Origin of the sequence: Bowmanella yangjiangensis, from assembly GCF_017255015.1 — a bacterium.
Taxonomy (GTDB): Bacteria; Pseudomonadota; Gammaproteobacteria; order Enterobacterales; family Alteromonadaceae; genus Bowmanella; species Bowmanella yangjiangensis.
In genome coordinates this window covers 1-57,671 of the sequence record NZ_JAFKCS010000002.1, presented here as the reverse complement: position 1 = coordinate 57,671, position 57,671 = coordinate 1, and the positions used below count along the sequence as shown (strand labels likewise).

Below are 57,671 nucleotides of genomic sequence, written 5' to 3'. Positions count from 1 at the left end.
CGCGTCGGACACCGGCGCTTCCAATACGGACAACATTACCAGCGACAACACGCCAACCTTTACCGGTACAGCCGAAGCCAATGCAACTGTGGCGGTTATTTCATCCATCAGCGGCACCCTTGGCACCACTGCGGCCGATGGCTCAGGTAATTGGAGCTATACCACAGGGGCCATGGCCAATGGCATCCACAATATCACCGCGACGGCGACCGATGCGGCAGGTAATGTCAGCAGCGCGTCGGCGGCACTGGCTGTCTCCATTGATGGGCCGGTGACGGTAACTACCAATGCTGATTCAGGCGCCGATGCCACTATTGATGGCAGTCTGGCTACAGATTTAGCCGATGGTGCAGGCTTATCACTGCGCGAAGCGCTTGCCTATGTTACCGCCAATGGCACAGTGGATTTTGCCGTGGGACTCAGTGGCACCACTATCACTTTAGGGACACCGTTAACTGTTCCGGCAAACATTACTCTGAATGCTGACGCGCTGGGTACTGCCACTATCACCGGCAGTTCATTCACTCTGGCTGGCAGCCTCAACATAAGCAATGGCAGCGGTGATCAATTAACCCTTGCAGCGGAGCTGACTGGAGCCAACGACCTGACTAAAACCGGTACAGGTCGTTTAACCCTGACCAATACCAACAATTCAACCACTTACTCCGGCGATGTCATCGTATCGGCTGGTGAGTTATGGATTGGCAGCGATAGTACTTTCTCTTCGGGAACCCTCACGCTGAATGGCGGCACTCTCAGCAATAACATGGCCAGCTTTAATTTAGATAACGCCATAGTGCTGGGAGCCAGTGGCGGAACGGTTCAGGTATTGAACGCGGCACAAACCCTGACGCTATCGGGCACTATCAGTGGCAGCGGTGCCCTGAACAAAACCAGTGGCGGCAATTTAACCCTGAGTGGCACGAACAGTTTCTCCGGTGGCCTAACTATTTCTGGTACTAACGGGGTGACGGTATCGGATTCATCCAACCTGGGTTCAGGTGGAGTTACCATCAATGCTTCCAGCCTGTTAACCCTTACCGGTACTGCCCAAACAGTAACCAATGCGATTGCCTTGGCGGGCGATGCCATTATCAGCAACGCCAATGCGATGACCATCAGCGGTGTCGTCAGCGGGGCGAACGCCTTGACCAAGGCAGGGACAGGGACTTTGACGCTCAGCGCAACCAATACCGCAACGGGTGCAGTGACTGTCTCTGCAGGTGGTTTGGCACTGGCAAATGGTAATGCGCTGACAGATAGCACTGCGGTATCAATTAGCGCCGGAGCCAGTTTGATACTGCCAAGTGGCAGCGAAACTATAGGCTCAGTAGCCGGTGCGGGGAACCTGGTATTAACCGGCGGCACGCTAACCACCGGCGCTAACAACACCAGCACCACACTTTCAGGTGTGATCAGCGGTGCCGGCTCTTTGGCCAAAGCGGGTAGTGGGACCTTTACCCTGAGTGGCTCCAGTAGCTTTAGCGGAGCAACTCAGGTCGCTGCAGGCACCTTGCTGATCACCGGCGACCTTTCCAGCAGCTCAGGTGTAAACGTATCATCAGGTGCAACCCTGGCTGGTACAGGTACTGTCCCGGCAGTTAACGTTGCCAATGGCGGTAATCTTTCTCCTGGCAATGCGGGACCGGGTCTGTTAACTGTTGCCGGAAACCTGCTACTTAACAGCGGTGCGAATCTGTTACTAGATATCACTGGCACTACCGCTGTAACCCAGTACGACCAACTGGATATTGCTGGAGTTGTGTCGCTAAGCGGCGCCAATATTTCAGCAGCGCATAGCTATGTTGCTGCGAATGGCGATCGCTATGACATCATCAGCAATGATGGCGCAGATGCCATCACCGGTACCTTTTCGGGTATTGCTGAGGGTGGCTCTTTTGTTGCCGGTGGCAACTCCAGTAATTTAATCGTGAGTTACGCCGGCGGCGATGGTAATGATCTTAGCCTGACCAACACACTGTTGCCCGGTGCTCCTACAGCAGTAAGTGCAGTGGCGGGCAATGGCTCCGCCCAGGTCAGCTTTACGGCGCCGGCCTCTAATGGCGGCTCCGCCATTACCGGCTACACGGTGACAGCCAACCCAGGTGCGGCTACTGCAACGGGTGCCAGCTCTCCCATCACGATTGCCGGCCTGACTAATGGTACGGCCTACACCTTTACCGTTACGGCAACCAATGCCACCGGCAAAGGTACGGCTTCTGCTGCGTCAAACAGCGTCACACCACAAGCGCCTAACTCAGCCCCTACCATCAGCGGCTCGCCAGCGACCAGCGTGGCACAAGGTATTGCCTATAGTTTTACCCCCACAGCCAGCGACGCCGATGGCAATACGCTGACATTCAGTATCAGTAATAAACCCGTCTGGGCCAGCTTTAACAGCACTACCGGCGCGTTAACCGGTACACCATCGGCTGAACACGTCGGTACAACCAATGGCATTGTTATTAGCGTGTCTGACGGCAATTTAACCGCAGCACTGCCGGCGTTTAGTATTACCGTAACAGCCACGAATACCGCACCAACTATCAGCGGTGCGCCGGCAACGTCGATTAAACAGGGTGAAGCCTACAACTTTACCCCAACGGCAAGCGACCCGGATGGCGACACGCTGACATTCAGTATCAGTAATAAACCTATCTGGGCCAGCTTTAACAGCACTACCGGCGCGTTAACCGGCACCCCACTAAAAGAGGACGTCGGCAGCAGTAATGGCATAGTGATTAGCGTGTCTGACGGGGAACTCTCTGCGGCACTGCCAGCGTTTAACCTGGAGGTAGTTGATGGCAATCATGCACCAACAGCCATTGATGACAACTTCAGCTTGCCGTTTAACCTGGATGGTTTTTATCCACTTGGCGTATTGGCTAATGATATCGACCCGGATGGCGATACGCTGACGATTACGTTCGCTACGACCAGCATTGGTACTGTCATGATCGTGGATAATCAACTGCGCTTTAGTGCGCCAGATAACTTTAATGGCTTAGTCAGCCTGCATTACAGCATTACCGATGGCGAGTTTGACGCCAGCGCCAATGTTACGCTGCAGATTGACGGCGTTAACCCGGATGCACCGGTGATTACCGTGCCAGATGATTTAACCGTTAACGCCACCGGCCTGTTCACTAAAGTGGATGTGGGTGTTGCCACAGCACGCGACCGCAACGGCAACCGAATAGCGGTGCACCTGGATAAAAACACCTTGCTATTTAGCCCGGGTGAGCACCTGCTTTACTGGTCAGCTACCGATGCTGATGGCCTAAGCAGCACCACAACCCAGTTGTTACGTGTGCTGCCACGGGTATCACTGAGTAAAGCGCAGACGGTAGCCAATCACAGTGCGGTAAGTGTCGATGTCATTCTTAATGGTGAGTCGCCCATTTATCCGGTTGACGTGGGTTACAGCGTCGGCGGCTCTGCCGGGGAAGGCGAACATGACTTAATCGCCGGTACAGTGCGTATAAGCTCCGGAACGCGTGCCAGTATTAGCTTTAACGTCTTTGCCGACCTGATAGGCGACGCGACAAAAGACTTGCTGATCACCCTGGTTAGTGGCCCTAACCTGGCTGCCGATGCCAGAACCAGCGTCACTATTACCGATACCAACCTGCCACCACAGGTTAATCTGGCAGTAATGCAGCAAGGGATTAGCACATCACTTGTCACACCAACAGCTGGTCCGGTCACTGTCATGGCAACCATCACCGATGCCAACATATCGGATACACATAGTCTTACCTGGCAGTTGCCTGACAACATAGCGTTTAGCGAAGACGCTGCCAGCATAAGCTTCGACCCAGCTGACCTGGTAGGGGCGCATCAGGTGCAGGTATCGGTAACCGATTCGGCCGGTGCGGCGGTACAGGCGTCAGCCTACTTCCGCGTTGTCACCGCCTTACCTGTACTGGATGCCAACAGTGATGCCGACCGCGACGGTATTAATGACGCGCTTGAAGGCAGTGACGATAGCGATGACAACGGTATTCCGAACTATCTGGATAATATGCCGTCGCCTAATATTCTGCCGCAGCAAATCAATTCCACCAGCAGTTTCCTGGTTGAATGCGACCCCGGCGTGCGTTGCAGCCTGGGCTTATTTGCCCGCAGCGGTAACTCGGGCGGCGTGCAAATTCTCGATGAAGAACTCGGCACGCTGGATAACTTAAATACCGACCCGGTCTTTGAGCCTGTCGGTGGTATTTTTGACTTCACTATCCGTAGCCTGCCTACAGCTGGGCAATCTGTTCGCATAGTGCTACCACAACGCGAAGCGATACCAACGAATGCGGTCTACCGTAAATTCCAGCAAGGCAGTTGGGTGAACTTCGTTACTGATGCAAATAACAGTATTCATTCTGCGGCAGGCAATCCAGGCTATTGCCCGCCACCGGGCGCGGCGGATTGGACTCCTGGCTTAGTCGAAGGTCATCTGTGCGTGCAGCTTACCATTGAAGATGGTGGACCAAATGATGATGATGGCCTGGTTAACGCAGCAGTTGTCGACCCGGGCGCCGTATCAATGCAGCGCAGCGACAATAGTAAACCCGTCGCCAATGCCGACAGCTATAACCAGAAATGGAACCAGACGCATCAGCTAATGGTGCTGGATAACGATACCGATGCAGATGGCGATAGCTTAACCATCAGCCAGGCGTCTGTCGCTTTTGGTGTGGTAACAATTAGCGAGGATGGCTTAAGCCTATGGTATACAGCGCCGCAGGATTTCATTGGTAATGACACGCTGAGTTACACTATCAATGATGGTAACAACGGCAGCGCCAGCGCCACAGTGACAATTGCGCTGTATTACAACATGGCACCGGTAATCACAGACAGCAGCGCCAGCACAGATGATCAAACTCCAATTGACATCAATGTGTTACAACATGCCAGCGATGCCGACGGCGATACGTTAAGCATCAGCAGCGCCACGGCACAAACCGGTAGCGTTAGCATTAGCGCCTCGCAGCAGTTACGTTATACGCCTAAAGCCGGTTTTAGCGGCATGGATACCATTCATGTGCAAATCAGTGATGGGCGTGGCGGTGTGGCTAGTGCAACGGTGTCGGTAACCGTACAGGCTGTGCCGGTAGTGGTCCCGCCATCGGAAGGAAGATCCTCCGGTGGCAGCGTCGGCCACTGGTTGCTGGCTATGCTGGCTTTGGTATATTTACGCCGCCGAAGCGCTCTTAACCAATAACAGTTGCCACTATAGTAAAGGCGCCATCGGGCGCCTTTACTTTATCTGTGCGGTTATATCGTTAATACTGACGTCAGCTTAACCCAGCATACTGTAGGTCGGAGGCATGTACTTTCTGAATAAACTCAACGCAGTACAACGGCTGTTTGCACTGCTACTTTGTGTATTAACACTGGCAGCCGCGATTTATTCTGGCCTGTTGCAACAACCTGTAGCGCCCCCCTTACTTGCACCTTTAGATGACACTGCCAATAGTGTGCTGAAACAGAGTTTGATGCTATGCAGCGCCTCTTTCTCTACCGCGCGCTTAATTGATCGCGGTATTGCTTTTGTGTCCGAAGCCGAATGGAACTAGTACTTATCGTTTTTCTGCTGCTTATGCTAAGCGGCGTCTTGTTCCTTGGCGTTAGGCTAATACTATGGATCCTAAAAAATAAAACGCGGGCCAGAGTGTTTTACGCCACGCTGCTACTGGGCCTGATTGGGTTAGGTATTCACCATGTTTTTTATAAAAATATGCGCTTTATCCAGTCCGAGGTTTATCCCAACCTATATCTGGTTAAGTATCCTGACGAGGATCAGAATGCCCTTCAGCAGGCCATCCACCAGCAAGTCGTCACGCATTTAAGCAGCGAGTTCCCTGCGGGTAAAACACTGGCCTACGAGAACGAAACCTCGGTATTCTTTTATCAGTACTATAAGGCGTTCCCTATTAGTGTTTTCCAGGATGAAGGCACGGCTTATTTTCTTGAAAACGAAGAGGACCTGGGCGGGTTGGTTACCGAGGAACTGGGCATGTATAGAAAGTACAAGTTAGCCGAGTTTAACTACAGTCCCTGCCAGGCCGATGCCCCTTTGCACTGCGGTGAGCTTCGCTATTTCGATGAGCATGGTATGGTTAAATCTGACCGCCTTTCCATCCTCGATACGCCCGCAAAGACCACAAAGGATGTCAGTGACGCTGCGGCTAGTTCTGGATTTTAAGCATTTTGTTACGGCAGTCCATACTGTTAACACTGGCTGTTTATCTGTCAAATGAGTACGTACATAAAGGCTCTGATTATATGACAACTATAAGAAAGTCATTGCTGGAATACCTGCTTTGGGCTGTGGCAGCCCTGCTACTCGGCGTTGGCTATATGCACCTGATTCTCGGTTCCGCACCAGAACAAACCAGCAGCCTGTCGTTTCTGATTGCAAAAATATATTTCCTTGCCCTGCTTTATGTGGGAGGCATTGTCGGCGCCATCTTAGCGGTGTTTTTTATACTTTTTGATGTCTTTTATCTGAAAAGAAAATGGCAGTCATCCACTCACTTTTTCACCATTCGTGCGGCTTCCATGTTGTTTATATTGATGGTTGTGGCGACCTTGCACTACCTGCTTGAAAAGACCTTTGATGTGATATGAGCTTAAAGCACAGTGCCGTTAAGCGAAGCACAAGACTCACCCATCGCATAAAAAAGCCCGCTTTGAACAATAGCGGGCTTTTTCTCAACATCAGGCGACGTCATCTTCGCCCCTGCAACTAGAATTCGTAGGTGTTAGCCTTGCCCAGCAACTTTTGTGGGTCGAGCTTACCGCTTACACAAGACTGCACGTCTTTGTAGTCAAATACGTAGATACGGTCCTGATTCTTGCTACGACCTTTACCACCTGCATAATTGTCCAGCACCAGGGTAATATGTTCACCGGCTGGCAAGCTCTTCAGACCGCTGCCGTATTTACACAGAATATCGGCACTGTTGTGTTCAAACTCGGCCAGGAATTTCTTGCTCTGCTCCTGCGCCGCCGCCACACGTTTACTGTTGGCTTCTCGCTGTTCTTCTTCTAACTGCTGGGCATATTTTTCCACTTCACGCTGACGCTCTTTAATCTTGGCCAGCTCTTTTTGCAGTTCCTGGGTTTCCTTTTCCAGCTCAGCACGGCGCTCACCTTCTGCGTGGCGCTTTTCAAACTCGTTGTCACGGTTACGGCGTTCAACTTCTCGGGCTTCCCAGTTTAATTCACGCTGCTGGTCTCGCAGCTCGCTCAGCTTGTCATTGGACCCAATAAAAAGTTCGCGTACCTGCTCCAGCTCATCGCCAATGGACTCATATTCAATTACATGTCCTTCATTTTCGATTACTACTGCATTACCACGCACTTCGATTTGCGGCTCAATCGGCGGTACGGGAATGACATGGTCCAATCCATTGAATGAAAAACGAAAGCGATTACTGCCGCCTGAGGTTTGGATCCTGAACACTACGCCCTGCCCGGCCAGATAGGTGCTTTGCAAAGAACGCACGCTAATGCCTTTTTCGTCGCGATTTTGCTTGTAACTGGTTTGCATGATGCTGCTCATGATCTCCAGTTCTTTACTTAGTTCATCAAGCTGGGAAGTGGCCTGCACACTGGCTGCAAACATACTGGCTAACAACAAACAAATAGATGACTTTTTCATGGCTGACCTCATAGTTACTGGTTACAGGTTTTCCTGGGCCACAGGCTCCGGGTTTTGAAAAACCTGCTGCTGAAGCTTGTTAAACTGACGGGCATAGAACTGTTGATCGTCTTCCCGTTGCTGATTGACGAACTTAATCAATTCGGCAAAATCTTCCCGCCGCTCGCTGCGGCTGGCGGTGAGCAAGTAGCTGGTCAACTGACTACTGACATCCTGCTGTTGCTGGCGCATTTCGCGGCTGTAATCAGCCAGCAGCACTTGCTGCTGCTCACGGAACTGGGCAATTTCGGCATCAACCTGTCGGCGAATCTCATCCTGTTGACCCTGTCCGGCAAAACTGACCGTCAGCGCGCCACTTTGTATCTGCACTTCAACCCGGAACAGCACCATCACCAGCGCTAACATGGACATACCGAAAGACAAAGACGGCATGGCTCGCAATCGCCACCAGGACAACGAAGCCCCTGGCTGCGGGCCTATGGCCGGTATTTGCCAGTTAGGTACAGGCTGTTCTTCATAGCGCTTAGCTGCATGGCTAACCTGTTTAGCCAATGCCACTTGCCGGGCGAATTCATCGTCCCGAGCGCAAAACTGTTCAAATGCCTGTTGCTGTGACGCCGAGAGTTGGCCATCTAACCACAATGCAAACAATTCATGCTTGTCAGACATATTGCACCTCCATCAATTCCTTCAATTTACCCAGCCCCGTGTATAAGCGGGACTTCACCGTATTGCTGGATACCCCAAGCTGTTCGGCAATTTCTTCAAAAGTAAACTGACTAAAAAACTTCAACTCCACCACCGCCTTTTGCTCCAGTGACAGCTTTTGCATGGCCCTGATCAGTTCCCGCGATTCGGCGTCGGCAATGGTCAGGCGACTAACACAAGACTGCTCATCCATCAGTGGGTTTTCTTCATCCAGCGGTTGGTAATCACGCTTACGCCGGTAAAACTCCACCATCCGATGATGGGCGATACGAAACAACCAGGCCTTAAAACTGCCTTCACCACGAAAGCTGGCCAGATTACGGAACACAGACAAAAACACTTCCTGCAACAAATCCATCGCATCATCGGCATTACCGGTCATACGCAGGCCATAGTTGTAGACAGCTTTGTCGTAGCGTTTAACCAGTTTCTGCCAGGCTGCATTGTTGCCGCTCATGGCCTTGCTGATCAGCTTCTCATCAGATTGTTCGAACAAGGCCTTCCCCAGTCATGCTCACTTTCCGTGCCGTGTTGTAATTCTCTGCTCTTAATGTCGAGGCCAGTCAGAAAATAGTTTGGTGAGATTTAAATTATTTTTTAAAAATTTACAGCACCGCTTTAGGCATGAGCGGCTGCAGCAGCTCGGCTATGCGGCGGAACAAACGTACCCTGGTAGTGCCGTTACGCCACACCAGACCAATCTCTCGGTACGCCTTATCTTCGGCGGGAAAGGACACCAGCGCACTGTGTTGCAGTATGTCACTTTTCAGCGCCAGCTCAGGCAGGAAGGTTAGGCCCAGACGGCTGTTGGCAAGCTGCACCAGGGTAAACAAACTGCTGGCTGCCAAAGCGCTAACCTGCTCTTTGTGTTTCAGCCCACAAGCACTCACTGCATGGCCGGTCATACAATGTTCCTGCTGCAATAAAAACACGCTGTCTTTAGGTAGGGCACTAAAATCCATAGGTGAGGGCAGCAGGCTCAGCATGTCAGGATGAGCAACCAAATGAAAAGGATCATGGCCAATCACCATCTGCTTGCAGCCAGGGGTTTCCATCGGCAAGGCCAGGATCAGCAAGTCCAGCTCACCACCGTGCAGTTCGCGTAATAAGTTTGCCGTGGTGTTTTCCTGCAACTGCAGGCTTAAGTCAGGGAGTGCTTCGCCAAGCGTGCCGATCAAGCCCTCCAGCAAAAACGGGGCAATGGTGGGAATAATGCCCAGTTTAAGCTTGCCGGCCTGCCAGTTACCCGCGCTGTGGGCGTAGTCAACCAGCTCGCTGGCACCGTTTAGCAGGGTTTTACAGCGCTCCACCATTTCCAGCCCCAACGCAGTAAAAATAAAGGTTTTATGATCCCGTTCCAGGAGCTGGCAGCCCAACTGCTCTTCGAGATTCTGAATAGCGGTGCTTAAGGTAGACTGGCTGACAAAACAGCGCTGGGCTGCACGATTGAAATGCTGTTCTTCATGCAAGACCACCAGATAGTGCAAATGTTTAAGATTGGGCCACTTCATTCCGAACTCCTTCGTGATTTAACCTATTAAAAGATATTAAGTTAATCTAATTAGCTAATCCTAACAGAAAGCACCACATTTGCCTGAGCGTATTTGTCCCCTTAGATTGAAGTTTTTTGTCCTTGTTGTTGCTCCCCCCTTACCGCAACAATCTCCTCACAAGTTAACAAAGCGTTTACACAAAATGATGTCACACAATAACAATTCATTCACATTATCGCTTAAACCCCGCAAGCAACTGCTTGCTGTGGCAGTAAGCCTGGCGTTAAGCCCTGCCGTTAGCGCACAAGAACCAGCCCAGCAGCGAGCCGAGCGCAGTATTGAAGTCATCGAGGTATCGGCCACCCGGCAAACCGAAAATCTGCAAGATGTGCCTATTGCGGTAACGGCGCTGTCGGCCAATGAACTGGAAAAGATGCAGATCCTGGATCTCGGCGACCTTGAGTCCCATGTGCCGAACCTCAATCTGCATGTGGGAGATGCGTCAAACGCGGTGATTTATATCCGTGGTGTAGGGCAAATAGACTCCATTTCGTTTAACGACCCTGGCGTAGGTGTGTATCTGGATGACGTTTATATGGGCCGGGTACAAGGCTCGTTTCTGGACGTGGTGGACCCTCAGCAAATTGAAGTGCTGCGTGGCCCTCAGGGCACCCTGTATGGTCGTAACACTATTGGTGGCGCGGTGAAATTTACCAGTGCCAAGCCTACCGATGTAACCGAAGGCTATGTGGATGTAGGCGTCGGCAATTATGGGCTACTGAACCTCAAAGGCAGCATAACGGGTGCCGTAGTGGATGATAAACTGCTTGGCCGTTTTGCCATGGCCAGCAGCAAACGTGACGGCTACGCCGAAAACACCCTGACAGGTGAGGACGATTACGATAAAGACACCCTGGCCTGGCGTGGCAGCCTGCTGTATCAGATCAGCGATAATTTATCGGCTTACCTGGTTGTGGACGGCTCTGACAGCTCACCCAATCACTCCCGTACACCGCACCGCGAAACTGCCATTTATTCGGTATCACAAGGCAAGATGCTGCCAGTGGGTGATGATCCTTTTAAGGTCAATGTGAATTACAACGATCTGGAAAGCCTGGAAACCAGCGGCGCGGCCCTGACCCTCGAATACCTGAACGGTAATAGTACCTTCAAGTCCATCAGCGCTTACCGGCAAATGGACTACCGTACCCACCTGGATCTTGATGGCAGCGCCGATAGCTCATTCGGGATTTACAACTTTGAGGATCAGGACCAACTCAGCCAGGAGTTTCAATGGCTGTACAACTTAGACGGCATGTCACTGGTTTCCGGAGTCTATTACTTTAAGGAAGACGATCTGACCTTCGGTGGTGCGGTTGCACCGGAGTTTTTCGTACCACTGGGCAATGATGTGTATTTCCCCTTCCCGGTTGTCAATGCCGGACTGCGCGACCAGACCAATACCAGCAGTGCGATTTATGCCAACCTGAGCTGGGATTTAACCCCTGAGCTCGGTTTGACCTTAGGCGCTCGTTATACCAAAGAGAAGAAGCAGGTATCCAGCCGCGGCGAAGAGTTTGCCGGTACAGGCGTCAATAGCGCCGAAGAAATGGAACGGCTATTCGGCACAGGGGTTGGCTACAGCCCCACTGGCTATGATGCCGAACAAAGCTGGAACAACTTTTCACCTAAACTGTCGCTGGACTACAAGCTCAGCGCCGATCACTTGCTGTATGCCAGCACCAGCCGAGGCTTTAAGAGCGGCGGTTTCAACGGCCGTTTGACCTCTTTTGCTCAGCCTTTCGACCCGGAAACCATGTGGAGCTATGAAGTTGGCTCTAAGTCCATGCTCAATAATGACAACGTGCGCCTGAACCTGGCCGCCTTCTATAACGACTATAAGAACTTCCAACTCAGTCGCTTCTCTATCGATCCAGATACCGGCGCCTTTTTATCGCTGTTCGAAAACGCCGGTAAAGCCACTATTTATGGGGCTGAAATGGAGCTAAGCGCCGTGCTCACCGATGCGCTGACACTGAATATGAACGCCGGTTACCTGGGTGGTGGCTACGATGAACTGATCGGCGATTTTGATGAGGAAATCAGCGACAAACGCGAACTGGTGAACGCGCCAAAATGGAATGGCCGACTTGGTTTGGAATACTGGATGGATTTGGATAGCGGCAGTCTGAGCTGGTCTGTGTCAGCCAGCTATCGCAGTAAGACTTATCTGACCGTCAGCAGCAGTGAAGTGCTGGCGCAATCAGCCTACACCCTGATGGATATGTCGGTGACGTATCTGTCTGACGACGAACAATGGCAGGTCAGCCTGTATGGCAACAACCTGACTGACAAAGAGTACCGTCAGCATGGCTTCGACTTGAGCGCATCGCCTGGTGTGCAACTAGGTTATTACGGCGCCCCCCGCACTTATGGTCTTAACCTCAAATACAGGTTCTAACAGATGATGGATAAGGAAACCCAAGCGCTGCTGGCGCAATTTAACCAGCATGTCCCCAGTACCGATGAAGCACAAACCGGTATTGAAGCGTCCAGAGCCGGCGCCAGAGCGATGTTTATCGGCCTTCAGGGGCCGGTGAATCCCGATTGCCGGGTAACAGACCTGACTATCCCAGGCAAAGACGGCAAAATTCCGGCGCGCCTTTACCGGCCATTAGGTGACAGCCAAAAACCGCTGCCACTGGTGTTGTTTATTCATGGTGGTGGCTGGGCACTGGGCGATCTGGACTGTTATGACGCGCTGGTCAGGGATCTTTGCCAGCAAAGTGGTTGTTTGTTTATCAGCCTGGACTATCGCCTGGCCCCCGACCATCCCTACCCGGCAGGACTGGATGACGTCAGTCAGGCACTGGAGTGGGTATTCAAACAGGCCGGGACCTTAGGTGCAGACCCAAAGCGTATTGCCATTATGGGCGATAGCGCCGGCGGCAACCTGGCACTAGTGGCCAGCCACCGTTTGCACAGCCAGAGTAGCCAACAACTGGCAGCCCAGTACCTGATTTACCCAGTCCTGGATGTGCACAGCAGTCACGACCAGTATCCGTCACGCTTGATGTTCGGCGGCGGTGACTATCTGCTGGCCAACGCGGCCATTGACGGCACCCGCGACTGGTACATTGGTGGACATGCCGGTAGCGACAATCCTGAAGTCTCTCCCATGCAGCTCACCGATCTCAGCCATCTGCCCCCCACAGCACTGATGGTGGCGGGTTTCGACCCGCTTAAAGACGAAGGAGAGCGCTTTGCCAGGCGCTTGCAGCAAGCCGACGTGTTGCTGCGCTTCCAAAGCTTTGAGAGCACCATTCATGCCTTTCTGTCCTTTGGCGACCTGCCGGTTGCCAAGGAAGCCAGGCAGGCACTGGCCAGTCAGCTTAAACAGGATCTGACCAACCCGTAAACAGCACCAAGGAGAATCTTATGTATAAGCCCGCCCCGTTGTTTCGACTTTCCTTTTGGCTGGGAGCTATCAGCCTGGCCCTTTGCAGCCTGAGTATGTCGGCGCTAGCCGGCCCTACCAGCCTGCAGGCAACCTTCACCAGCGGTATCAGTAACGGCTGGGTAAAAGTGGAACGCTGGCGGGATACCAGCGGTAATATTGGTCAGGAAGCCTTTCCCAGTGATGGCCGTGGCGATCAAAGTGGTCAGCGGGCCACCTTCTTTGCCGACTCCAGCCCATCATCAGACAACTTCCTGCTTTATTACGCGCCAAACTGGAATACCAACAGCAAAGCCGTGCCTGTGCTGCTGATCCATGGTGCCAATCAGGATGCCGATCTGGCCTGGGCAAACCCAAATGATGCCGGAGACTATGGCTGTGGCCAGCAAAGCTGCCCGAGCACGGGTCTGATGCAAGCTCTGGTGGCCGACAACTTCAAGGTATTTGCCTTATCCCTGGCGCATAAAAATGGTGATGGTTATATCTGGGCAGAGCAGATTGCCAATGCCATCAGTATCATCAAAAGCCAGACCGGCGCGAGTAAAGTCGACCTGGTTACCTGGTCGAAAAGCGCCTTTAACGCCCGCATGTATATTTCATCCGTTACCCAATCCTGGGGTACCAGCTACCAGGGCGATGTCAGGCGGTTAATTATGCTGGGCGGGCCAAACAACGGTATCGACTGGTCATTTCGTCATGGCTGGACCCATACCTTTGCGGTTTATCCAGGCTGTGGCGGGGTAATTAACGGCCCCACCGCTCACGATGCCATTTTATGCTACGGCATCTGGCAAAGCGGTAGCCAGTGGAGTTACGCCTCCAGCTACTTCCCTGGCTCGGTGCAAATGCTTAAACGTTGGGACAGCACTTATGCATTGCCCGTCAGCGAACAGGATTGGTACACCACCTACGAAGGCGGCTGGGGTTTCTACACCCATGGACAGGGCATTGATGCCTTCCTGCCCTACTCGCTGGTTGATGATGTGCGCGCAGCGGGCACCGATCCTGCCGTACGGGTACACAATTTATGTGGCAACAAGGCGGATATTGCCTTGATCCACAATGAGCATACCGGCCCATCTGACGGCGTAGTATTTGTATCCAGCTGTAACGATGCCAGTGGTCTGGGTAATCACGGTGGCTCCGCCACCATTAACGTCAATCATTTGAAGCTTGGCTGGTCAAGCAGCGGTATCAACCAAATCAAAACCTGGTTGAACGCGCTCTAGCCAGTTTACGGCACCTAACGTAAGCAGGATTGATATGGCGTGACCTTTATGCTCTATTTTGCTCAACCGTCTACCATGGGGTGCCGTTTTCCCGTGACAGAAAAACAACCATTCAGCCCGGATCTCCCCATGATCCGGGCCAATGCCGTCAGTACCCTGGCTCAGATTTTATCCAGTGCCGGGATGCGCCTGGACGAGCAACTGCAAAAATCCGGTCTGAGTGACGCCACCCAACTGAATATCGTGGACTTCCTGCGAATTCTTGAATCCTTCGCCGTTGAGGTACGGGACGAGTCTTTGCATATGTCCAAGCGTCCGCTGCTGCCCGGCACCAATGATCATGTGTTATCTAATTTGGGCAAATGTCGAAGCTTGCAGGATGCCTTGCAGGAGCTGGCCGCGTCCTACAATTTTATCCATGGTGGAGCCTACAACAGAGTCGAACGCCGTGACCGGGAATTGCTGTATATCATTGATGATCGGCAATTTCCCTATCTGGACGACAGTGACCCCATACATATCCGCTTTAATCTCGACTGCGTTTTACTCTACGTTCACGGGGTGGTCTGCTCACTAGGCGGACATGGGGCTGCCAACAGCCTGATTAAAGTGCAAAGCCGCGCAGACAATGGCGATAACTCGGTACTGCAGGCCGCATTTTCGCATTTACCGCTCAAATTCGGTGCCCCCTGTTATGTTTTGCATTACCAATTAGATATGGCTGACCAACCGCTACAATGGCAGGCGCCTTTGACCTTAAGCAGTGTCTACAACCAGTTGCAGTTTCATTTAGGTCAGGGCAATGGCGACAACAATCTGGTGACCAAAGTGCGCCATTTACTTGAACAGGGTATCCAGAGCCAGGATGCGGTAGCTGCCGAACTGGGTTACAGCGTAGCCACATTGCGGCGCAAACTGACTGAAAGCCACAGTAGCTTTCGCCAGTGCCGTGAACAGGTGTTGAATCAGGAAGCCAAGACCCTGCTGGCACAGCAACTGGCCCTGGAAGACGTTGCACAGCGACTGCATTTTTCTGACGCACGCAGCTTTAACCGGGCGTTTAAAACCTGGAATGGTGTGACCCCAAGGGATTACATAGAAAAGCTGCAAGAGGAACAATAGCCCCCAGGCATAAGGTTTTTCCTCAACATCGGCGCTCCTTGGCTTCCATGCCACCGCGCCATACCGTCCATCCATGGACATCGCCGTTCTCTCGCTTCCATGCGATCAAGGCATACCGTCCATCCATGGACATAAAAAACCCGGCGAGTGCCGGGTTTTTTAATAAGGTTCTTAGGCTTAGGCTTAGGCTGAGAAGATACCTTTCAGCATAAAGAAGAACATAATAGATAGGGCGGCACCAATCGGCAGAGTTACAACCCAGGACACCACAATATTGCGGATAACGCCCAGATTCAGGGCCGCGATACCACGAGCCATACCCACACCTAGCACAGCTCCCACCAGAGTTTGCGTGGTAGAGATAGGCAAGCCGGTACCAGAGGCAACCACAACAGTAGTCGCAGCGGCTAACTCAGCAGCAAAACCACGGCTTGGCGTCAGGTGAGTAATACCTTTACCTATGGTTTGAATAACGCGGTGACCAAAAATAGCCAGACCCATGACGATACCGACGGCACCTAAGGGTAATATCCACCAGGCCAGTTTAGCTTTGCTGGCAATCTCACCGTGGTTTTCCACCACACTGACAACCGCAGCCAGGGGGCCGATTGCGTTAGCCACATCGTTAGAACCATGGGCAAAGGCCATACAACAAGCGGTTACCACCATCAGAATGGCGAAGACCTTTTCAACGCTGGCAAACTGCATCTTACGGTTAGCTTCCTGGTCAATCTGGATACGATTGATATAAAGCTTACCAATCACACCAACCGCTATAGCAATAGCAATGGCAATCAAATAACCTTCCATATTACCGATGTGCAGGCCGATGTGCTTTAGGCCTTTCTTAATGGTTACCAAAGACATGACAAAACCGGCCAGCGCCATGTAGAAAGGTACATAACGTTTGGCATTGGCAAAAGGTGTATCCGTATCAAAGATAAGGCGCTGGGCACTCATAAATATCAGATAGGCGAGGAAACCGGATATGGCCGGGGTAATAATCCAACTGCCAACAATACCCACAACCTGACCCCATTCAACGGAGTCGGCACTGACGCCCACAGCCGCAAAGCCCACAATAGCACCCACGATAGAGTGCGTTGTAGATACTGGCCAGCCCAGATAAGAGGCGATAACCAACCAGATACCGGCAGCCAGCAAGGAGGCAATCATGCCGTAAACTAAGATTTCAGGTGTATCGACAAAGTAAGCACTGTCGACAATGCCCTTACGTATGGTAGAGGTCACTTCACCGCCCGCCAGATAAGCACCGGCGAACTCGAAGACCATGGCGATAAGAATGGCCTGTTTAATCGTCAGTGCCTTGGAGCCCACAGAGGTCCCCATGGCATTGGCTACGTCATTCGCACCAATACCCCAGGCCATTAGGAATCCCACGACCGCAGCCGTGACTATCAGCATAAAGCCGTACGTAGTTAAAATATCCATCAGAACTGCCCTTTAGCTGGCTAGCATCAATTCGAGTCGCGACCCAACGCGTTGTGAGATGTCGGCAAGATCGCCGATCCATTCAATGACCTTGTACAGGAACATCACGTCTACTGGGTTCAACTGGCTCTCCAGCTTCCACAGTTCACGACGCAAGACCACCTGCATTTTGTCCGTGTCATCCTCAATCTGATCAAGTTGGTCGATCATATCCTCAACCACCTTGACTTCACGCCCTTTGAAGCCAGTTTCCAGCAACTCGTCCAGTTCGTTTGTGACGTGCTGGGCTTGGCGGGTGGCGTCAATGGAGCGCATAACAAAATTGCGGAATAGGTCGTGCAGAGATTCGTGGATCCCCAGTTCCCGGCCTAACATCAAACCGGAAATATCCCGTGCGCGGTTGGCGATCTTGTCTTGCTGACTAAGCAGGTCCAACAGGTCCTGGCGCTGAATAGGCATAAATATGCCAGCAGGCAGGTTAGCCCTCAATTCACGTTTAAGGTCGTCAGCCTTACGCTCAAGGTGGGAAATGTCATGTTGCAGTTTTTCAGCGGTTTTCCAGTCTTTGTTGAAAACGGCTTCAAAAAACGGTAACAAACCCTGACTACACTCGTAAACGGTGTTGATGTGTTCTTCTAGTGGTTTGAGCGGTGATTTCGCAAAAACCTCCAGAAATGAATTAGTTGACATAAATGGCACTGTTTCTACCTTCAACGTGGTGGCGCATGATACACCACAGAATATGAACGAAATATTTCAGTTTTATGACAATGCTGTCGTATCTACCTTAGTTCCTGCAATTTCTCCTGCATTGCCTGACGGGAGATATGCCGGACATCCTTGCCCTTGACCAAATAGATTATATACTCACAAACGTGTTTACACCTGTCGCCAACGCGTTCTAAAGCCCGCATTGCCCACAGAATATCCAGCCACTGTGGCAGGGCTTCCGGCTCCTGCTGCATCTCGGCAACGGCCTGGGTTAACAGTTGCTTGTATTGTTCATCTATTTCCTGATCGCCAATGTGAATGGCCAGGGCTGCATCGGCATCCAGACGCGCAAAAGCGTTTAAAGTCTGACGCAACATTTCCATCACATGATTGCCGGTCGCGATCATACCGTTTTTGATGTCTTCGGACACGGGTAAATTGCCTTTCACGATCAGTTTGGCGATTCGTTCGACATCATCACCGATACGCTCAATATCCACAGTGGCTTTGTTAATCGCTAAAACCAGGCGTAAATCGCTGGCGGCGGGGTGACGCTTGGCAATAATCCGGGTGCATTCCTCATCAATCTGCACTTCCATATTGTTAACCATTAAATCATTGAGCATGACCTTTTCAGCCAGCGCGCGATTATTATCTCGCAGGGCACTGATGGCATCACATAGCTGCTGTTCGACCACTCCGCCCATGGTCAGCACCGAGTTACGCAGGTTTTCCAGCTCCTGGTTAAAACGCCCGGATATATGGGTATTGAGTTTTATCTGTTGCATCGTGACCTCTTCGAGTTTCGAGTTTCGAGTTTCGAGTTTCGAGTTTGCAAATTCTGTTATATGTCCCCGAACGCCACGTTCTGAGGAATATTGTCCATCACTCTGATATTCGTCATTTTAGCCATAACGGCCGGTAATATACTCTTCGGTTTGTTGCTGTTTGGGCCGGGTAAACAAGCGGTCAGTATCCGAGTACTCAATCAAATGGCCCTGATGCAGAAACGCGGTGAAGTCCGATACCCGAGCTGCTTGTTGCATATTGTGGGTCACAATCAATACGGTGTATTTCTCTTTAAGCTGGGTGATCAGCTCTTCAATGGTCAGGGTGGAAATCGGATCTAAAGCCGAGGTGGGCTCGTCGAGCAGCAAAATTTCTGGCTGCAGGGCAATGGCCCTGGCAATCACCAAGCGCTGCTGCTGGCCACCGGATAAGGTCAGCGCCGACTCGAATAAACGGTCTTTTACTTCCCGCCACAATGCCACATCTTTAAGGGCTTGCTCCACCGCATTATCTAGTGTACGCCTGTCCTTAACCCCTTGAATTTTAAGTCCATATACCAGATTTTCATAAATCGACATGGGAAACGGATTGGGCTTTTGAAACACCATGCCCACCTGCCGACGCAGCAGTGCCACATCCTCTTTGCGGTTGTAGATGTTCCTGCCGTTTATCAGCACTTCACCGTCCACCCGACACTCTGGCACTAAATCATTCAGCCGGTTAAAGCAGGTCAGCAAGGTGGATTTCCCGCAGCCACTGGGGCCAATCAGTGCGGTAACATGGCGCTTGGGAATTTTCAGACTGATATTGTGTAAGGCCCGTTTGGCACCAAAGGTCAGGGTCAAATCGCGCACGTCGATGGCCACCTGCTCATCCTGCAGGTTTTCTAATTCCAAGCCTTGCCGTGAAAGGTCAAAATACTCAAACATAATGCACTAACTCTGTCATTACCCCTGCCCTGCCATAGCCTGATACTGGCGGCGCAACTTGGCGCGCACCACTACGGCAACAATATTCAGGCTCAACACCACCAATAACAACAATAAGCACGAGGCAAACATCATGGACGAGCCATGGCCAATACTGTTGCTGTGAAATGCGCCGTCATAGATCAGCACACCTAAATGCATAAATTGTCGGTCCAGATGCAGATATGGAAACTCCATATCCACCGGCAAGGTAGGTGCAAACTTTACCGCACCGACCAATAACAAAGGCGCCACTTCCCCCGCGCCGCGTGCTATGGCCAGGATCACGCCGGTCATAATACCCGGGCTGGCCATAGGGATTACCGTACGCCATAAGGTCTCAAACTGGGTAGCGCCAAGGGCATAACTGCCCTGGCGTAAACTATCCGGCACCCGCCTCAAGCCTTCTTCTGTGGCCACAATCACCACAGGTAAAGTCAACATGGCCATGGTCAGGGCCGCCCAGAAAATGCCTGGCGCACCAAAGGTAGGCGCCGGTAAATGCTCGCTAAAAAACAATTTGTCGATGTTACCGCCCACCTGGTAAACAAAAAAACCTAAGCCAAATACCCCATACACTATGGAAGGCACACCAGCCAGGTTATTTACGCCGATGCGGATAAGGGAGGTAACAGAATTATTCGGGGCATACTCATTGAGGTAAATGGCCGCCATCACCCCTAGCGGAGTAACGATCACCGTCATCAGCAATACCATCACCACTGTACCAAATAAAGCGGGGAAGACCCCACCGGCGCTGTTAGCCCGCTTCGGCGTATCGCTGACAAACTCCCAGACGTTGCCCAAAAAGGTGGCAAACTTTTGTAGATTGCCCTGCTGATTGATCTGTAAGTATTTTTCCACATCGGCCAGGGGCAAATGGTAATGCTCACCCGTATCAAATACTAACAACAAACGTATTTGCGCCAGGGTTTTGCGACGCGCATCCAGACTCGCCATCAAGGTGGAAAATTCCTGCTCAAGTTTGACCCTGGCAGGGGCTTCGTCCTCAACGGCCCGACGGTTATATTGCGCAATCTGTTGGTGGATAGCCGCCAGTCTGCCTTGCTCGACTTCAGAAATCGCCGCCACTTCTGCGCTAACCTTATCCAAAAGCTCGGGCAACTGCGCAAGAGGCAGCGGCGATTCACCGTCATTAACCCCCAACAGTCTGGCAAAGAGTCGGTTGCCGCTACGCAGTTGAATATCGATCAACTCAGGCAAGGTTTGCATGCGCAGAATTTGCTGTTCTTCCAACAGATGCTGCTGATCACTGAACTGATACAAGCGAGCCTGATTGAACAGCCAACGTTTGTGTCCGCCGGTGGTGGTGAAATCTTTCGACAGCAAGGAGGCATACATACTTTTTGGCTCGCCCTTGGCGTCCTGATAAGTCACCTCGTACAAAGGCGCCGGCCAGAAATGCTGCATCCCTTTAACCAGCATAATGCCCACCATGCCGCACAGCAGTAGCAGGATGATGGCCACCAGTGCCGCACCGCCAACAATGGGCAGGCCCTCTTTTTGCCTGTTCAACAAGAAATGCTTAAACACTTTGATAATGCTTCCGCAGTCTGCCCCTGACCAGCTCCGCCAGGGTATTGATAACAAAGGTAAAACCGAACAATAGCAAGGCGGTAAAGAACAGCACACGATAGTGAATACTGTTAACCTCCGACTCGGGTAACTCAATGGCAATATTGGCCGTCAAGGATCGCATGCCAGCAAAAATGTCCCAGTCAGCCACTGGGGTATTACCCGTGACCATCAGCACTATCATAGTTTCGCCAAATGCCCGCGATAAGCCCAGAATAATGGAGGAAAAAATCCCTGGATAAGCAGCCACCAGTACTACTCTACGCAAGGTTTGCGCGCGGGTAGCACCCAGCGCAAAAGAGGCCTGGCGTAAATGCCCCGGCACCTCAAAAATAGCGTCTTCGGCCAAAGAATAGATGCTCGGCACTATGGCAATTCCCAGTGCTAGTGCAACAACCAGGGCATTTTTGCTGCTGTGATTGTCCTGTCCAGGAAACCAGCCCTCAGGCCACAGCCAGCTCTGCGCTTCACCGCCCAGCACAAAGGCTCCCCAGGCCAATAGCAAAACCACAGGCACCAGCAGCAGTAGTTCCCATCCTGACTGCCAGCGTATGGATAATCCGCGAGATAAGGGCTGCTGCAACATGGCCAGCGCAAACAACGACACCGGCAACAACAGCAAAAACATCAACATCCCCAACAGGTAGTCTTCCACTATGGGGATAAGCCAAATTGCGGCAATAAAACCAATTACCACAGAGGGCACAGCCTCGAGTAGTTCAATACCGGGTTTCAGCCAGTTGCGTAAGCGAGCCGGCACAAAGTAAGCCGTATAAATAGCGGCGCCGACGGCCAGCGGAATGGCAATAATCAAGGCCAGAATGGCAGCCTTCAGGCTACCTATTACCAAAGGCACCAAACTGTATTTGGCCTGACTGACATCTTCGGCTGCCGATGACTGCCACACATAAGCAGGCTCGGCATAGCCTTCGTACCACACCTTCTGCCATAGCCGTTCAAAACTAATGATGGAGCTGATATTGTCCACCTGCCACTGCTGCACACTCTGCGGCCCCCAAACATAAAGGCGCTCATTAACCAGCCACATGCCCTGCGCATCTGACGCCACCTTAGTGCGCAGAATGGTCTCTCCTGAACTACTCAGAAACAGCCAAAGTTGCCCCTGGGCACCAAGCAACATACCCAAATCCTTGCCTTGTGCCATCTGCAACTGGCTGATTGCCAAGTGTTCTTCCAGGGCATAGATAGGCCGAAAACGGAAATGACCGCCATCATTAAACGCCGACCACTTTTCGATACGGCCATCGGCGTAATTGAGCAAAAAGGCTTTGCTGCCAGGAAAGGCCAGAATGGTTGCGGCGGGTTGATTTAACTTGGCTGTGAAACTGCTGCTCATATCGGTAAACAGTAGTTGCTGGTGGTCGACCTGCACAGCTGTGCGGATGGAGGGTAGCAAGGTCGGCATACCCGATAGGGGCAACTCAAGTTGGCTAAGCTGCGTCGGCATTTGTCTGGATGCCCAATATACCCGCCATTTTCCGGCGCTTTGCACCGCCAGCCCCAGCCAATCGTCAGACAAGGCAACCTGCCACTGATGAGCATTAAGCGTGGTGGGCAAGTCAGGGATGAACAGCGACATCTGAGGCTCACGCAGTACCTGCCCCCCTACTCGGGTTAGTCGCTCAACCCGCAACATGCCATCAGCCCCAAGCATAAACAAATAACGCCCGCCAAGATGATGTTTGGCTTTAACCTGAGTCTGGCAACTGATTGGCACATGTTTAAGCGGCGTCAGCCCCTCACCGTGATTGGGCTGAACCTGAAAAAAACCGAGCTGACAATCAGCTGCCCGGGTAATAAGTGCGCGTTCCTGTTGCAAGTCTTCCAGCAACAACACCTGCTCTTGGGGTAACTGCCATACGGCTCCCGGCTGTAAAGAAGGTGACTGTAACAGTGGAATAGTGACATACAGCAAATGCCATATGAGCATCGCCAGGGTAGCCAGTACTGTCCAGCCACCTATGGTAATAATGCGTGCGGCCAGCCGATCCCGGGTGCGACGCCGTCGTAAGCTTGACGATGGGTTTGGGTAATCAATTTGCACGATACAACCATTGGAACGCTGAGCTGGCGACATTGTAAAGGCCGTTTGGGCCAATTACTAACGCTTTGACTACTCTGGTGATCTTTACTCGCCGCCAGAGCGCTTGTGGATTATAGTTGGGTCATTCGGCGGTGAAGCCATCTGCGATGCCAACCGCCCGCCCCTTCGTTGCACAGGAGAACAGCATGGATACCGTTATTTTCACACTGATAGGCAAAGATAAACCCGGCATCATGGAGGCAATATCTCGCACGGTCAGGCAATTAGAGGGCAACTGGTTATCCAGCAACTTTGCACACATGGCCGGACATTTTACCGGGTTTGTGCAAGTGCAGTTGCCAAAAGATAAGGTTCAGCCCCTGCTCACTCAGCTGGACGCCATGCCGGAATTGAATATCCGTCTGATGCAAGGGGTAGAGCCCCAATCCAGCACAACCCGCCAGGTGGCAGTGGAAATTATGGGTAATGACAAACCCGGCATAGTGCAGGAGCTGACCAAAGTGCTACATCAATTCAATCTGAACATTGTGCGCTTTACTTCACACTGCGAGCCTGCACCTAACTGGGGAGGCAACCTGTTTAAGGCTCAGGTCATCATCGACATTCCACAAGATTTCGACACTGATCCCTTAGGTGATGCCCTGGAGCAAATTGCCAACGATTTGATTGTGGATATCGACTGGCAATAGCCCGTCATAAAAGCTTCACATTAACCCGCTGGCAGTATTGCTAGAATTTTGCGAATTTTCGATAGCCGTAGCCTAGATGATGAGTATCAACACAATCTATTACCCCAAGGAATTAAGCTGGCTGGCCTTTAACCAGCGAGTGCTGCAGGAAGCCGCCGACAAACGCAATCCCATCGTTGAACGGATTCGTTTTCTGGGTATTTACTCTAACAACATGGATGAGTTTTATCGGGTACGGGTGGCTGATGTAAAACGCCAGATTTATATCCACCTGAACGATCAGAATCAGGAAGCCGCAGCGCAAACCAAACAGTTAATGGACAAAATCCAGGAACGAGTGCTGGTGATGACGGACGATTTTGAGCGCATCCATGCCGAGGTGGTGGCACGTTTGGCTAAATACCAGATCTATCTGATCGGCAAAGATGAACTGGACAACTACCAAACCCAGTGGCTCAGGAGTTATTTCCAGAACAAGATCTTGCGCTACATGGCACCAGTACTGCTGAGTAATAAGGTAAAGCTGGTAGACAGGTTAAACGACGCGGCCACATACCTGTTCGTGGCCATTCGCAAGGAAGAGCAGAAAACCCAGTACGCCCTGCTGGAAGTGCCGACTGAATATATGTCTCGCTTCGTGCTTATCCCACCGGAAAAAAGTCGTAAGAAGAAGCATATTGTGCTGCTGGATGACATTATCAATTTGTGTCTGGAACAGATTTTCCGCGGTTTTATCGAATTTGATATGCTCGAAGCTTATTCCTTCAAGATGACTCGGGATGCGGAATATCGCATTAACGACGAGATTGATGAAAGCTACGTAGAAAAAATGTCTGAAAGTATGAAGCAGCGCTTGATTGCAGAGCCGGTGCGCTTTGTATATGACGGTGATATGCCGCAAGACATGTTGGACTTCCTCAAAAAGCAACTGAAGATATCCAGCTACGACAGCCTGATTGCCAGTGGCGCTTACCGTAACTTTAAAGACTTTATCGGCTTCCCCAATGTGGGCAGGGAATATCTGGAAAACCCGCCGCTACCGGCTATCAACACCAGAGAATTTGCCGATCACCATACGGTGTTCGACGCTATCAGTAAGCGGGATATCCTGCTGTATTACCCCTATCATCGCTTCCTGCACCTGACCGAGTTTGTCCGTCAGGCCGCCTTCGACCCCAGTGTGAAGCATATTCGCCTGAATATTTATCGGGTCGCGAGTAAATCACGCATTGTTAACTCGCTGATTGACGCGATAAATAATGGCAAGCAGGTCACGGTCGTAGTGGAACTGCGCGCGCGTTTTGATGAAGAAAACAATATCGAATGGTCCAAAATGATGACCGATGCGGGTGTCAAGGTTATCTTGGGTATTCCCACCTTGAAAATCCACTCCAAGCTTTGCGTGATAAGCCGCGAAGAACATGGTCAACTAATACATTACGCCCACTTCGGCACCGGCAACTTCAACGAGAAAACCGCCAAAATTTACACCGACTTCAGCCTGTTTACCCGTGACCAAGAGCTGGCACAGGAAGCAGTGGATGTGTTTGATTTTATCCAATATCCCTATCGACGCTTTAAGTTCCAGCATTTACAGGTATCCCCGGTTAATGCCAGAACCAAGATTCAGTTGCTCATCCGTCAGGAAGTACAAAACGCCAAGGAAGGACTTAAAGCGCAAATACTGCTGAAGGTAAACAACCTGGTAGATATTCCACTGATTGACGACCTTTATCGGGCCAGTCAAGCAGGGGTGAAGATCCGCGCCATAGTGCGGGGGATGTGCTCTCTGGTGCCAGGGGTGAAAGGTTTGAGTGAAAACATATCCATCATTAGTGTGGTAGACAGATTCTTAGAACACCCACGGGTCATGGTATTTGAAAACGGTGGCGACCAGAAAGTATTTATTTCCTCGGCCGACTGGATGACCCGTAACATGGACAACCGTATTGAGGTGGGCTGCCCAATTCTGGACCCTGTGCTGAAAAAACGGGTTTTGGATATTTTGCTGATCCAGTTCAGGGATACCATCAAGGCCAGGGTGATAGACCAGGAACAAACCAATAAATATGTGCGTCGTGGAAACAGGAAAAAGTTGCGCTCACAGGTAGAAATCTACGATTATCTGAAAGCTCTGGAAATGAACAATCAGACTCAATGAATCAATTAGCCAACGCATTTTCCGATGTCGAAGCCAGAAATGTCACCCATGTGGCAGCACTGGATATTGGCTCCAATAGTTTTCACCTGGTGGTTGCCCGCATTAATGCGGGCAGTCTGCAAATTCTCTATAAAGTAAAACAACGGGTCAGGATGGCCGACGGTTTGGATAAAGATGGCTATCTGGACCAGCCGGCCATTGACCGAGGCATTGCTGCCCTGGAGCAGTTTGCCGACAGCCTGCGCGGCTTTAAACCTGACTCGGTACGTATTGTTGCTACCCACACACTGAGAAAAGCGCACAATGCCCGGGACTTTATCCGGGCCGCACGACGTGTATTGCCCTACCCGGTTGAAATTATCTCCGGGGTGGAAGAAGCGCGGATGATTTATCAGGGTGTCGCTCATACCACCGAGGATAATGGGCAACGCCTGGTGGTAGATATCGGTGGTGGTAGTACCGAATTTATTATTGGTAAAGGTTTTAAGCCGGTTCTAATGCGCAGCCTGCAAATGGGCTGCGTCAGCTTTACCCAGCGCTACTTTAAAAATGGCGAGCTTAAGAGCAAAGCCTTTAACCGCGCCATCATGGCCGCGAAGCAAGAGCTGGAAATGATTGACCGTCGCTATCGCCAGCTTGGCTGGGATGTGTGTATCGGCACCTCAGGCACCATCAAAACCATTATTAGCCTGGCGCAAGAAATTAATCCTGATCTGAAAAACGGTACCCTATCACGCAATGAACTGCGTAAATTAGTAGACGCATGCGTCAAAGCTGAGCAGCTCGATAAGCTCAATTTCAAAGAGCTGGGGGACGACCGCAAACCTATCTTTGCTGCCGGTCTGGCTATTCTGCTGGCCATTTTTGAAAGCCTGGATATTCAGTTGATGGAGTTTTCCATGGCGGCGCTGCGTGAAGGGGTCATCTATGAAATGGAAGACCGCCTGGAGCATCAGGATATTCGTGAACGCACCGCCGAGAGCCTGGCAGTTCGTTACGACGTGGATACCGAACAGGCCAAGCGCGTGCTGAATACCACTATGGTCTTATACCATCAGGTGGCTGAGGATTGGGATATTAAGCACGAGGAGTTACAAAGCCTGTTAGGCTGGTCCGCGTTGTTGCACGAAGTGGGGTTACAGATAAATTCCCGTGGCGTCCAGCGACATTCCGGTTATATACTCCAGAATGCTGATTTACCGGGCTTTAATCAGGAACAGCAAGACCTGCTGGCAACCTTGGTACGTTTTCATCGCAAAAAGATAAAGACGTCCGATTTCCCGGAGTTTTCTCAGTACCGCAACGAGCAGGTGCAACGACTTATTTGTATATTGCAACTTGGCGTGGTGCTAAATATCAAGCGATTGGACGATTTTTTGCCCCAAATCAAGGCAAAAGCCAAGCAAGATAAGTTATTACTGGAATTTGCCAACGACTGGTTGCAGAATGCGCCTCTAGTGGTGGCAGACTTGGAACTGCAAGCCGAATACTTGCAAGGTTGCGGGATCCGGCTGGTTGTGCGTTAATGGCAGCGGCTGTTAACCGTAGTGTCATACCTGTCCGGCAGAATCACCCTATCCGATAACGGATAGCGATGATGTTAACGAACAAGTAAAGAACTGTGCCGATGGCACGTTGAGGTATAGAAATGCTGACTCAGCGTCTCAGGAATATACCTCACAAACATCGCCAATGAATTGAGTCTGGGGTAGCGTATCTCCAGCTCATTATCAACATAAAACAAAAGGAAGCATTCAATGAACAAAACTGATCTGATCAATGCTATCGCTGAGCGCGCCGACATCTCCAAAGCCTCTGCTGGCCGTGTTATCGACGCCTTCACTGGTGCTGTGACTGAAGCGCTGTCCAGTGGTGACGAAGTTGCCATCCTGGGTTTCGGTACTTTCAAAGTATCTGAGCGTGCAGCTCGCACTGGTCGTAACCCTCAGACGGGCGCAACTATCCAGATCGCTGCCTCCAAGCTGCCTTCATTCAAAGCTGGTAAAGCTCTGAAAGACGCCTGCAACTAAGCGTTTTGCGGACACGGCCTCGCTGCCGTGTCCTCCTTTTCTTTCCCCATATAAATGCTTATACCCTAAACCTATTCACCGACGTTTTTAAGTTAGCCGCCTGTTCAGCAACCATTTCACTGGCTTGTTTGTTATGAATAGAGGCGACATTGACCTGTTCCGCCAGATCGCGAATCTGCACCACATTTTTACCCACCTCAGCGGCCGCGCTGGATTGTTCTTCAATGGCTGTTGCAACCTGGGTTGCCATTTCCATAATACTGTTCAGGTCACCGATAATACTACTTAGCAAGTCACCCACTGTACTGGCTCGCTCAGCCGCTTCCTGCCCTTTGCCATGGCTGCTATCTACCAAATGTACGATGGACTGCGTGCGACGCTGTAAATTGCCCACAATGGTGGTAATTTCTTCGGTACTTTGCTGAGTGCGAATCGCCAGGTTACGCACTTCATCAGCCACTACGGCAAAGCCACGGCCTTGTTCTCCAGCTCTGGCCGCCTCAATGGCAGCATTAAGTGCCAACAAATTGGTCTGCTCAGCAATGCCGCGGATCACATCCAGTACCGAGCCGATAACCTGACTTTCCTTCTCCAATTCGCCAACCGCACCCGCTGACTCAGTCAATTGGGTGGCCAACTCGCGGATCTGCCTAACACTCGCCTGCACCTCTCCGGCGCCGGTTGACGCATAGTGACTGCTGTCCCTGGCCTTACCGGCAGTGTTCTCGGTATTAAGTGCTATTTCATCAATGGTATGGCTCATCTGCGTCACGGCCGTTGCCACCATATCGGTTTCCTGCAATTGACTAGACATATCATTAGCGGTCTGCTCAGCACTTTGTGCCAGCTCAGTAGAGGCTTCATTGAGCATGTTGACCGAGCGGTTAATCTCTATCACCACATTACGAAACGACTCCACCAAACGATTAAGGTCTACCGCCATGTCGGCCAGTTCATTGCGTCCTTTTACCTCGAGTTTCAGGGTAAAGTCATTCTCATTGCGGATGCGGTGTACGGTACGACTCACATTCTGTATGGGGATAATGATGCTGCGGGCAATTAACCACGCCAGTGCAGCTACCAAAAAGGCAATAAACAAGGTTAAGGTAGTCACCATCAAATTGTTGAATTCGACAGCGGACTGGATCTCGTCCCTTGTATGCTCAACGACGGATTCCAATACCGCTTCGGTACTTTGGATGGTTTGTCTGAGTTTCCCACGAATGCCGGCCTGCTCATCCAAGCCGATGCTCTCCTCGGCGCTAACTAACTGCTCAAACTGCATAACGTAGGTTTTCAGAAGTGACAGTAACGCCTGCTGCTGCGCGGGACTCAACGCACTTTGAGAAATATGCAGGTTGAATACATCGGCATTGCTGTGAAAGTCTTGCAGATACTTTATGTCGCGGCGCAACATAAAGTCTTTTTCATTGCGGCGTAGTTGCAGCATATCCACTAGCAGAGCATCGGTATTGGCACTTTTAAGTTCCTGCTCAATACCATGCACCGCCTGCCGCAAACCACCGTACAAGCCATCCTTGTGATCCAGACCGATAAGTTGCTGCTGCTCGACTAACTTATGCATACCATCGCCGTAAGCCGAGAATGTCTGTTTTAGGTTCTGCAATTCCAGATCAGCCAGATCTAATTGCTGATAGGCTGCACGCAATTTATCGATTAACGCCACCGATCTGCCCATCTCGGTATCAAAGCGCTCGATATACTTCATATCTTTTCTGGCCAGAAAGTCTTTCTCATGACGCCGTAGCATTAACATACTGGCATTCAACTGCTCAGCTTGTGCCAGGGTGTTGGCAAGATGATTTAAGGTTGAGGAAGCGTAACGGGACAGTAAAAACATCAGAATGATGGCGACTAAAACGATAGCCGCATTACTGAAGAGACGATTCTTAATAGTCATGGCTACTTACTCCATCTGCTGGTCAGGCAGATTTTGGAAAACCGTTATAAACCGGCTTTCCGGCCGGTTTATCAATCCAGAGTCAGTGCAAATTGTCCATGCTGCACTTTACCTACCGTACAAAACGTGCGGAACGAAAAACGTGCTTAAAAACGAAATTCCAAGCCTAACCCCAGCCAATCTTTGTCGGGTAACTCCTGTTTGTCCTGACGGGTTAGAAAAGCATAAAGCTTCACTTGCTTGGCTAGCGGATAATCAACACCAGCTGACAAACTCCAGTCCTGCTCCAGTTCCTGATATTGCATTTTCAGAGTTAGTTGTTGAAGAGTATAGGCGCTGCTCAGCAACCAGCCATTTCTCGAGTCACCATCGGATTCTCTCTTCTGACGCTGCGCCATAGCACCGACAACCCAATCGTCCAGCTTATATTGACCACCTAAACGCTGAATATCATAACCAGCCACATTGCTGTCGTTAGCGACTACCAGATACCAAGGCAAGGATTTTAATCCGGCATCACCGTAGGCGATGGAAGCAGAATAGGTAGAGGGGCCATCTTTTTCGCCAGCAATAAAAGTACCGGTAAATTGCAGATCCTGCCACTTGGGGCTGCGGTAAGTCATAGTGTCGCCGGGACGATTCTCGCCCCGCCACAGGTTCTTAATATCGCCTTCCAGATCATTAAACTGATCCAGCTTCCCCTGCGCCATCTTAAGTGCGGTATCCTGACGTCCGAGGGAAATTTCCCCCCAATTACCAAGTAAACCAACATACTGGTTGCGGGAGGTGATATTATCGTCACCCGACAAATCCGCCAGATCCACCTGCCATTCCAGCAGATAGAAAGCGGTCAGATCATCTTGTAGTGCCAACTCACCCTTTACGCCCAACCTTGATGAATTACTCTTTAAATCACTGAAGTTTCCCTCACCTTCATCAGCATACTGGTAAGAGAGGTTCAACTTTCCATAAAAGGTAAATGGCTCGGCAAGAGCATTAGAAAAAGCCGGTAAACTCAACCCTGCGGCATAAGCTAACCTGCGAATGACGGAAAATGAATACTTTTTGTCCATACACGAACCTACAACTATTATTGTTGCAAGTATGCATCAAAATGACGTTTTCATGACAGTTTTGTGACATTTTTTAATACCAGCGCATTCCTAAGCAAAAAGCCTCTAACGCTCAACCACAAGTAATTGCCCTTGAGCGCTATCAGTGAGTAGATAGATCTGACCGTAATTACCGATATGAATGTCTCTGAGACGACTTTCCAGCTCATTGAACAAGCTATCCTGACGAACCACCTGTTGCCCGGATAAAATCACGCGGCGTACTTCCTTTGATTTAAGCGTGGTGGAAAGCAAGTCGCCCTCCAGCTCTTTGAACATGGCTCCCCGGTATACCACCAGCGCAGAAGGGGCAATGGAAGGTGTCCAATCCACCAAAGGGGGTTGCATGCCAGGATAGGTTTTATACGGGCTGATATTAGCCCCTGAATAATCTTTGCCGAGCGTGGTTACCGGCCAGCCGTAATTTTCTCCGGCTTGGATCAGATTGATCTCATCTCCACCAGCTGGGCCATGCTCGTTGGCAAATAGCTGCTCACGCACCGGATCCCAAGCCAATCCCTGGGGATTCCGATGCCCCAGTGTATAGAGTCCTGTGCTTCCCTGATGAAACGAGGGATTATCAGCAGGCAGGCTACCGTCATCCTTGAGGCGAACCAGCTTGCCGAGATGATTAGCGGGATTTTGCGCCTGTTCACGATAATCAAACCCATCACCACTGGCGATGACCAGTGATTGGTCGCCCAGGAAAGCCATTCGGGCTCCGTAGTGAACTGGTGTGGCCTTATCTGGGGTAGCAGTGAATACAGGCTCAATTTGAACCAGACGTTCGTTATCCAGGCGAGCCCTGACAACCTGCAGATGGTTTGCTTGAGTATTGCCTTGGGCAAAACTCAGGTAAAGCCAGCCATTCTTGACATAGTCAGGATGCAGCACCACATCCATTAAGCCGCCCTGCCCTTTAGCAAACACCTCCGGCACTCCGCCTACAGGCGTCACCACACCATCCGCACTGAGCAGGACTAACCGACCGCCTTTCTCACTCACCAGCAAGCGCTCGTCCGGTAATTGCGTCACGGCCCAGGGAAAGGCCAGATTGTCTGCCAGCACCCTGATCTGATAATCCCCAAACGGCTGCTCCGTGGCTGATACCCGTCCCAGACACATTCCAACCATTAACAACAACGTAATTTGATAAATCTTATGCATGGCCTGTATCTCCTTGTCTGTGGATGGCAAGATGCTGACATAACCATAAACTAGTTTGCTATACGGGTTAATGTCGTTGCATAGATATGGTGAATAATCTTTACTCTGCATGGGAGAGCAGCATGCGAACGCGTTTCTTGATCATTCGTTTTCTTCTGGCGTGGCTTGGCTGCTTTAGCCTGGCCAGCCTGATGCACAGCCAGTTTGTTCTGGCGGGCCTGACCGGGCAAGGTATTCAGATTGCGCTAACAGACAGGTTGCAAATGAGTTTAAGTGATTGGTGGGGATTACTGCCCACCTATGGGCTGATAATTGCCATTGGCCTGCTTTTGGCCTTCAGTATAGCCGGATGGCTGAGTAGACGTTTCTCCATTAACGCTGTGTTTTTATATCCCTTAGCAGGTTTTGTCACCCTGCTATGCATCCACCTGGCCATGCAGCCGATTATGGATATTACCCTGATTGCCGGAGCCAGAGGCGCATTGGGTTTGCTTACCCAAGCCGCCACAGGGTTAGCTGGCGGCTGGATATTCGCAAAGTTTCGGAATCTAAGACAAGCCTGAGTGGGCTGTCACCTAGACAAAGCGCTGCAATTGTTTCTGGGTGGTCTCGGTTTCGACTTTCAGCTCCTGAATTTCCTGTTCAACCTGCTGCATGTCATAACGAATCTCGGCGCCTAACGTCGAGATATTCGCCACAGATTCATGTGCTGCATCGTAGGTACGACGCAGAGCGTGCACAGACTCACCAATGGCGGCAAGACGTTCTGTATTCAGCTCAAGCTGTTCAACCATTTGACCAAACTGATCATTGGTATGTGAAATATCGCTTTGCGCTTTGTTCGCCACTTCGGTTAGCTTTGATGACTCTTGCTGGGTGTTCTTAACCAAGCCTTCCATTTGGTTAATGAAGGTATTGATTTGGCCGGTTGCTTCGTTCACTTTCACCGATAAGGTGCGAACCTCGTCAGCCACTACGGCAAAGCCTCGTCCCGCTTCCCCTGCACGCGCAGCTTCAATGGCAGCATTAAGTGCCAGCAAGTTGGTTTGATCGGAAAATTCCTGCACCATTTTCAGGATGTTGCGAATATTGTCGGCATTTTCCTTCATACCGCCGACAGTGTTGTCGAACTCTTTGAGCAAGCTGTCGATATCACCTACATCCTGTGACAACTGAACCAGTCTGGTCATTGAAGACTGGGCAGCGCCCAGATTATCCCGGGTGGCGTCAGCCACTTCGTCAGTACGTGTGACAATCGCCTGAATTTCATCATTGACTTGCTTGCTAGAGGCAAAGATCTCATCACTGATCTTGTCCTGACGCCTGGCATTGGCCGAGGCGTTGTTCACCTTAAGCAATACCTGTTGGTTCTTACTACTGGCGCTGGCAGCCTGGCTACCTATTCCCTTAAGCAGTTGTGACAGATTATCCACAAAGGCATTGTAACCATCCGACAATTGGCGGAATTCATCATGGGTAAACGCAGGCAAACGTCCGGAAAGATCCCCCTGCCTGTGATTAATCTCGTCCAGATTTTTCACCATTGCACGAACCGGACGCACAATCAGGTAATTCATATAAAACAGGGTAAACAGAAACACCAGTACGCTCATCACACCCAAGACAATATGCAAGACCGATGATTGAGCCCAACTAGCATCAGAGAATGCCAGCCACAAGGCAAGCACCTGAAACAGATACAGGAAAGCCAGATTGCCGATAATTTTGCGGCTGAGGGTAAAGAAGAAGGTCTTCTCTATGAAATGATAGAGTTCTTGAAACATGTCCGCTCCTGAGTGACCTTTGGCACTTAGCGCTTAATCCTAATCTAAAACATTTACAATAAACATTATAAATATCATGTTTTTAGTCTTATCAGACAAGATTAATATCGTCTAGCCTTAGGTATTACTTAAGCGGCTTTGCCTGACCGGTGACAATTAAATCGTAGGGAGCCAGAGCGGGTACCGTTTGGCGTAGCTCTTCCTCTACGCCGTCCAAACGCTTCATTTCATCGCAAAACCACTCTGCTTTCAGTCGCAGACTGTTGGCTTGTGGGGCGATGTGCTTTTCTATCTCCGCCCCCATATTCTCAAGCTTGGCAGACAGCATCTCCATACGTTTTTCCAGATTTTCATCACCTTGCGCTGGTAATCCACCTATAGCAGACAGAATGCCACCTACCGAGGTAGTCAAGGCTTCCTCAATCTGGCTTTCTAACTGGTTGTCCATCAGTTCGTCGACATTTTCTAAACTGCGGGGACCAATGTAGTAGTTGTCACTGGCTCGAATAAACTTGGTTTTGACCTTTTGTTTAACCCGCCACAAGGCCTTCTGTAAACGCTCATAGCTCTCATGATCGCTGCCAACCAGCCCCACATAAACGTGATCAACTGCGCCTATGGCTAAGTCCACCCCTTCACTGGCTAATAACACTACCTTAGGCACGGCATAATGCAGACCATCAGCCAGCTCCTGAAGCATATCCTGTTGCTCAGGTGGCAGCTCAACCCATTCACCGCGCACAATCAACTGCTTACTTTGATTAATTTGGTAAAGCGTGCGGGAAGAATTGATCACACGAATATAGCGGTCATTCACCGCTAAACCGTATTGCAGGTCAGCTTCACATTTAAACGCCGCCTGAGCAGGTAAGCCCAGCAGCCCAAGCAGCACAACACACCATTTCACGTTGTGGATCCCATTAACCATTACGCTGACTATTTTGCCTCGACATAAGTTGTTGGCATAGGGTCAGCAGACCAGCAGGATAAAAAATGGGGTAATCGGCATAACTGACATCCGGGTTAAGTACGCTCTTGCCATTCACTCAGTGTTACCTGGGTGGACTCAAGCAGTTTTTTGCTGGCTGCCACATCCGTTACGTCGTAGATCATCATACAAATATTGTCGACCTGCCCCGTAGTACTGGCCAGCGGAGACAAGGTGATATTCTGATACATAAAATCTTCGGTGCCGGTTAATGGTCTGTAGTTAGAAAACCGCAATAAATAAGGGCGTTGTTCCCAGATGATAAATGCACGGTTTCTCAGTTCAAACACGGGGCGGCTTTTATTGGTAAACCACTTTTGGTCTATTTCAGGAAACAGATCAAACAAGCACTTCTCTCGCACCTGACTGGGCAGCAAACCCGAATGGCTCTCCATAAAACCATTCCACAGCTTTACCTTAAAATGTCTGTCTAACACCACCAAACCGACATCTACGGTTTGCAACATATCCATCATCCAGTGGAACTCTGTCATGTCGCTTAGCAGGGCGTTACTCATGGTCAGTCCTCCAACAGATGGGATAGTTTGTTGTTCAATACCTTGAGTGACTCTTCAGTGAGAAGCAAAATCAGGTCACATTGCACCTTGTATCCTTCAAGCCCATAGCTCAACTCAATTGCCAGCGTGCGTCGCCAGCGGGTGCGATTGGTATTAATCAACTCAGTGATATTGCGATGCTGCCCCAGCACTACCGGGTGGCCCTGGCTAAAATGTACATCCAATTGGTTGGCCAGCCCATTCAAACAAGTACCAATCAGGATATTGGCAGCATCCATCAGCAGTTCCAACTGCACCCGGTCGTCTACTTCCTCTTCGATATTGAGGATTTTAGCCACGTCATTGAAGCTGGAATCACTCAGAATAAACAACGCCTCCCCACAGACACCTGGGCCAACAAACCCCTGACATATACCAGACACGGTTTCTTTATCTTCAATATCCTGCAGCATCATCAGCAGTTCAGACGCTTCAATCAGGTTTACATTCGGAATGGGAAGTTTGACAAAGACGTTAAGGATGCGTGCCAGATGGTCGCCGGCCTGGCCCATGGCAATATTAGTAATTTCCTGGTAACAGTCACGAAGCGCAGGATCCAGCCGGTCTAATTCAGGGGCTGGCTGAGCGGCTTCCCGGACAAACAACTGATGCTTAATCAGCAAATTACGGAGCACTTCAGGCTTGATGGGTTTCTCGATAAAATCCAGAGCCCCGAGCCGTTTGACACGCTCGTGAGCCTCCGGCTGAACGTCGCCGGAAATCACCACAACAGCGGTTTGCAACCCAGCCTGCTGAATATGCTCCAAGACTTGGTAGCCATCCATAACCGGCATATTCAAGTCCAATAACAGCAGTTGACCCTTTCCCTCAGCCAAGGCCGTTACCGCTTCTTCACCATGACGGGCAAAATGTACCGCGACCTCCCAGTCTTGTGGAAGGCATTTGGCAACTTGTTTACGCGCTACTTGTGAGTCGTCACAAATCAGTACAGAGAACATAGAGGAAAACCTGCAGATTCTGATGGATTACAACTCTGTCCATAAACTGGCACAACGCAACGGCCCTGTTGCCCCTCAATTTATTGATAGCAAGTTTCTCTTTAATTAACAAAGAATAATCTTAGCAACTTAGCACAGCTCATACCAACACAGCCGTGCTTTGCACTTGCTTATACCCGATACCGAGGTGAAAAAGCACTGATACAGAGCCTATTTGCGTTGAAACTGCACAACTGAGGTTGATTTTTAGAAAAGATCACTGACACTTATTGTTAGTGCCTATTTACCTACCTAAATTTTCAATTCAGGTGATAAGCATGGAGGCGAATATGACAATAGATTTGTCTAAGCTATCTCAACATGCAGGCCATCTAACCTACGCAGAAGAAAAAGACCTGCTCTGCACTTTTTACACTAGTTTGGTAAAACGGCATCAGGATATTGTCGAAGCTGTGCGGCTGAACAATTGGCAGCATTTCAAGGCCCTGACCCACGGTCTGAAAAGCAGCAGTTTGTATTACGGTGCCAGACCACTGCACCTTTGCTGTGAGCAAGGCGAGCAATTGGTTGACACAAAACAATTGGGTTCCGATGTTATACAAAAGTGGCTGGCTGACTTCACTCAGCATAGCTATGCAGCACAGTGCGCCTTGGCTGAAGTTATAAAACAGTTAGACACTGCTCGTGACTGAAGCTAATCCACCACATTTGCTCCTCTACTGCATTAGTCCGAAAGACGATGAATTGCTGCTAAAAGTGTTAAAGCAGTCCGAACTGGTATACGAAGTCACCAACTCAAAAAGCAGACTTATTAACCGGCTAAAGGATGGGATTAATAAACTCATTTTGCTTGCCACCCCCAGTCTGGAAAGCTCGGTAAAACTGTATTATCAATGCCTTCTGGAAGTACCTGATGAAGAGCTATGCAGGCACGCTTTTTTAGTGGCTTGTGCAAAACATGAAGAACAACTGGCATTTAACTATTTTCAAAGCAGAGTAATTGACGATTACATTGTCGCCCGCCCTCTGTATGAACTACACCGGCCTATCGCACTTTGTTATGCACAGCTGGAAAAGCTTGGGATCAACTTGCATAAAGCGAGTGTCGCCTTACCCTTGCAAGTGCAAGGAGAGGGGGATGGACCTTTGCAAGCACTACAAGAAGGAGTCGAGCGGAAACGTAAACTGCGCTGTGAATTTGAATCGTTACTAGAGCAATTCGACCAGGCCATTGCTCAGGCTGATGCCCATCTGGCCAAGGAGGATGTCAGCACTGAAGACATAGGTTTATTACGCTTGCTGCTGCAAGAACTGCAGCAAAACAGTTTCAGACCCAGTCTGATCCGCTTGCAACACCGAACGCTGCACCTGCTGGACGCGTTGCTACTGAAACTTGCTCAACCGGAAGAGAATACTGCCGACCCCGTACCTGAGCAGCAGGAACAGGAGCAGGAGCAAGACAATCCACAGCAGTTGCAGGTCAATAATGAGGCCAGGGCGTCCCGCATCTTAATGGTGGAAGACGACAACCTGGCCGCCACGATGGGTAAAAGGCTGATCGAAAGCATGGGACTGGGCTTTGACTGGGCCCCCAGCGGAAGACGAGCCCTGGCGCTATTGCAAACCAAGAAGTTCGATTTAATTCTGATGGATATCAACTTGCCTGACACTGACGGCCTACTCATTGCCGACCAACTTCCTAACATGCATTGCATTAACAGTGACACAGTGGTGGCGGTGCTTACCGGTAACAAACAAAAAGCCATGGTACAGCGGGCGGTCAAAGCGGGGGCCAAACACTATCTGATCAAGCCATTACAAAAGGATACATTGTCGAAGCTATGCAGCAAGTACCACTTAAAAGCGCATCATTAGGTCTGATTGGGCGGAAAAGCGGGGGCCAAAGAGACCCCCAATCAGGGAAACAATACATATGTATAAAATATGTACAGGTTGGTTCACTAGGCCAACATACTAAGTCTAGCGAGGGATAAGCAGCAAATGGGGGACTAAGTGACGAATTGACCGTATTGAATGACAAAAACTCAAAAACAGGCGTTCCCTGAAATAATTTTTCAATTCATTAGCAAAAAATGTAACCAAAACACTTCCTGAGAAAACAAGTTACAGCCTGAGAACAACAAAAAAGGACCTTAAAAGGCCCTTTTTGAAAACAGCAGTAGTGTCTATCAGATGATGCTGTCTTGATGAATACGAATAAACAACTCTGTACCGACTTTGCTATAGTCAATTTTGTATTCTTTACCATTCAGGGTTTGAATAAACAGCAGTATCTTTTCTTCACCAAAGAAATCCCCCAAGGTGACATCCAGCAGCTCCATATCCATTAACTTAGCGTCGCGTTTACTCTCTGGAACCTGGCCGGTGAATTCCTTGATGCCTTTGTGCGTCACCAGGATAGGTGGATTGTCATCACCATTGAGAACCAGCAAGTCAAACTTGCGCAACTTGTGAATGATGGTATTACGACCACTCAGCAAATAAGGCTTTTCAGTCATGTTCGTCCTCGTAGCAACTGACGTTATTGTTATAGTATGGGCTTGGTAATTGGCCAAAAGATATCAGAGTTTTCCTGACTTCGCACCCCATAATTTACCCACTTTCAGTAGAAAAAACCGGGTTTTAGCTTTGGTTTTCGAATTCAGCATTCAGGGTTGGGCATGCGCGGGATTGGTCAGAAAGTTGTCATCGGTCAGGCTGTGTAAAAACGCCAGCAAGTCCTGCTTTTGCTCCTCGCTAATAATAAAGCCCTTAATAAACACACTCTTATGCGGATTATCCCGCCCTTGGCTGCGCCCTCCTGCTGCATACAGTTCAATCACCTCTGACAAAGTTTTTACACTGCCATCATGCATATAAGGCGCAGAGTAGGCGACATTTCTAAGCGTCGGCGCGCGAAAATTCCCCATGTCCCTTAACTGCCCGGTCACTTCATACAGTCCCTGATCAGATTTAGGATAGGCTCCTCTTTCATCTTCATCATACAAACCGGTATTGTGGAAGGGCCGCAACATCAGCGTCTGCTCTGCATGACGGCTGGACTGACTAAAGTTAAATCCGCCATGACAATGGTGACATTCCAACTGTTCGGAAAAAAACATGGCCATACCGCGCTTGGCAGACTCAGACAAGGCATCGTCCTGCATCTGATAAGCGTAACGGTCAAAGGGACTGTCAAACGACACCAGACTGCGCACAAAGCTCGCCAGCGCCATCACAATACGCTCAAAACTGGCAGCGTCGTCACCAAAGGCAGCCTTGAATAACGGCGCATAGTCGTCACCACTAAAGCGCGCCAGCACCTCTGTGTCATGGCTGTTAATCCCCAACTCAATAGGATGTTCACCAAATAAAGGGATCAACAACTGCTGTTCCAGCTTCGTCAGTTTGGGGTTAGCCCAGGTTAAGGTGGCATTGTAGGCCACATTGACCAGCGCCAGGCTGTTACGCCTGTGCAACTCCCCTGTGCTTCCTACCGCCACAGCGGTAGGCTGGGCAAAGGCGAATGCTTGCTGATGGCAGCTGGCACAAGCCTGGACTTGATTGGCAGATAAATTGGGGTCGTAAAATAGTTTGCGTCCAAGGGCAACTTTGGCGTCAGACATGGGGTTGTCGGCGGGAACATCCGGCTCGGGAAAGCCAGGAGGCAATTTCCATTGATAGGTAGGTTCAGCAGGAGAACAGGCAACCAGTACCCACAGCCAAGTGAAAATAAGGGCCGCCGCAGGCCGCATTTAAATCCACTCAATAACGGCTTGCCGCAAATTTCCTAATAACTGCTCACAGGTGGCACTTTCATCCGGGTGAAAGGTACAGCTGTTTTCTTGTCCCACACGGATGCCTTCCAGCAATCTATCTATATGAAACACCAGCGTTTGTGCCTTGCCTTTAGGGCGCTTAAGGTTAAATACCAGTAAATTGGGATGCTCGCAGGCCTCAGCCGGTGCACGCATGGCTGAATCAGCGTCACAGCCGGTGCTACCAAGATGGAATGCCCAACTATCTGCGACAGCTTTCAGTTCAATACGTGCGAACTTATGACCGCTTTGCCAGGTCCAGAACATGCTCGACAAATTCAATGGTGAGGGTTGAGCCAAGGGGTTTTGATGATTCTGTGCAAACGGGATCCCCAGCACAAACTGCAGCTCAGACACCTCAGACAAATCCACCTCGCTATCAAAGATAACTTTGTGGTTACCCGCCATCTCCCCATCCTGCCAACACTCACGCTGTTCAATGGAAACCAACACAGTCTCGCTGGTCTGCCACTTATTGTTGACTAAGGGTAACGCCTTGCCGTTCTGGTCCCGCCATTCACTAAGGTAAAACTTAGAATGCTCCAGATACCAGGGTGCGCCTTGCAGGCTTAATGCCGTGCCACAAGGCAAAGCCCGGCCGTCAAAGCGAAGCTCAACCTGAAGTTTGTGGGATGGCATAAAAAAGCCGCACCCCGTTAGCAAAAGAGGTCCACACAGCACAAACAGAAAAACCCTGACAGAAGGTTTTAAAGGTTGAAAAAATGCTGCTATGTTTGCCACAGGATTAAATGTCATATTGCTATTTTTATTAAGGTTTTAGAATGCGGCCACTGCTTCTGCCTATGATGCTGGTTTCTGCGCTATTCAGTCAAGGCGCTTTAAGCCATAGCGAACACGATAAGGCCAGATTTGTGGCCATGGATGGAAAAGATCAGGGCGTGTGTGACAATCGCTTGCGCCCTTGCCAAACTATTGCCTATGCGGTTAGTCGGGCCAATAAGGGCGATAAAGTGCTTGTAGCAGCAGGACGCTACAACGCCTTAGCAGAGCCGGAACTTTTGGCATTGCTAAGTAGCTTAGTGCCGGTCCAGGGTGGCTACAGCCGTGTCGATCTGTATCAATCTCAGGCGCCCGACAGCCATCCAACATTTATAAGTGGCATTCCCCCTGAATATCTGCAGCCTGTTACTGAGCAAGGCTTTATTGCCCTACAAGACCGCCACCAGGCAGCCCCCGCTGAAGTAACGCGAAGCTTGCAAACTATCCAGTCGCTGAATCAGCAGCAAACTGCGCAGGCATGCATGGACGGTAAGGCCGGAAGTTATAGCTGCAGCAATGTCGATTTGGTCGGGCATCTGCCACTTAGCGCCCTTGGCAACCCATCATCAGCCAATGATATATGGGGGCATATCGACTTAAATACCGGCATAGAATACGCTCTGATAGGACTGGCCAACGGTGTATCAGTGGTTAGCCTGGCCGATCCGGAAAACCCCGCAGTAGTTGGGCATATCAGCGGGCAGTCAACTTTATGGCGAGATATCAAAGTTTATCAATACTTTGAACCGCAGCTCGGCGTCTGGCAAGCTTACGCATACGCCACGGCCGACTCAGTCACCGAAGGTCTGACCATCATTGACCTAAACCAATTGCCAGAGCGAGTGAGTTTGGTCAAGCGCCAAGCACTGCACAATGCAGCGCACAATGTTTACATCAGCAATGTGGATTACAGCCTGAATATTCCGTTATCTGGCCAGACACCACTGGTTAATATCAGTGGCGCCGATAACCGCTCAGGCTCCTTGCATGGTTTTAGTCTTACCGACCCAACCAACCTAACGCTGGAGTACACCACGCCTCGTGCTGGGCGTGAAGACTACAGCCATGATGCGGCATCCCTGGTTATTACGGATGAACGGGCCACCTCGCAATGTGAGCAAAGTCAGCTTGGGTGCCTGGTTTTACTGGACTTTAACGAAGGCGAATTCCGGCTATGGCAGCAAAAATTACCTGAAGCCACGCAGCTCAGCAGCACCACCTATCAAGATGCCAAATATGTCCACTCCGGATGGTGGAGTGAAGATAAAGGCTACATTCTGGTACACGATGAGTTGGATGAAGCCAGATTAGGGCTAAACACCACACTTCGGATTTTTGACATCAGTGATTTGACGGCCCCGCAATTGGCTGGCACCTGGACAGGCCCAACCCGAGCCATTGATCACAACGGTTTTGTGCGCGGCAACCGTTACTATATGTCTAACTACGAACGCGGCCTGACGATTCTGGATATCAGCGACCCGGCCAACCCGACCGAAGCCGGCTTTTTTGATACCTACCCCACCAGCGACCAAACCACCTTCAATGGTGCCTGGGGTGTTTATCCTTTTCTGCCGAGCGGCCTTATCCTGGTCAGCGATATCAACACCGGGCTGTATATATTGCGCGACAATAGCCGCCAAAGTCCCCTCGGCAGCGTTAGTTTGAGTCAAGCCCAGGTCAACACAGAAGAAGGACTCACCCTGAGCCTAAGCGTAGAACTGCAGCGCACCGCTGATGGCCTGGTCGATGTGGCTTACGAAACACTGGAAGGCTCGGCGACTTCTGCGGATTTTACCGCCACCAGTGGCCGCCTTACCTGGAGTGGTAGCGACCAGACATCCCGTACCATTCAATTACAGATTCAACCAGACAGCTTGGATAACGAACCGCCAGAGAGCTTTTTTGTGCGTTTATTTGACCCTAGAAGCGGTGTCACCCTTGGGCAAACCAACCTGACCCGGGTCGACATTGCCGGCATAGTGCCGCCAGGTGTAATTGCCTTTAGTCAAAGCGCGCTGACCATGCTGGAAAATCAGCCTAATTACAATGTGCAGGTGCAGCGTATCGGCGGGCAAAGTGGTGAGTTACGTGTTAACTACAGCCTGGTCAGCCAAACCGCTACTGTGGGTGAAGATATTCAACAAACCAGCAATACCCTGGTCTGGGCAGACGGAGACAACGCGCCAAAAACCATTCAGTTACAGCCCCTCAATGACAGCCTCAGTGAAGCCGTTGAAACCCTCGAACTGGTTTTACAAGCTGTGGGAGAAACGCCGCTTGGGCAACCCAGTACTATGCAGTTGAGTATTCTGGATGATGACAGCAACCAGGCCCCTCGTGTTAATGCCGGGCCGGATATGCAGGTAAATACCCGCGCCCAGGTGAATTTGCTGGAAGCCACGGCCTCTGACGATCAAGCCAACTTAACCTACGCCTGGCAGCAAACAAGTGGAACCTCAGTACAACTCACCAGTGACGGTCTAATCACCCGCTTTGTTGCGCCCAGTAATGCCGGCCAAATCACCCTGCAACTTACCGCCACAGATATATTCGGCGTAAGCAGCAGCGACAGCGTCACAATTCAGGTTAATGCGCCGGCCACGAGCAGTCCAACCAACAGCGGTGGCGGCGGTACATTGGGTTATTGGCTGCTTTTGACCCTGCTGGCCTACAGAGGACTGGATAAGCGGCGCAGAATCTAGTAGGTTTCGCGTCCGCAATCTCTCCTCAACAAGGAACATCAGTGAAAAAAGGACTCATCGCCAGCGCGGTAGCTATTACAGTCGCCGGTGCGCTTATCGCCCCACACTTTATTGGCCAACAGGTTGAGCAACTGGTACATGATCAAGTTGCACAGTTAAACCAGCAAGCTGGTTATCAGGCCAGCGTCCAGGAATACCAACGCGGCTGGTTCGACGCCAACGCCGTGATCCAAGTTCATTTTGACATGCACGAGCTGGATCCCGCAGCGGATATGCCGGCCTTTCCGGTGTTTAACATTAATCTGGCGCTCACCCACGGCCCGGTTGTATTGTCCTCTCAAGGTCTGTTGGGATTGAGTGCCTGGCAAGCTGATGTGGCCGCTGACACTTTGCGCGAAAAGCTTAGTTGGGCAGAAGATCAGCCTATTTATCGCATTAGCGGTGTGAGTGGTTTATTTGGCGGGCACAGCTTCAGCGACCAGATGCCAGCCTGGCGTTTTCAGGAAAAAGACAATAGCCATATTGAATTCAGTGGCTATCAGGGCAGTGGCGAAATCTTAAGCCAAAGCATGTACTACAGCGGTAAAGCACAGAGCCTGCTGGGTGAAGAAAATGGTGAACGTCGCTTGGCCGCCAATGACTTGCAAATTGATATGCATGCCGATGTTGGCCTCGCCACCATGATGGAAGGGGGATTTTATGACAGTAAAACCCGCATCAGCCTGGCACAACTACTTATCAGCGTACCCGGTACCGAAATTGGTGAAGTGGACGCCAGTGGCCTGGCTATTGAAGTAAAGAGCAGCCGCAATGCTGACAAAGGCACAGGGAATATGGAACTGGCCTATTTGGCAGACAGCATCGCGGTAGCTGGGCAGCCAGCAAGTGACCTGATCATGCAAGTGCAACTGCAAGACATCAATGAAGGCGTGTTAATGGAATACCAGAAACTGGCTCGCACCGGTGACGCTGCCGATCCCCAGACCATGATGCAGTTTATTGAAGAAAACCTGCCCATCGCCCTGTTGGATAGCCCAGCTCTGAACCTCGCTAAACTCAGCGGCAATTTGCCTATGGGTAAGTTTGACGGCTATATCAACAGCCGTATCAAGTTGCAAGACGACGCCATGGACAGCGACTGGATGTACCGCGAATTCTGGCTCAGCAACCTGATTGTGGATGCCCAGCTTAATGCGGATAAAGAGGTACTGCTGTTTGTGGCCAAACAACAAATGCTCGGACAGATGCAAGGTGCCATCCTTGCTGGCCAAATAGACGAAGAACAAGCGGAGCAAATGGCAGTTGAGCGCGCCCCTATGATGCTGGAAATGCTGCAACAACAAGGTTTACTGGTTGAAACCCCGGAAGGCTATCAGAGCACCTTCAGCCTCAAACAAGGCGAAGCCCTGCTAAACGGCGAGCCCATGCCTCTGCCACTATAAATGCAAAAGGTAAGCCCGCAGATGCCCCTGCTCTGCGGCTTACCTGTTAAGCTTTAAAAGCAATCAAGTCACAGCACATCGCCCAACACAGACCAGATTGCACAATTATTCGCCTCTTGTGCCGCCCAGACTTTGCAAACTGATGACAGCACAAACAAAACTGCTTATACTGCGCCTCGCTTTTACACCGCAATGGCGTAAAACGCGTCACAAAATGGCCCTATAGCTCAGTTGGTTAGAGCACCCGACTCATAATCGGTAGGTCGCTGGTTCAAGTCCAGCTGGGGCCACCATTTTTAAAGGCTTTAAGCCGATAGTCCTCACTAACAAAAACCCTAAACCTTCGATTTTGTAGCAAGTGTGTAGCAAAGAAAGTGTAAATTTTCAGCCTTCTCAGTGACTCACCTAATTCACCTGAAATCTATTCACAATTGCAAAGTATGTCGGTGTATCATTCCAAACGATTAAACACCTGTTGTTGGGTGACTTGATGTTCGCAATGATACTGTACTAATATACAGTATCATTTATTGCCCATCGCCAGCGATGAATAACAAAGAGCTTTTTAATGAACAATACATATAAGTTAATAGACTTATTCTGCGGTGCAGGAGGAATGTCTTTAGGCTTTGTTGATAAACGCTTCTGCGGAGCATTTGAAAGCATACTCGCTCTGGACAACGACAAGGCTGCTGTTGATACATACAACTCAAATTTTGGTGAAGACAATCATTGTGTACAACAAAACATCGAGGATTGGCTTTTAGAGCACGATGTTCCTGCTGCTGATATTGTGATTGGAGGCCCTCCCTGCCAGGGGTTCAGCCTGCTTAATAAGAAGAGAGAAGGCGACGCAAGAAGAGAACTATGGGAACCCTACTTAGACATAGTTAATAGAGCAGGTGCATCAGTTTTCGTAATGGAAAATGTGCAAGGTCTACTCAGTAGCCCCGAATTCCAAGATATTACCGAAAGAGCAACAAGCTACGGTTTTGAAATGCTTCAGCCAACAGTTTTAAATACTGCTGACTATGGCGTACCACAAACTAGAAAACGAGCTATTGCAATTGGTATTCGTGTTGAAGACTTTGAGATTGAAAATTTCCCAACCTTCCCTCCTGAACCAACTCATTGTTCTCCAAATGAAGTATGTGGTCTTCCACGATGGAAGACCGTAAAAGAATTTATTGGTGATCTCCCGAAGATGCCTGAAGGAATCGAGATCAGAGATGATATCTCCCCGCCATTAAACCTCCATTTTGGAAGAAAGCCTACCGAGATAAGTAAACAGCGGTATAGAGCAGTTCCCCCAGGCGGAAACAGATTTGATCTTCAACGGAACAGGCCGGATATTACACCTCAGTGTTGGATAAATAAAAAATCAGGTGGCACCGATTTGTTTGGGCGCTTATGGTGGGATAGACCATCTGTGACGATTCGAACAGAGTTTTTTAAGCCGGAAAAAGGCAGATATCTCCACCCTGAAGAAGATCGGCCGATTACTCATAGAGAAGCAGCTCGATTGATGTCTTTCCCTGATGACTTTGTATTTAAAGGCTCAAAAATAGAGGTTGCAAGGCAGATCGGCAATGCAGTTCCACCAACCTTTGCTGGTCATATCGCAACTTTCGTGTCGCATCTTCTAGAGCACAGAATTAGCAAGAAGAATAAGAGAGCAGCTTAAATGGCAAGAAGGTCAAAAAGGAATACACCGGAAAGTTTACGAGTAGAGCTAATCAAATTACTCACCAAATTTGAAGAAAAGCTTTTAGATGAAAACTTAAGGGAACAGGTAAAAGGTTTGGTTCCTGCTAATCACTTGCTTCGGGACTTGGGCAGCTCACTCATTAAAGATGAGGATGCAACCTCTGCGCGAGACAGAATTCTATCCTACTTAAGAAAGTATCCAGGAATGCTGCTTGATGGCGATGAGCTGATGGTGGTTGCAGGAATAAGTGAGTATGCAAGGCGGATCAGAGAGCTTAGAGTGCAAATGGGATGGCCTATTCTTGCAGGCAAAGCAATAAAAGATATGTTGGTGGAAGGAGAAGTAATCGATAGTGCTTCAGATTCCAACAGAATTAAAACCGACACATATTTCCTGGTACAAGATCAGCAAGATAAAGAAGCGGCCTTTCGCTGGAATTTGGCGAATGAGATAAGAAAGAAAAAAATATCCGTCAAAGATAAGATCATTACCTATCTAAGAGAAAACGTTGGTAAAGAGATCAACGGAGAAGAACTAAAGTACTTAGCTAACGATAAGTCCGAATGGGCAAGACGGGTTAGGGAGCTAAGAACGGAAGATGGCTGGCCAGTAGCAACTAGGCAATCAGGAAGACCGGAACTGAAAGTCGGCGTGTATGTTCTTGAGGAAAATCGACAAGCTGAAGTGCACGATAGAAAAATCCCTGACCCGGTAAGAGTTGAAACACTTGAACGAGACCATTTTTCTTGCAAGGTTTGTGGCTGGAACTATTCAAATCGACGCGCAGAAGACAAAATCAGAAACCTGCTTGAACTTCACCACATTGAACATCACGCATCAGGTGGCAAGAATGAGCTCAACAATTTGATTACTCTTTGCAACGTCTGCCATGATGATGTGCATCGAGGAAATAAATCGAACCAGGAACTGAAAGAACTGATAGCCGTTGGATAATCTCAAGTCTGAAGAACGCCATTTAAGCAGCAGTCTGTGAAGCACAAAATTTGCAAAGCCGGAAGTTTTGGTAAGAAAGATGCTTCACGGTCTTGGCTTCCGATTTAGGAATCACAGAAAAGAACTCCCCGGTACACCCGCTATTGTGCTGCCAAATTACAAAACGTGCATTTTTGTCCATGGATATTTTTGGCATCACCACAAAGACTGCAAAAAGGCATCTCTCCCTAAAACAAACACTAGTTTTTGGGAGTGTGAAACAAAGTTCCCAGAGTCGCTACAGTCCAAAATTCTGAGAGTCATTAAAGCATAGCCAGTACAGTTATTTACAGAACTCCAAGTAAAGGCGAGTGGACCGGAGCGGTCCACTCCAGACGCCAGCGGTGAATGCGGGTAATAATCTCCCGCCCCAGGTGTGTGACACCTTTGAGCTTCCTTACCAATTCCCCATCAAACCAGCTTTGCTTTAGCTCGCCTGTTTTCTGGTTCAGTTCAGTATCGTAATACGGGCGCACTTTCTGAGATTTCCGTATACAGAACACACCGCCCATTAACTTCGTATACAAAGCCCAGTCGCCCGAATCAGCGGCCCTATGGATTTCTGAGAACTCCGGGTTTTCGTCTACAAGGTTTCGTATACGGCGCATTTCCCGCCATACAGTGACAGACACCCCACCGATTTGCTGAAACTGTCGGATACCCCAACAACTTGCCCAAGCTTCTACTCGTTGTGCAATGCCTGCAGCGCTACCGCCATCAATATCTTCATCCAAATTGGCACCGTCGATATTCTTAGCCACATATTTGGCTATATAGCCTGTTGCCGAGCCTTTGGCAGGATCGATGTCTACATGCTTCACACGGTTTTCTGCGGCCCCTTCCTCGTTACCGTCCACTTCAAAAGAATAAAGGTTAACAATGGCCTTAAAGGCGTCTTGCTGATCTTTGGGCATAAACAACATCATATGCCAGTGCGGCGTCCCATCATGCTGAGGCTCAGCGATACGCATACCGTAAAGGCGGATGTCCTGACGGTCCAATTCAGCGCGCATCTTTACCCAGGTATGACAAAGATACTGCTGCCCGTCATACGGCGTTGAACCGTCCCATTTAGGGTTTCTGTCTCCAGACCTGGAATAACTGTTATGAAAGCGGGATGGACAGGTTAAGGTAACAAAAACGCCGATATGGCCCATTTCTTTGGAAAGGTTCTCAAAGCCACGCATTCTGGTCATCAGTTCATTTCGGCGAAGTACAGGATTGGAGATATTCACCTCATAAATATCTTTCAGGGAGAACCGCTCCCCGGCTTCGTTGATAATGTTAATTGCACCTAATGTATTTTGTTGATGAATTCGCTGTAGCCGTCTGTTTTCAACGGTTAGGTCACTGCTGTATTTACCTTTAATCCGGTTGACCTTGTTCAGCAGAATCATGACGTGTTCAATCTTGCGCTTCAGCACCTTACGCAGTTTGCGAAGCCACCAGTTTTTATCCTGCATTCGCTTAACACAGCCTTCGATGGTCTGCTTACTGGATACCTCTGGCGCATGAATCCCCTTGCTATCGACAAACGCCTTACAAAGCCCGTAAGCCGTATTAATTTCCGAAGGTGCTTCGCAGGTTGAAACCTGGGCATGCCTAATGTTTTTAAGGGCTAGCGCTAATTTCCCTGGACACTCAGTGTTAGTGCTAGGTTGGCTTTGCACAGCGGCACAAATTGGCTTGTTGTAGCGGCAGATATCCCGGCAACTTTCAGAAAAAAGCAGGGCCATTTGCCGAAGCTCTTCTTCTCCCGAATCGAAATGCTCAATCAGAAAGGCCGGGAGCACTGCCCGGATATTATCGGTGGTTTCTCTTAGGTAAGTATTGGCCGCATAGGGTGTATTGAATCGGGTGTATTCGTTCTGGAGAATTTTCTGAACCGTTTTCGGAAGCGCCCTTGTTTTTACTAGGAAGAAGCGCTGGTCATCAATATGCAAAGAGTTCAGAAACGTTCTGAACTCGGTATCGATATCGGTAAGGGTGCGGGTTAGGGTATCCAGCGCAGATTTTCTGAACTTACTCATCGGTATCACTCCGATGCTGTTTCAGAAGTTCCCGGCCTTTTTCGCTAAGCGTCAGTCTTGACCAGCGGATACCATAAATATGCAGTTCTTCCTGCGCCAGCAATCCCCACACCAGGCAACTGTTTACCGAAGCATTCAGCCCTTTTTCTGAAAAAGGTTCTGAAAGTACCGTCTTGCCCAACTGCCTACCGACCGTTGTACAAATATCAACGAAGTTGCCTTGCGCCAGCCAGTTTAGAAACTGATGGTGCTTTTTCGATAACTTATCCATCAGGCCGCCTCCCTTTGGTCCATCAAATGAGATTGGCGATAGAAGCTATCCAGCCAGGCATCTAAATCTTCTTTTAGATATCTGACGGCCCTACCCACTTTTATAAACTTGGGCGCTGGGGTGCGGGTGTCCCGGTTGCCTTCCATCCGCGACTGGCGAAGGAAAGACCGGCTCATGCTGATATAGGCCGAAGCCTCAATTTCGGTAAAGGCGCGTTTCTCAATGTTCACTGTTACTGCTCCGTGACGTTTGAAGTTCACGGACACACTACAAGTGCCAAAATAGCCAGGGAGGCAATCAGGGAAAAAGGGAGGGTTTCAGGGAAATATCCTTGCCCCGGATCGTTTCCCCCTACATCACCTTACAAGTGACTGCTAACGTACCCGGCGATATCAAAACTTGACTCTCCCGCTTTGAAACGGTCTTCAAGTGAAAAAGCCATGTCTTCCAAAGGTGCTTTTCTGTACCCAAATGCTTGTACTTCTTGCATGTAACGCGCAATAAATCTGGGTACGGTAAGCTGTTGCCATTGGAGCACATGGACAAGTTCATGGAAATGAAGCACTAAGTCTTCTTCGTATTCTTGCTTTACATAATAGGTATTGCCATAGGTCATTCCATCGACTTCCATATCAAGAAAATCATCAAGGCCAGCATCCCTTAGTTCTGGAAAGTCAGGCTTAGGAATATTGTCAGTCACAACAAAATAGGCATTTTGCAGAAAGCTTGGCGAATAGAACCCCTTAAACTGCTCTCTGAATAAAATACATGACTGGCGCTTCGCGCTGTGTGCGCGATTGGTTTGATGTATCCACTGTTCTATTTTTTCTATCATCATTTAGCTCCAACTCGCTGCAAATGGCTTACGAGATAGCTTTTCGGACTTCAGTTAAACGATTGCTAATAGTCTTAGGACCATAAGCCTTTTCTTTTCTGGCAGCGGAATGATCCAACCAGACAATCTTCCCTTCAACCTCATCCAACAAGATGTTTCTGATGTCAAACTTGCGAGAATCCTCTTCCATCCTCGCCTCTTCAGCCAAAATTCTTAGCAGCCCTTTGGCTTTAATGGTTTTGTTAGCCTGTAGAATTCTTGCCAACAGCTCATCAAAGTCATCCCGAAATTGAGCTGAGACTTTATCCAGCTGTTGTGTTGCGGGGGTCTCTTGCGTGGTTGCCACCAGTCCGGCTGATTTAAGATCCTCGTAAAGTACGCATGCGTCTTTAAGCTCAAATTCTAAGTTGTGGCGGTTCAGTATTCTTTTGGGCTGTTTTTGCAAAAATTGATCAAATCTTGATTCAACTGCATTCTTCTCCACGACTGCATCGCTTAGACCATCCAGTTTTGCAAATGCGTTCGCCGCACTCCACCAGGGAGAGTCATTTTCTGTTGGCAAAAGCATGGCAGTAATAAAAGACCAATAGATTCTGCTTATATCATCAGCTGCAATCCACTTATGTATAATCTCATTTGGCGTCGCTACGCTAAAAGGATACGCACCGGACCAATTGAAAATCCCCCCGGAGTTTGGCACTTCAAATGATTTAACTTGAACAGATTTATTCGAAAATGCAGATAATGAGTCAGCAAAGGAAAGCCTAACGATTCCTCTGTATTGTCCTATCCCAAGCCCAACGAACTTGCCTTCCCTCCAATCTCCAAAAACACATCTTTGAGATGGTAGAAATGTGGCAAGTACCAAAGCTCCTTGTTCAATAAGGTATTGAATATCACTTTGCGAAACACCAAATTTGGCCTCCAGTTCGGCAAGCCGGTAGTAGTCCTTTTGTATCATCAGTACTGCTCAATCAGCGATAAAAGGGGAAACTTAAGGTAGTTAGATTACTGCTTCCTGTCGGCGTTTCCAAACTTTTGCCTACCGCCCGCCATCAGCAATCAAAAGACTGTGCAAATCGGGATTCCCAACTTTGCAAAATTTTTGCGAAATGGAGCCAAATTCTGTGTTTGCATCTTACCTCAAAAGCGATATGGCAATGTTTGCAGCCAAATGCCGAAATCTTGCAAAAACAAACGAGGCCCCTTTAATCATTAGCCTCACCATAAAAAGTTGAACGCTTCAAGAACCGTTCTAGAATGAGGTAAATTCATTATTTTTTTGGACCAACATGGACGTTTATGATTAATGGGTGCCCCCTTGATTGTAAAGCCACTAAAAATTTTTTGGCAAATTAATAAACATCCGTCTAGATTCTATTTAATAGTGTGTTGACACAAGGTTCGAGGTCTCAGCCAAAGGGATGTTAGGCACCGCTGCCCTTTTCTTTCTTATATATCAGGTATACGGACACCTACTGCCTACCCACCCCCTAAAGTAGAATAAAGAATGCATTAGAGGCTGACTTATTTTTCATTATATCTACTGACAAAAGAAACCCGAATTTTCAACAACTAACGAATATTAATTATTTTTCCACGAGGAAATAAATTAAAAACCAACACCTTTGAATTTTATTCACTCTTTGAATCACATGATTAAAAACCAAATGAATGGTTATTGCAGTTAGAAATTGGCAATATTTACAAATCACGGAGATTGTTATGGGTAAACTTATAATTTCAATTTTATTCTGTCTTTATTTTTTATCAAACTCGATTTCGGCCAATGAAAATGCAGATGGAATTTCACAAGAAATAATTAATGAAAAGCTCCCTGACGATTATCAAGAATTAGCATCACTTAGAAAGAGAATATCTTTACATATTGATGATTTGGCGAAAGAAATAAAGAGAATAGAGAGTGAGAAAGAATATTTACCTATAAATAAAGAAGATGCTGAAAGGAAAATAGACTATTACGAATTAAAAATAAAATCAGAAGCAAACGTGTTGGAAAAGTTGAAAGCAAAGGAAAATAAAAGCAAAGAAGAAATAGAAGAAATGAATTCGATTGAAAATTACCACCCTCAACTTTTAAGTGAACTTAAGAAAGCAAAAGAAGAAAAAGAGAGGCTCACGAAATTACAGTCGGACTTAAGTGACATAAATAAAAAAATCTCACAATCCAGAAACAACTTGGACAAAGTGGATGTTAAAATGTCAAATCTTATAAATACAGAATCGGAAAGAAATGAGTTTAGAAAATTAATAAGCTTCACATATTGCGGCCTAGTAGCAATAGTTATAGTTGGATTCTACTTTATAGCTCTTAAAATACCTAAGATAGCAGAATCCATTTTCTCCGGGGAAAAAGGAATCCAGTTTGTAGCAATTTTTCTTATTGTTATTGCTATTATTCTTTTCGGAATAATGGGTATTCTAGAAAGTAAAGAGTTATCAGCTTTATTAGGCGGGTTATCTGGGTACATTTTAGGACGAGTTAGTATGGACAAAGAAACTAGCTAGAATGCAAAGAATGACATCTCTAATCCAATCAGACTGTCATACTCTTTGCTATAAAAAACCCTTCAAAAACTTATGGAGTAAGTATGATAAGAATATTATCAATATTATCGTTATTTTTATTAATTGGTTGCGCCACGCCTCCTGAAGTAAAACAGCTGTCCATAAAACAAATTGAATATTTTAATTTAGCGTTATCAGCTACATCAATGCAGTCAGAGGCTTTAATTATGGCAACAGAAAAGCTAGTTGAAGATGCTAAGTCCAGGATCGATTCAGAAGAAAAAGCAGCCAAGCTAAGATTAACAACTTTAGTACAACGAGGAGGATTAGACCAAAGTCAAGCTGAGACTGTAGTCAAACAGATTTCGGAGCTATCTTCTCAAGCGACAGCATCGAAGAAAAAACTTGATGAGGATATTAAATCAATCAAGGACAAAACGAATGAACTTAATGTTTATTTGAAAAAAATGAAAGATGTACACATTGCATTAGATTCGTACATTGAGTCTGAAAAAGCTGGTGAAATGTTTGTCAATGATGTACTCAATCAACCATCTGTGAAAACCATGTTGAGTCAGTTAAATGACTTAACTCCTAAGATCGAAGAGGGATTATCTCAACTGACATCCCTTCTTGGTGCACTTTAAAAAGAGGGACTTAAATGAATAAACAAGAAATTTTAGAGAAAATATCGCAGTTAGAACATTCTGCGAGAAAAATGAATGAACCGGAAAAAACATTTAAGCTGAGTGATGCCAGTAAACTTAAGATAGCTATTGAAGGAATGTCAATCTCAGATATAGCACAAAAAATTGGAAGTATAGATCTACCAAAAATTCAAGAGATTGAAGAAAATATCTCTTTGGCAAAGCAAGCAAAAATTTCCCATTCACAACGGGTCGATGCATTCAATACAGTGTACGGAATAATCAAAGATGTAATTGGGTTGGCAATATGACTATCTACAACTACACGCGTCCGATTAGGTAGGAGCTAGTACAGGTGAACACTTCATTATAAGACCATCTTTGGTAAGTGACGGCCCTCTACCCAATCAAGTTAACAGCAGCAGCCTTATGCTCAGGTGCAAGGTGGGCATAACGCAGTGTCATTTCCAAGTTCCCATGGCCGAGTAGTTCTCTGACTGTATTGAGATCTGCTCCGGCCATTACCAGCTTGCTGGCGAAGTGGTGGCGCAAGTCATGGAAACGGAAGTTCTCAATCTCTGCCTCTTCCAACAGATTGCCCCATCCCTTTTTGATATCCGTGATCGGTTTACCTGGTTCACCTTCAAACACATAGCCTTTATCCTTGGTATCTTGCTGCCACTGTATAAGGGCCTGCTTAGCTTTGTGGTTTAGCGGGATATGACGGGTCTTACCTGATTTGGCATTGTCGGCAATCACGGTGAGGTAGTCATTCACCAAGTTGACGTTTTCCCAGCTAAGGGATAACAGTTCTCCCCTTCTCATGCCGGTATTCATGGCGACAAGCACGATAGGCTCCAAATGGTCGGCAAAGTGCTTGTCCCGCAATTCGGGTAACAATGGGTAATTTCTCTGCTGTCTGAACAGATTGCCATTTTCCCGTTCGGCTTTGATCCTGGCATCGCGCTTTCTCAAGGTATCCAGCAAAGAGGCTTCTTCAATTTTATCCAGATAGCGGACTACTTTGTTATCAGTTCTAAGAGCTTTAACTTTGTTTAGGTCATGGCCTTCAATCAGTCCCCACTCCACCGCTCTGCTCATTGCCCCTTTAAGCGGGTTTACATAACTGTTAATAGTCGCAGGCTTGGCACCGGACTTGCGCTTTTCATTACGCCATTTCTCAATGGTCCAGGCATTAATCGCTGACAGCTGTTTATCCAGCAATTCAGGAAACCCAGCTTTGATGGCCTTAACAGTACGTTCCGCCGTTTTGGCGTTCCGGGTTTCCAACCAGGGCAGATACTTTTCATCCAGAAAGGTTTCTAAGCGAGTGAGTTTAGCTAGTTGGGTGTCCTTTCTGGCTTGCTTCTTCGCAGCTTGAACATCTACCCCATTGGCAACCTCCCCCGCTTTGGCTTTTGCCAAGTCTCTGGCTTGGGCTGGGGTGATTTCACCATGAGTGCCAAGCTTATAATTTACCTGTTTGCCGTTGATGCGATAGAAGAGGTAATAGGTGATTTTTCCAGCAGGACTGATACGGGCATGGAATCCAGGCACCTCGGTATCGTTGACCCTCTGATCTTCCACAATAAGGGCCTTGACACTGGAAATCGTGATCTTCTCTCGCTTCGCCATTTTTTCGCTCCGAATGAAAAATGTAGCAGATATGTAGCAAGAAAATTATGCTTCCATGTAGCAAAGAGAACAACCACGAACAAACGGAATATTCTTATGATATTGTTTTTATTGAATTTATTTCATGCATTTTGTTCATGCGTGTTCATGGCGATTCATCAAAAAACACGCCGAAATCACACTCATAATCGGTAGGTCGCTGGTTCAAGTCCAGCTGGGGCCACCATTTTTAAAGGCTTTAAGCCGAGAGATTTTGCCAAGTAAAGGCAACTAGACCGGGGCGGTCCACTCCATCCGCCAGAATGCGGGTGATAATCTCTCTACCCAGGTGGGCAACGCCTTTTAGCTTCTTCACCAATTCTCCATCAAACCAGCTTTGCCATAACTTATCACTTTGACTAGGTTTCTATCTGTTGCAGCCTTTCGCAACCATTGATAAATAGGTATGATGAATCCCCTTCCTAAAGCTTCTATGCGTAAAGCACTATTCATTTGGATTGGTGGCCTGCTAGCCATAGTGGCAATAGATCATCTGCTAAGACTTAGCTCGGATAATTTCTACCGTTTGGGACTGGGCGAGAATTTGTGGTTTATCTCGCACTGGATTTTGGCCCTGCTCTCACTAGTCGTGCTGATTAGGGATTGGCGCAGCCAATTGCCGAAGGCAAACATCCTGTCGTTGCTTGGTGCATTGCTTCTGGCCGTCGTGTTTTATCTGGTGGTTATCTATCTGTACGTGCTTGGCAGCGGTATTGACTCGCTTTGAGCAACAAGCGAAGTAGTGGTAGTAACTTTGTGTTGATCAGGGGATTAAGGGGTGTAGTGATCAAGCCATATTGGCCACTAAACCTGCCTGATAATGAACCAAACACATTTATTATTACTCAAAAGCAGTATTAGGATTTTCTGACCTTAGTATTCGCATAACATCAACACAGTTATTAGAAACTATGTAGTAAATCGCATGTTTGCCATACACACTGCGTCGATATCCCTTACGAATATGGTCGACTGCCTGATAATGCAACGGGTTTTCTGCAATGCTTTGAAACTGAACAATTAGCCCATCAACATATGATTTAGCCTTGGCCAAACCGAAGTTGTCTATGCCATATTCAAATAGCTGATCAAAGTCCTGATCGGCAGCAGCACTTAATCTATACTTCCCCATTAGTTTGTTTTCTAGCAATCACCGCATTAACAATATCTTCTGGAGAGCGTGAACTAAAACCGCTTTGTTCCGCTTTGATAAGTTCTTGTCTAATAACTTCAACTTCGCTAGTACGCATTTGCTCTTTTCTGATCAAATCACGTAATAACTCGCTGTCGCTGGCATAATTACCACTTGCAAGCTGTGCTTGCATCCATCGCTCTTGCTGATCAGTTACTGTGATACTTTTCTTTACCATTGCCATGGTTTGCCTCCAATAAAAGAAATCTCGTAAGATATAATCCTACTTCATACTACCAAAATAGAGTCTAGTTCAGAACTGGTAAGAATCGGATCGAAGTGATCAAATGATCAAAGGGTCACCCATTAATCAGCCGTGTCAAGTAAACAGCAGAATTCTTCCCGGTATTTAAATGATATCGGGATGTGAGAAAGTGAATTTCCGCCCGGTAATCTGTTTCGCGTCGTTTTTTCGTCGTGCGG

51 protein-coding genes, 1 tRNA gene and 1 pseudogene (1 of these 53 running past the window's edge) are annotated in these 57,671 nt (G+C 49.0%); 25 read left to right on the top strand and 28 right to left on the bottom strand.

The window, feature by feature from the left end:
* The 4 genes from J0A65_RS02680 to J0A65_RS02665 all read left to right on the top strand — a co-directional run.
* Nucleotides 1-5,221: the 3' portion of an Ig-like domain-containing protein gene (locus tag J0A65_RS02680; RefSeq protein WP_206592583.1), read on the top strand. 3,221 nt of this gene lie to the left of the window's left edge; the window shows 5,221 of its 8,442 coding nt (coding positions 3,222-8,442); its start codon lies beyond the left edge, outside the window; its stop codon occupies nucleotides 5,219-5,221.
* 106 nt (nucleotides 5,222-5,327) lie between these two features.
* A complete protein-coding gene (locus J0A65_RS02675; protein WP_206592582.1) occupies nucleotides 5,328-5,576 on the top strand; it encodes a hypothetical protein in 249 nt (82 codons plus the stop codon).
* A complete protein-coding gene (locus tag J0A65_RS02670; protein ID WP_206592581.1) occupies nucleotides 5,567-6,205 on the top strand; it encodes a hypothetical protein in 639 nt (212 codons plus the stop codon). Before J0A65_RS02675 ends, J0A65_RS02670 begins: the two co-directional genes overlap by 10 nt.
* 101 nt (nucleotides 6,206-6,306) lie before the next feature.
* Nucleotides 6,307-6,630, top strand: a complete 324-nt coding sequence (locus J0A65_RS02665; protein ID WP_206592580.1) for a hypothetical protein — start codon at nucleotides 6,307-6,309, stop codon at nucleotides 6,628-6,630.
* A gap of 118 nt (nucleotides 6,631-6,748) precedes the next feature.
* Here J0A65_RS02665 and J0A65_RS02660 read toward each other — a convergent pair whose 3' ends face one another.
* From J0A65_RS02660 to J0A65_RS02645, 4 genes are all read right to left on the bottom strand, one after another.
* Nucleotides 6,749-7,666 (bottom strand): hypothetical protein, encoded by a 918-nt coding sequence (locus tag J0A65_RS02660; RefSeq protein WP_206592579.1) that lies wholly within the window; start codon nucleotides 7,664-7,666, stop codon nucleotides 6,749-6,751.
* Nucleotides 7,667-7,687: 21 nt separating this feature from the next.
* A complete protein-coding gene (locus J0A65_RS02655) occupies nucleotides 7,688-8,335 on the bottom strand; it encodes an anti-sigma factor (RefSeq protein ID WP_206592578.1) in 648 nt (215 codons plus the stop codon).
* Nucleotides 8,328-8,870 (bottom strand): RNA polymerase sigma factor, encoded by a 543-nt coding sequence (locus J0A65_RS02650; RefSeq protein ID WP_206592577.1) that lies wholly within the window; start codon nucleotides 8,868-8,870, stop codon nucleotides 8,328-8,330. The genes J0A65_RS02655 and J0A65_RS02650 overlap by 8 nt, the downstream gene beginning before the upstream one ends.
* Before the next feature lie 109 nt (nucleotides 8,871-8,979).
* Nucleotides 8,980-9,885 carry a hydrogen peroxide-inducible genes activator gene (locus J0A65_RS02645; protein WP_206592576.1) on the bottom strand — a complete coding sequence of 302 codons (906 nt, stop codon included), beginning with the start codon at nucleotides 9,883-9,885 and terminating at the stop codon, nucleotides 8,980-8,982.
* A gap of 184 nt (nucleotides 9,886-10,069) precedes the next feature.
* Between J0A65_RS02645 and J0A65_RS02640 the strand changes: the two genes are divergently transcribed.
* The 4 genes from J0A65_RS02640 to J0A65_RS02625 are packed head-to-tail and all read left to right on the top strand — an operon-like array spanning nucleotide 10,070 to nucleotide 15,675.
* The gene (locus J0A65_RS02640) at nucleotides 10,070-12,328 is read left to right on the top strand and encodes a TonB-dependent receptor (RefSeq protein ID WP_232849705.1); all 2,259 of its coding nucleotides are present in this window, start codon (nucleotides 10,070-10,072) and stop codon (nucleotides 12,326-12,328) included.
* 3 nt (nucleotides 12,329-12,331) lie between these two features.
* Nucleotides 12,332-13,285, top strand: coding sequence for an alpha/beta hydrolase (locus J0A65_RS02635; protein ID WP_206592575.1), 954 nt, complete (start codon nucleotides 12,332-12,334; stop codon nucleotides 13,283-13,285).
* A 20-nt stretch (nucleotides 13,286-13,305) separates the two neighbouring features.
* Nucleotides 13,306-14,553, top strand: coding sequence for an esterase/lipase family protein (locus J0A65_RS02630; protein WP_232849704.1), 1,248 nt, complete (start codon nucleotides 13,306-13,308; stop codon nucleotides 14,551-14,553).
* A gap of 48 nt (nucleotides 14,554-14,601) precedes the next feature.
* On the top strand, nucleotides 14,602-15,675 hold the full coding sequence (locus tag J0A65_RS02625; RefSeq protein WP_206592909.1) for a helix-turn-helix domain-containing protein: 1,074 nt from the start codon (nucleotides 14,602-14,604) through the stop codon (nucleotides 15,673-15,675).
* 183 nt (nucleotides 15,676-15,858) lie between these two features.
* Here J0A65_RS02625 and J0A65_RS02620 read toward each other — a convergent pair whose 3' ends face one another.
* From J0A65_RS02620 to J0A65_RS27800, 6 genes are all read right to left on the bottom strand, one after another.
* Nucleotides 15,859-17,127, bottom strand: coding sequence for an inorganic phosphate transporter (locus J0A65_RS02620; protein ID WP_206592574.1), 1,269 nt, complete (start codon nucleotides 17,125-17,127; stop codon nucleotides 15,859-15,861).
* A 12-nt stretch (nucleotides 17,128-17,139) separates the two neighbouring features.
* Nucleotides 17,140-17,817, bottom strand: coding sequence for a TIGR00153 family protein (locus J0A65_RS02615; protein ID WP_206592573.1), 678 nt, complete (start codon nucleotides 17,815-17,817; stop codon nucleotides 17,140-17,142).
* Nucleotides 17,818-17,909: 92 nt separating this feature from the next.
* A complete protein-coding gene (gene phoU, locus J0A65_RS02610; RefSeq protein ID WP_206592572.1) occupies nucleotides 17,910-18,626 on the bottom strand; it encodes a phosphate signaling complex protein PhoU in 717 nt (238 codons plus the stop codon).
* Between the two features lie 117 nt (nucleotides 18,627-18,743).
* Nucleotides 18,744-19,556 (bottom strand): phosphate ABC transporter ATP-binding protein PstB, encoded by an 813-nt coding sequence (pstB, locus tag J0A65_RS02605; protein WP_206592571.1) that lies wholly within the window; start codon nucleotides 19,554-19,556, stop codon nucleotides 18,744-18,746.
* Between the two features lie 18 nt (nucleotides 19,557-19,574).
* Nucleotides 19,575-21,149, bottom strand: coding sequence for a phosphate ABC transporter permease PstA (pstA, locus tag J0A65_RS27805; RefSeq protein ID WP_206592570.1), 1,575 nt, complete (start codon nucleotides 21,147-21,149; stop codon nucleotides 19,575-19,577).
* Nucleotides 21,142-23,256 (bottom strand): ABC transporter permease subunit, encoded by a 2,115-nt coding sequence (locus J0A65_RS27800; RefSeq protein WP_206592569.1) that lies wholly within the window; start codon nucleotides 23,254-23,256, stop codon nucleotides 21,142-21,144. Before J0A65_RS27800 ends, pstA begins: the two co-directional genes overlap by 8 nt.
* A 185-nt stretch (nucleotides 23,257-23,441) precedes the next feature.
* Between J0A65_RS27800 and J0A65_RS02590 the strand changes: the two genes are divergently transcribed.
* The 4 genes from J0A65_RS02590 (at nucleotide 23,442) to J0A65_RS02575 (ending at nucleotide 28,136) form a co-directional block, all read left to right on the top strand.
* On the top strand, nucleotides 23,442-23,945 hold the full coding sequence (locus J0A65_RS02590) for a glycine cleavage system transcriptional repressor (RefSeq protein ID WP_206592568.1): 504 nt from the start codon (nucleotides 23,442-23,444) through the stop codon (nucleotides 23,943-23,945).
* Between the two features lie 79 nt (nucleotides 23,946-24,024).
* Nucleotides 24,025-26,106 (top strand): polyphosphate kinase 1, encoded by a 2,082-nt coding sequence (gene ppk1, locus J0A65_RS02585; RefSeq protein ID WP_206592567.1) that lies wholly within the window; start codon nucleotides 24,025-24,027, stop codon nucleotides 26,104-26,106.
* Nucleotides 26,103-27,632, top strand: a complete 1,530-nt coding sequence (ppx, locus tag J0A65_RS02580) for an exopolyphosphatase (RefSeq protein WP_206592566.1) — start codon at nucleotides 26,103-26,105, stop codon at nucleotides 27,630-27,632. Before ppk1 ends, ppx begins: the two co-directional genes overlap by 4 nt.
* A gap of 231 nt (nucleotides 27,633-27,863) precedes the next feature.
* Nucleotides 27,864-28,136 (top strand): HU family DNA-binding protein, encoded by a 273-nt coding sequence (locus J0A65_RS02575; RefSeq protein ID WP_188692109.1) that lies wholly within the window; start codon nucleotides 27,864-27,866, stop codon nucleotides 28,134-28,136.
* 58 nt (nucleotides 28,137-28,194) lie between these two features.
* Here the strand turns inward: J0A65_RS02575 and J0A65_RS02570 are convergent, their stop codons facing one another.
* The 3 genes from J0A65_RS02570 to J0A65_RS02560 form a co-directional block, all read right to left on the bottom strand.
* A complete protein-coding gene (locus J0A65_RS02570) occupies nucleotides 28,195-30,057 on the bottom strand; it encodes a HAMP domain-containing methyl-accepting chemotaxis protein (protein WP_206592565.1) in 1,863 nt (620 codons plus the stop codon).
* A 146-nt stretch (nucleotides 30,058-30,203) separates the two neighbouring features.
* Entirely contained in the window at nucleotides 30,204-31,130 is a 927-nt protein-coding gene (locus tag J0A65_RS02565; RefSeq protein ID WP_206592564.1) for a porin, read from the bottom strand.
* Nucleotides 31,131-31,235: 105 nt separating this feature from the next.
* Nucleotides 31,236-32,336 carry a PQQ-dependent sugar dehydrogenase gene (locus J0A65_RS02560; RefSeq protein ID WP_206592563.1) on the bottom strand — a complete coding sequence of 367 codons (1,101 nt, stop codon included), beginning with the start codon at nucleotides 32,334-32,336 and terminating at the stop codon, nucleotides 31,236-31,238.
* Between the two features lie 122 nt (nucleotides 32,337-32,458).
* On the opposite strand from J0A65_RS02560, the gene J0A65_RS02555 reads away from it, so the two are divergent.
* On the top strand, nucleotides 32,459-32,899 hold the full coding sequence (locus J0A65_RS02555; RefSeq protein WP_206592562.1) for a hypothetical protein: 441 nt from the start codon (nucleotides 32,459-32,461) through the stop codon (nucleotides 32,897-32,899).
* 12 nt (nucleotides 32,900-32,911) lie between these two features.
* On the opposite strand, the gene J0A65_RS02550 is transcribed toward J0A65_RS02555, so the two are convergent.
* The 4 genes from J0A65_RS02550 to J0A65_RS02535 all read right to left on the bottom strand — a co-directional run bounded on the left by J0A65_RS02550 (nucleotide 32,912) and on the right by J0A65_RS02535 (nucleotide 36,624).
* A complete protein-coding gene (locus tag J0A65_RS02550) occupies nucleotides 32,912-34,120 on the bottom strand; it encodes a methyl-accepting chemotaxis protein (protein WP_206592561.1) in 1,209 nt (402 codons plus the stop codon).
* Nucleotides 34,121-34,244: 124 nt separating this feature from the next.
* Nucleotides 34,245-35,027 (bottom strand): YggN family protein, encoded by a 783-nt coding sequence (locus J0A65_RS02545; protein WP_332874288.1) that lies wholly within the window; start codon nucleotides 35,025-35,027, stop codon nucleotides 34,245-34,247.
* Nucleotides 35,028-35,143: 116 nt separating this feature from the next.
* Nucleotides 35,144-35,626, bottom strand: coding sequence for a PAS domain-containing protein (locus J0A65_RS02540; protein WP_206592559.1), 483 nt, complete (start codon nucleotides 35,624-35,626; stop codon nucleotides 35,144-35,146).
* Nucleotides 35,627-35,628: 2 nt separating this feature from the next.
* Nucleotides 35,629-36,624: a response regulator gene (locus J0A65_RS02535; RefSeq protein WP_206592558.1), complete on the bottom strand. Its 996-nt coding sequence runs from the start codon at nucleotides 36,622-36,624 to the stop codon at nucleotides 35,629-35,631.
* 329 nt (nucleotides 36,625-36,953) lie between these two features.
* Here J0A65_RS02535 and J0A65_RS02530 point away from each other — a divergent pair, with 329 nt between their 5' ends.
* Both J0A65_RS02530 and J0A65_RS27795 read left to right on the top strand, forming a co-directional pair.
* Nucleotides 36,954-37,316, top strand: a complete 363-nt coding sequence (locus J0A65_RS02530) for an Hpt domain-containing protein (RefSeq protein ID WP_206592557.1) — start codon at nucleotides 36,954-36,956, stop codon at nucleotides 37,314-37,316.
* Nucleotides 37,309-38,499 carry a response regulator gene (locus J0A65_RS27795; protein ID WP_206592556.1) on the top strand — a complete coding sequence of 397 codons (1,191 nt, stop codon included), beginning with the start codon at nucleotides 37,309-37,311 and terminating at the stop codon, nucleotides 38,497-38,499. The genes J0A65_RS02530 and J0A65_RS27795 overlap by 8 nt, the downstream gene beginning before the upstream one ends.
* 314 nt (nucleotides 38,500-38,813) lie before the next feature.
* Here the strand turns inward: J0A65_RS27795 and J0A65_RS02520 are convergent, their stop codons facing one another.
* The 3 genes from J0A65_RS02520 to J0A65_RS02510 form a co-directional block, all read right to left on the bottom strand.
* Nucleotides 38,814-39,143 (bottom strand): hypothetical protein, encoded by a 330-nt coding sequence (locus J0A65_RS02520; RefSeq protein WP_206592555.1) that lies wholly within the window; start codon nucleotides 39,141-39,143, stop codon nucleotides 38,814-38,816.
* A gap of 150 nt (nucleotides 39,144-39,293) precedes the next feature.
* Entirely contained in the window at nucleotides 39,294-40,379 is a 1,086-nt protein-coding gene (locus J0A65_RS02515) for a methanobactin export MATE transporter MbnM (protein ID WP_206592554.1), read from the bottom strand.
* Nucleotides 40,380-41,081: an MbnP family copper-binding protein gene (locus J0A65_RS02510; RefSeq protein WP_206592553.1), complete on the bottom strand. Its 702-nt coding sequence runs from the start codon at nucleotides 41,079-41,081 to the stop codon at nucleotides 40,380-40,382.
* Between the two features lie 143 nt (nucleotides 41,082-41,224).
* Between J0A65_RS02510 and J0A65_RS02505 the strand changes: the two genes are divergently transcribed.
* The 6 genes and pseudogenes from J0A65_RS02505 to J0A65_RS02480 form a co-directional block, all read left to right on the top strand.
* The gene (locus J0A65_RS02505; RefSeq protein WP_206592552.1) at nucleotides 41,225-43,927 is read left to right on the top strand and encodes a choice-of-anchor B family protein; all 2,703 of its coding nucleotides are present in this window, start codon (nucleotides 41,225-41,227) and stop codon (nucleotides 43,925-43,927) included.
* Nucleotides 43,928-43,968: 41 nt separating this feature from the next.
* Entirely contained in the window at nucleotides 43,969-45,369 is a 1,401-nt protein-coding gene (locus J0A65_RS02500; protein ID WP_206592551.1) for a YdgA family protein, read from the top strand.
* 216 nt (nucleotides 45,370-45,585) lie between these two features.
* Nucleotides 45,586-45,662, top strand: a tRNA-Ile gene (locus J0A65_RS02495).
* 275 nt (nucleotides 45,663-45,937) lie between these two features.
* Nucleotides 45,938-47,053: a DNA cytosine methyltransferase gene (locus J0A65_RS02490; RefSeq protein ID WP_206592550.1), complete on the top strand. Its 1,116-nt coding sequence runs from the start codon at nucleotides 45,938-45,940 to the stop codon at nucleotides 47,051-47,053.
* Nucleotides 47,054-48,031, top strand: a complete 978-nt coding sequence (locus J0A65_RS02485; RefSeq protein WP_206592549.1) for an HNH endonuclease — start codon at nucleotides 47,054-47,056, stop codon at nucleotides 48,029-48,031. It begins immediately after the preceding gene.
* A gap of 58 nt (nucleotides 48,032-48,089) precedes the next feature.
* A pseudogene (locus J0A65_RS02480) lies at nucleotides 48,090-48,344 on the top strand (hypothetical protein); the annotation flags it as partial.
* Nucleotides 48,345-48,357: 13 nt separating this feature from the next.
* Here J0A65_RS02480 and J0A65_RS02475 read toward each other — a convergent pair.
* The 5 genes from J0A65_RS02475 to J0A65_RS02455 form a co-directional block, all read right to left on the bottom strand.
* Nucleotides 48,358-50,100, bottom strand: coding sequence for a replication endonuclease (locus tag J0A65_RS02475; protein ID WP_206592547.1), 1,743 nt, complete (start codon nucleotides 50,098-50,100; stop codon nucleotides 48,358-48,360).
* The gene (locus J0A65_RS02470; protein ID WP_206592546.1) at nucleotides 50,093-50,371 is read right to left on the bottom strand and encodes a hypothetical protein; all 279 of its coding nucleotides are present in this window, start codon (nucleotides 50,369-50,371) and stop codon (nucleotides 50,093-50,095) included. Before J0A65_RS02470 ends, J0A65_RS02475 begins: the two co-directional genes overlap by 8 nt.
* Nucleotides 50,371-50,601, bottom strand: a complete 231-nt coding sequence (locus tag J0A65_RS02465; RefSeq protein WP_332874287.1) for a helix-turn-helix transcriptional regulator — start codon at nucleotides 50,599-50,601, stop codon at nucleotides 50,371-50,373. Before J0A65_RS02465 ends, J0A65_RS02470 begins: the two co-directional genes overlap by 1 nt.
* Before the next feature lie 131 nt (nucleotides 50,602-50,732).
* Nucleotides 50,733-51,209 (bottom strand): hypothetical protein, encoded by a 477-nt coding sequence (locus J0A65_RS02460; RefSeq protein WP_232849703.1) that lies wholly within the window; start codon nucleotides 51,207-51,209, stop codon nucleotides 50,733-50,735.
* A 25-nt stretch (nucleotides 51,210-51,234) separates the two neighbouring features.
* Nucleotides 51,235-52,167: a hypothetical protein gene (locus J0A65_RS02455; RefSeq protein WP_206592545.1), complete on the bottom strand. Its 933-nt coding sequence runs from the start codon at nucleotides 52,165-52,167 to the stop codon at nucleotides 51,235-51,237.
* 764 nt (nucleotides 52,168-52,931) lie between these two features.
* Here J0A65_RS02455 and J0A65_RS02450 point away from each other — a divergent pair.
* From J0A65_RS02450 to J0A65_RS02440, 3 genes are all read left to right on the top strand, one after another.
* Complete coding sequence (locus J0A65_RS02450) at nucleotides 52,932-53,735, top strand: DUF2207 domain-containing protein (RefSeq protein WP_206592544.1); 804 nt, start codon at nucleotides 52,932-52,934, stop codon at nucleotides 53,733-53,735.
* 83 nt (nucleotides 53,736-53,818) lie between these two features.
* Nucleotides 53,819-54,382, top strand: coding sequence for a hypothetical protein (locus J0A65_RS02445; RefSeq protein WP_206592543.1), 564 nt, complete (start codon nucleotides 53,819-53,821; stop codon nucleotides 54,380-54,382).
* A 14-nt stretch (nucleotides 54,383-54,396) separates the two neighbouring features.
* Nucleotides 54,397-54,693: a hypothetical protein gene (locus J0A65_RS02440; RefSeq protein ID WP_206592542.1), complete on the top strand. Its 297-nt coding sequence runs from the start codon at nucleotides 54,397-54,399 to the stop codon at nucleotides 54,691-54,693.
* Nucleotides 54,694-54,781: 88 nt separating this feature from the next.
* On the opposite strand, the gene J0A65_RS02435 is transcribed toward J0A65_RS02440, so the two are convergent.
* Complete coding sequence (locus J0A65_RS02435; protein ID WP_206592541.1) at nucleotides 54,782-56,017, bottom strand: tyrosine-type recombinase/integrase; 1,236 nt, start codon at nucleotides 56,015-56,017, stop codon at nucleotides 54,782-54,784.
* A gap of 445 nt (nucleotides 56,018-56,462) precedes the next feature.
* Between J0A65_RS02435 and J0A65_RS02430 the strand changes: the two genes are divergently transcribed.
* Complete coding sequence (locus J0A65_RS02430; RefSeq protein WP_206592540.1) at nucleotides 56,463-56,783, top strand: hypothetical protein; 321 nt, start codon at nucleotides 56,463-56,465, stop codon at nucleotides 56,781-56,783.
* Nucleotides 56,784-56,897: 114 nt separating this feature from the next.
* Here the strand turns inward: J0A65_RS02430 and J0A65_RS02425 are convergent, their stop codons facing one another.
* Both J0A65_RS02425 and J0A65_RS02420 read right to left on the bottom strand, forming a co-directional pair.
* Nucleotides 56,898-57,188, bottom strand: a complete 291-nt coding sequence (locus J0A65_RS02425; RefSeq protein WP_206592539.1) for a type II toxin-antitoxin system RelE/ParE family toxin — start codon at nucleotides 57,186-57,188, stop codon at nucleotides 56,898-56,900.
* A complete protein-coding gene (locus J0A65_RS02420; RefSeq protein WP_206592538.1) occupies nucleotides 57,175-57,432 on the bottom strand; it encodes a ribbon-helix-helix domain-containing protein in 258 nt (85 codons plus the stop codon). The genes J0A65_RS02425 and J0A65_RS02420 overlap by 14 nt, the downstream gene beginning before the upstream one ends.
* Between the last annotated feature and the right edge of the window lie 239 nt (nucleotides 57,433-57,671).

Excerpts from the sequence above, each read along its gene's own strand:
- phoU (WP_206592572.1), bottom strand. The coding sequence starts at position 18,626 with ATGCAACAGATAAAACTCAATACCCATATATCCGGGCGTTTTAACCAG.
- J0A65_RS02430 (WP_206592540.1), top strand. The coding sequence starts at position 56,463 with ATGATGAATCCCCTTCCTAAAGCTTCTATGCGTAAAGCACTATTCATT.
- J0A65_RS02620 (WP_206592574.1), bottom strand. The coding sequence starts at position 17,127 with ATGGATATTTTAACTACGTACGGCTTTATGCTGATAGTCACGGCTGCG.
- J0A65_RS02425 (WP_206592539.1), bottom strand. The coding sequence starts at position 57,188 with ATGGGGAAGTATAGATTAAGTGCTGCTGCCGATCAGGACTTTGATCAG.
- J0A65_RS02565 (WP_206592564.1), bottom strand. The coding sequence starts at position 31,130 with ATGGACAAAAAGTATTCATTTTCCGTCATTCGCAGGTTAGCTTATGCC.
- J0A65_RS02510 (WP_206592553.1), bottom strand. The coding sequence starts at position 41,081 with ATGCCATCCCACAAACTTCAGGTTGAGCTTCGCTTTGACGGCCGGGCT.
- ppx (WP_206592566.1), top strand. The coding sequence starts at position 26,103 with ATGAATCAATTAGCCAACGCATTTTCCGATGTCGAAGCCAGAAATGTC.
- J0A65_RS02455 (WP_206592545.1), bottom strand. The coding sequence starts at position 52,167 with ATGATACAAAAGGACTACTACCGGCTTGCCGAACTGGAGGCCAAATTT.
- J0A65_RS02670 (WP_206592581.1), top strand. The coding sequence starts at position 5,567 with ATGGAACTAGTACTTATCGTTTTTCTGCTGCTTATGCTAAGCGGCGTC.
- J0A65_RS02540 (WP_206592559.1), bottom strand. The coding sequence starts at position 35,626 with ATGAGTAACGCCCTGCTAAGCGACATGACAGAGTTCCACTGGATGATG.
- J0A65_RS02470 (WP_206592546.1), bottom strand. The coding sequence starts at position 50,371 with ATGGATAAGTTATCGAAAAAGCACCATCAGTTTCTAAACTGGCTGGCG.
- J0A65_RS02490 (WP_206592550.1), top strand. The coding sequence starts at position 45,938 with ATGAACAATACATATAAGTTAATAGACTTATTCTGCGGTGCAGGAGGA.
- J0A65_RS02655 (WP_206592578.1), bottom strand. The coding sequence starts at position 8,335 with ATGTCTGACAAGCATGAATTGTTTGCATTGTGGTTAGATGGCCAACTC.
- J0A65_RS02590 (WP_206592568.1), top strand. The coding sequence starts at position 23,442 with ATGGATACCGTTATTTTCACACTGATAGGCAAAGATAAACCCGGCATC.
- J0A65_RS02660 (WP_206592579.1), bottom strand. The coding sequence starts at position 7,666 with ATGAAAAAGTCATCTATTTGTTTGTTGTTAGCCAGTATGTTTGCAGCC.
- J0A65_RS02420 (WP_206592538.1), bottom strand. The coding sequence starts at position 57,432 with ATGGCAATGGTAAAGAAAAGTATCACAGTAACTGATCAGCAAGAGCGA.
- J0A65_RS02615 (WP_206592573.1), bottom strand. The coding sequence starts at position 17,817 with ATGTCAACTAATTCATTTCTGGAGGTTTTTGCGAAATCACCGCTCAAA.
- J0A65_RS02640 (WP_232849705.1), top strand. The coding sequence starts at position 10,070 with ATGATGTCACACAATAACAATTCATTCACATTATCGCTTAAACCCCGC.
- pstB (WP_206592571.1), bottom strand. The coding sequence starts at position 19,556 with ATGTTTGAGTATTTTGACCTTTCACGGCAAGGCTTGGAATTAGAAAAC.
- J0A65_RS02435 (WP_206592541.1), bottom strand. The coding sequence starts at position 56,017 with ATGGCGAAGCGAGAGAAGATCACGATTTCCAGTGTCAAGGCCCTTATT.
- J0A65_RS02450 (WP_206592544.1), top strand. The coding sequence starts at position 52,932 with ATGGGTAAACTTATAATTTCAATTTTATTCTGTCTTTATTTTTTATCA.
- J0A65_RS02550 (WP_206592561.1), bottom strand. The coding sequence starts at position 34,120 with ATGTTTCAAGAACTCTATCATTTCATAGAGAAGACCTTCTTCTTTACC.
- J0A65_RS02645 (WP_206592576.1), bottom strand. The coding sequence starts at position 9,885 with ATGAAGTGGCCCAATCTTAAACATTTGCACTATCTGGTGGTCTTGCAT.
- J0A65_RS02530 (WP_206592557.1), top strand. The coding sequence starts at position 36,954 with ATGACAATAGATTTGTCTAAGCTATCTCAACATGCAGGCCATCTAACC.
- J0A65_RS02555 (WP_206592562.1), top strand. The coding sequence starts at position 32,459 with ATGCGAACGCGTTTCTTGATCATTCGTTTTCTTCTGGCGTGGCTTGGC.
- J0A65_RS02570 (WP_206592565.1), bottom strand. The coding sequence starts at position 30,057 with ATGACTATTAAGAATCGTCTCTTCAGTAATGCGGCTATCGTTTTAGTC.
- J0A65_RS02675 (WP_206592582.1), top strand. The coding sequence starts at position 5,328 with ATGTACTTTCTGAATAAACTCAACGCAGTACAACGGCTGTTTGCACTG.
- J0A65_RS02630 (WP_232849704.1), top strand. The coding sequence starts at position 13,306 with ATGTATAAGCCCGCCCCGTTGTTTCGACTTTCCTTTTGGCTGGGAGCT.
- ppk1 (WP_206592567.1), top strand. The coding sequence starts at position 24,025 with ATGAGTATCAACACAATCTATTACCCCAAGGAATTAAGCTGGCTGGCC.
- J0A65_RS02515 (WP_206592554.1), bottom strand. The coding sequence starts at position 40,379 with ATGCGGCCTGCGGCGGCCCTTATTTTCACTTGGCTGTGGGTACTGGTT.
- J0A65_RS02440 (WP_206592542.1), top strand. The coding sequence starts at position 54,397 with ATGAATAAACAAGAAATTTTAGAGAAAATATCGCAGTTAGAACATTCT.
- J0A65_RS02575 (WP_188692109.1), top strand. The coding sequence starts at position 27,864 with ATGAACAAAACTGATCTGATCAATGCTATCGCTGAGCGCGCCGACATC.
- J0A65_RS02625 (WP_206592909.1), top strand. The coding sequence starts at position 14,602 with ATGCTCTATTTTGCTCAACCGTCTACCATGGGGTGCCGTTTTCCCGTG.
- J0A65_RS02560 (WP_206592563.1), bottom strand. The coding sequence starts at position 32,336 with ATGCATAAGATTTATCAAATTACGTTGTTGTTAATGGTTGGAATGTGT.
- J0A65_RS02520 (WP_206592555.1), bottom strand. The coding sequence starts at position 39,143 with ATGACTGAAAAGCCTTATTTGCTGAGTGGTCGTAATACCATCATTCAC.
- J0A65_RS02475 (WP_206592547.1), bottom strand. The coding sequence starts at position 50,100 with ATGAGTAAGTTCAGAAAATCTGCGCTGGATACCCTAACCCGCACCCTT.
- J0A65_RS02505 (WP_206592552.1), top strand. The coding sequence starts at position 41,225 with ATGCGGCCACTGCTTCTGCCTATGATGCTGGTTTCTGCGCTATTCAGT.
- J0A65_RS02535 (WP_206592558.1), bottom strand. The coding sequence starts at position 36,624 with ATGTTCTCTGTACTGATTTGTGACGACTCACAAGTAGCGCGTAAACAA.
- J0A65_RS02460 (WP_232849703.1), bottom strand. The coding sequence starts at position 51,209 with ATGATGATAGAAAAAATAGAACAGTGGATACATCAAACCAATCGCGCA.
- J0A65_RS02485 (WP_206592549.1), top strand. The coding sequence starts at position 47,054 with ATGGCAAGAAGGTCAAAAAGGAATACACCGGAAAGTTTACGAGTAGAG.
- J0A65_RS02445 (WP_206592543.1), top strand. The coding sequence starts at position 53,819 with ATGATAAGAATATTATCAATATTATCGTTATTTTTATTAATTGGTTGC.
- J0A65_RS02635 (WP_206592575.1), top strand. The coding sequence starts at position 12,332 with ATGATGGATAAGGAAACCCAAGCGCTGCTGGCGCAATTTAACCAGCAT.